Origin of the sequence: Saccharopolyspora antiqui (genome assembly GCF_052246905.1) — a bacterium.
Taxonomy (GTDB): domain Bacteria; phylum Actinomycetota; class Actinomycetes; order Mycobacteriales; family Pseudonocardiaceae; genus Saccharopolyspora.
The window spans coordinates 1-57,069 of the sequence record NZ_JBQQBO010000028.1 but is presented as its reverse complement, the minus strand read 5'-3'; the positions used below and the strand labels follow the sequence as shown (position 1 = coordinate 57,069).

52 protein-coding genes (1 of these 52 only partly in view) are annotated in these 57,069 nt (G+C 65.9%); 27 read left to right on the top strand and 25 right to left on the bottom strand.

Features of this window, described 5'->3' with window-relative positions:
* The 3 genes in view from ACTWQN_RS31940 to ACTWQN_RS31930 are tightly spaced (each overlapping or abutting the next) and all read left to right on the top strand, a layout consistent with a single transcriptional unit that may run on beyond the window.
* Positions 1-216 carry the final stretch of a MarR family winged helix-turn-helix transcriptional regulator gene (locus tag ACTWQN_RS31940; protein ID WP_443207349.1) on the top strand. 318 nt of this gene lie to the left of the window's left edge, so the window shows 216 of its 534 coding nt (coding positions 319-534); its start codon lies off the left edge, out of view; it ends in the stop codon at positions 214-216.
* Positions 140-949 carry an ABC transporter ATP-binding protein gene (locus tag ACTWQN_RS31935; protein ID WP_443207348.1) on the top strand — a complete coding sequence of 270 codons (810 nt, stop codon included), beginning with the start codon at positions 140-142 and terminating at the stop codon, positions 947-949. Before ACTWQN_RS31940 ends, ACTWQN_RS31935 begins: the two co-directional genes overlap by 77 nt.
* Entirely contained in the window at positions 909-1,730 is an 822-nt protein-coding gene (locus ACTWQN_RS31930; RefSeq protein ID WP_443207347.1) for an ABC transporter permease, read from the top strand. Before ACTWQN_RS31935 ends, ACTWQN_RS31930 begins: the two co-directional genes overlap by 41 nt.
* A 70-nt stretch (positions 1,731-1,800) precedes the next feature.
* Here ACTWQN_RS31930 and ACTWQN_RS31925 read toward each other — a convergent pair whose 3' ends face one another.
* Together ACTWQN_RS31925 and ACTWQN_RS31920 are read right to left on the bottom strand one after the other, a co-directional pair.
* Entirely contained in the window at positions 1,801-2,094 is a 294-nt protein-coding gene (locus ACTWQN_RS31925) for a YciI family protein (RefSeq protein ID WP_443207346.1), read from the bottom strand.
* Between the two features lie 40 nt (positions 2,095-2,134).
* Complete coding sequence (locus tag ACTWQN_RS31920) at positions 2,135-2,842, bottom strand: GntR family transcriptional regulator (RefSeq protein WP_443207345.1); 708 nt, start codon at positions 2,840-2,842, stop codon at positions 2,135-2,137.
* Positions 2,843-2,950: 108 nt separating this feature from the next.
* On the opposite strand from ACTWQN_RS31920, the gene ACTWQN_RS31915 reads away from it, so the two are divergent.
* From ACTWQN_RS31915 to ACTWQN_RS31900, 4 genes are all read left to right on the top strand, one after another.
* On the top strand, positions 2,951-4,117 hold the full coding sequence (locus tag ACTWQN_RS31915) for a mandelate racemase/muconate lactonizing enzyme family protein (RefSeq protein ID WP_443207344.1): 1,167 nt from the start codon (positions 2,951-2,953) through the stop codon (positions 4,115-4,117).
* 42 nt (positions 4,118-4,159) lie between these two features.
* A complete protein-coding gene (locus ACTWQN_RS31910; RefSeq protein ID WP_443207343.1) occupies positions 4,160-5,503 on the top strand; it encodes a cation:dicarboxylate symporter family transporter in 1,344 nt (447 codons plus the stop codon).
* Between the two features lie 552 nt (positions 5,504-6,055).
* Complete coding sequence (locus ACTWQN_RS31905) at positions 6,056-6,334, top strand: hypothetical protein (RefSeq protein WP_443207342.1); 279 nt, start codon at positions 6,056-6,058, stop codon at positions 6,332-6,334.
* 477 nt (positions 6,335-6,811) lie between these two features.
* Positions 6,812-7,060, top strand: a complete 249-nt coding sequence (locus tag ACTWQN_RS31900; protein ID WP_443207341.1) for a hypothetical protein — start codon at positions 6,812-6,814, stop codon at positions 7,058-7,060.
* An 88-nt stretch (positions 7,061-7,148) separates the two neighbouring features.
* On the opposite strand, the gene ACTWQN_RS31895 is transcribed toward ACTWQN_RS31900, so the two are convergent.
* From ACTWQN_RS31895 to ACTWQN_RS31875, 5 genes are all read right to left on the bottom strand, one after another.
* The gene (locus ACTWQN_RS31895; RefSeq protein ID WP_443207340.1) at positions 7,149-8,003 is read right to left on the bottom strand and encodes an NPP1 family protein; all 855 of its coding nucleotides are present in this window, start codon (positions 8,001-8,003) and stop codon (positions 7,149-7,151) included.
* Between the two features lie 343 nt (positions 8,004-8,346).
* Positions 8,347-9,735 (bottom strand): purine-cytosine permease family protein, encoded by a 1,389-nt coding sequence (locus ACTWQN_RS31890; RefSeq protein ID WP_443207339.1) that lies wholly within the window; start codon positions 9,733-9,735, stop codon positions 8,347-8,349.
* Positions 9,736-10,299: 564 nt separating this feature from the next.
* Positions 10,300-11,814, bottom strand: a complete 1,515-nt coding sequence (locus ACTWQN_RS31885; protein WP_443207338.1) for an alkaline phosphatase D family protein — start codon at positions 11,812-11,814, stop codon at positions 10,300-10,302.
* Between the two features lie 539 nt (positions 11,815-12,353).
* Complete coding sequence (locus ACTWQN_RS31880) at positions 12,354-13,109, bottom strand: FadR/GntR family transcriptional regulator (protein ID WP_443207337.1); 756 nt, start codon at positions 13,107-13,109, stop codon at positions 12,354-12,356.
* Between the two features lie 62 nt (positions 13,110-13,171).
* Positions 13,172-14,512 carry an NAD(P)H-dependent oxidoreductase gene (locus tag ACTWQN_RS31875; protein WP_443207336.1) on the bottom strand — a complete coding sequence of 447 codons (1,341 nt, stop codon included), beginning with the start codon at positions 14,510-14,512 and terminating at the stop codon, positions 13,172-13,174.
* Positions 14,513-14,757: 245 nt separating this feature from the next.
* Here ACTWQN_RS31875 and ACTWQN_RS31870 point away from each other — a divergent pair, with 245 nt between their 5' ends.
* From ACTWQN_RS31870 to ACTWQN_RS31860, 3 genes are all read left to right on the top strand, one after another.
* The gene (locus ACTWQN_RS31870) at positions 14,758-15,054 is read left to right on the top strand and encodes a hypothetical protein (protein WP_443207335.1); all 297 of its coding nucleotides are present in this window, start codon (positions 14,758-14,760) and stop codon (positions 15,052-15,054) included.
* 242 nt (positions 15,055-15,296) lie between these two features.
* Entirely contained in the window at positions 15,297-15,848 is a 552-nt protein-coding gene (locus ACTWQN_RS31865) for a GNAT family N-acetyltransferase (protein WP_443207334.1), read from the top strand.
* Between the two features lie 411 nt (positions 15,849-16,259).
* Positions 16,260-17,048 (top strand): lytic polysaccharide monooxygenase auxiliary activity family 9 protein, encoded by a 789-nt coding sequence (locus ACTWQN_RS31860; protein ID WP_443207333.1) that lies wholly within the window; start codon positions 16,260-16,262, stop codon positions 17,046-17,048.
* Between the two features lie 81 nt (positions 17,049-17,129).
* On the opposite strand, the gene ACTWQN_RS31855 is transcribed toward ACTWQN_RS31860, so the two are convergent.
* Entirely contained in the window at positions 17,130-18,695 is a 1,566-nt protein-coding gene (locus ACTWQN_RS31855) for a monocarboxylic acid transporter (RefSeq protein ID WP_443207332.1), read from the bottom strand.
* Positions 18,692-19,105: a DUF485 domain-containing protein gene (locus ACTWQN_RS31850; RefSeq protein ID WP_443207331.1), complete on the bottom strand. Its 414-nt coding sequence runs from the start codon at positions 19,103-19,105 to the stop codon at positions 18,692-18,694. Before ACTWQN_RS31850 ends, ACTWQN_RS31855 begins: the two co-directional genes overlap by 4 nt.
* A 65-nt stretch (positions 19,106-19,170) precedes the next feature.
* On the opposite strand from ACTWQN_RS31850, the gene ACTWQN_RS31845 reads away from it, so the two are divergent.
* From ACTWQN_RS31845 to ACTWQN_RS31825, 5 genes are all read left to right on the top strand, one after another.
* Entirely contained in the window at positions 19,171-19,530 is a 360-nt protein-coding gene (locus tag ACTWQN_RS31845) for a hypothetical protein (RefSeq protein WP_443207330.1), read from the top strand.
* Positions 19,531-19,947: 417 nt separating this feature from the next.
* Complete coding sequence (locus tag ACTWQN_RS31840; RefSeq protein ID WP_443207329.1) at positions 19,948-22,920, top strand: sensor histidine kinase; 2,973 nt, start codon at positions 19,948-19,950, stop codon at positions 22,918-22,920.
* A gap of 34 nt (positions 22,921-22,954) precedes the next feature.
* Positions 22,955-23,395: a roadblock/LC7 domain-containing protein gene (locus ACTWQN_RS31835; protein ID WP_443207328.1), complete on the top strand. Its 441-nt coding sequence runs from the start codon at positions 22,955-22,957 to the stop codon at positions 23,393-23,395.
* A 7-nt stretch (positions 23,396-23,402) separates the two neighbouring features.
* Positions 23,403-23,996, top strand: coding sequence for a DUF742 domain-containing protein (locus tag ACTWQN_RS31830; protein ID WP_443207327.1), 594 nt, complete (start codon positions 23,403-23,405; stop codon positions 23,994-23,996).
* Positions 23,997-24,072: 76 nt separating this feature from the next.
* Positions 24,073-24,675, top strand: a complete 603-nt coding sequence (locus tag ACTWQN_RS31825) for a GTP-binding protein (RefSeq protein WP_443207326.1) — start codon at positions 24,073-24,075, stop codon at positions 24,673-24,675.
* 59 nt (positions 24,676-24,734) lie between these two features.
* Here ACTWQN_RS31825 and ACTWQN_RS31820 read toward each other — a convergent pair whose 3' ends face one another.
* Positions 24,735-26,027 (bottom strand): S1C family serine protease, encoded by a 1,293-nt coding sequence (locus ACTWQN_RS31820; protein WP_443207325.1) that lies wholly within the window; start codon positions 26,025-26,027, stop codon positions 24,735-24,737.
* Positions 26,028-26,198: 171 nt separating this feature from the next.
* Between ACTWQN_RS31820 and ACTWQN_RS31815 the strand changes: the two genes are divergently transcribed.
* The 4 genes from ACTWQN_RS31815 (at position 26,199) to ACTWQN_RS31800 (ending at position 30,481) form a co-directional block, all read left to right on the top strand.
* Complete coding sequence (locus ACTWQN_RS31815; RefSeq protein WP_443207324.1) at positions 26,199-26,930, top strand: hypothetical protein; 732 nt, start codon at positions 26,199-26,201, stop codon at positions 26,928-26,930.
* A 139-nt stretch (positions 26,931-27,069) separates the two neighbouring features.
* Complete coding sequence (locus ACTWQN_RS31810) at positions 27,070-28,662, top strand: amidohydrolase (RefSeq protein WP_443207323.1); 1,593 nt, start codon at positions 27,070-27,072, stop codon at positions 28,660-28,662.
* 62 nt (positions 28,663-28,724) lie between these two features.
* Positions 28,725-29,006 carry a DUF3311 domain-containing protein gene (locus tag ACTWQN_RS31805; RefSeq protein ID WP_443207322.1) on the top strand — a complete coding sequence of 94 codons (282 nt, stop codon included), beginning with the start codon at positions 28,725-28,727 and terminating at the stop codon, positions 29,004-29,006.
* Entirely contained in the window at positions 29,003-30,481 is a 1,479-nt protein-coding gene (locus tag ACTWQN_RS31800) for a sodium:solute symporter family protein (RefSeq protein ID WP_443207321.1), read from the top strand. Before ACTWQN_RS31805 ends, ACTWQN_RS31800 begins: the two co-directional genes overlap by 4 nt.
* Positions 30,482-30,546: 65 nt before the next feature.
* Here ACTWQN_RS31800 and ACTWQN_RS31795 read toward each other — a convergent pair whose 3' ends face one another.
* From ACTWQN_RS31795 to ACTWQN_RS31775, 5 genes are all read right to left on the bottom strand, one after another.
* Entirely contained in the window at positions 30,547-31,491 is a 945-nt protein-coding gene (locus ACTWQN_RS31795) for a patatin-like phospholipase family protein (protein ID WP_443207395.1), read from the bottom strand.
* Positions 31,492-31,553: 62 nt separating this feature from the next.
* Complete coding sequence (arfB, locus tag ACTWQN_RS31790) at positions 31,554-31,988, bottom strand: alternative ribosome rescue aminoacyl-tRNA hydrolase ArfB (protein ID WP_443207320.1); 435 nt, start codon at positions 31,986-31,988, stop codon at positions 31,554-31,556.
* A 160-nt stretch (positions 31,989-32,148) separates the two neighbouring features.
* Positions 32,149-33,507, bottom strand: a complete 1,359-nt coding sequence (locus tag ACTWQN_RS31785) for a serine hydrolase domain-containing protein (protein ID WP_443207319.1) — start codon at positions 33,505-33,507, stop codon at positions 32,149-32,151.
* A 114-nt stretch (positions 33,508-33,621) separates the two neighbouring features.
* Positions 33,622-34,578 (bottom strand): CPBP family intramembrane glutamic endopeptidase, encoded by a 957-nt coding sequence (locus ACTWQN_RS31780; protein WP_443207318.1) that lies wholly within the window; start codon positions 34,576-34,578, stop codon positions 33,622-33,624.
* A 186-nt stretch (positions 34,579-34,764) separates the two neighbouring features.
* Positions 34,765-36,876 carry a transglycosylase domain-containing protein gene (locus ACTWQN_RS31775; RefSeq protein ID WP_443207317.1) on the bottom strand — a complete coding sequence of 704 codons (2,112 nt, stop codon included), beginning with the start codon at positions 36,874-36,876 and terminating at the stop codon, positions 34,765-34,767.
* Positions 36,877-37,156: 280 nt separating this feature from the next.
* Here ACTWQN_RS31775 and ACTWQN_RS31770 point away from each other — a divergent pair, with 280 nt between their 5' ends.
* Positions 37,157-37,537, top strand: coding sequence for a hypothetical protein (locus ACTWQN_RS31770; protein WP_443207316.1), 381 nt, complete (start codon positions 37,157-37,159; stop codon positions 37,535-37,537).
* Here the strand turns inward: ACTWQN_RS31770 and ACTWQN_RS31765 are convergent.
* Entirely contained in the window at positions 37,530-37,961 is a 432-nt protein-coding gene (locus tag ACTWQN_RS31765) for a hypothetical protein (protein WP_443207315.1), read from the bottom strand. The genes ACTWQN_RS31770 and ACTWQN_RS31765 overlap by 8 nt on opposite strands.
* Before the next feature lie 307 nt (positions 37,962-38,268).
* Positions 38,269-39,456, bottom strand: a complete 1,188-nt coding sequence (locus tag ACTWQN_RS31760; protein ID WP_443207314.1) for an MFS transporter — start codon at positions 39,454-39,456, stop codon at positions 38,269-38,271.
* A gap of 98 nt (positions 39,457-39,554) precedes the next feature.
* On the opposite strand from ACTWQN_RS31760, the gene ACTWQN_RS31755 reads away from it, so the two are divergent.
* Positions 39,555-40,799 (top strand): M14 family zinc carboxypeptidase, encoded by a 1,245-nt coding sequence (locus tag ACTWQN_RS31755; protein WP_443207313.1) that lies wholly within the window; start codon positions 39,555-39,557, stop codon positions 40,797-40,799.
* 547 nt (positions 40,800-41,346) lie between these two features.
* Here the strand turns inward: ACTWQN_RS31755 and ACTWQN_RS31750 are convergent.
* Both ACTWQN_RS31750 and ACTWQN_RS31745 read right to left on the bottom strand, forming a co-directional pair.
* Positions 41,347-42,036 carry a DUF6319 family protein gene (locus ACTWQN_RS31750; protein WP_443207312.1) on the bottom strand — a complete coding sequence of 230 codons (690 nt, stop codon included), beginning with the start codon at positions 42,034-42,036 and terminating at the stop codon, positions 41,347-41,349.
* 82 nt (positions 42,037-42,118) lie between these two features.
* Positions 42,119-43,615 (bottom strand): flavin-containing monooxygenase, encoded by a 1,497-nt coding sequence (locus ACTWQN_RS31745; protein WP_443207311.1) that lies wholly within the window; start codon positions 43,613-43,615, stop codon positions 42,119-42,121.
* An 82-nt stretch (positions 43,616-43,697) separates the two neighbouring features.
* Between ACTWQN_RS31745 and ACTWQN_RS31740 the strand changes: the two genes are divergently transcribed.
* The 3 genes from ACTWQN_RS31740 to ACTWQN_RS31730 all read left to right on the top strand — a co-directional run bounded on the left by ACTWQN_RS31740 (position 43,698) and on the right by ACTWQN_RS31730 (position 45,815).
* On the top strand, positions 43,698-44,309 hold the full coding sequence (locus ACTWQN_RS31740) for a TetR/AcrR family transcriptional regulator (protein ID WP_443207310.1): 612 nt from the start codon (positions 43,698-43,700) through the stop codon (positions 44,307-44,309).
* A gap of 153 nt (positions 44,310-44,462) precedes the next feature.
* The gene (locus ACTWQN_RS31735) at positions 44,463-45,308 is read left to right on the top strand and encodes a hypothetical protein (RefSeq protein WP_443207309.1); all 846 of its coding nucleotides are present in this window, start codon (positions 44,463-44,465) and stop codon (positions 45,306-45,308) included.
* A gap of 255 nt (positions 45,309-45,563) precedes the next feature.
* Entirely contained in the window at positions 45,564-45,815 is a 252-nt protein-coding gene (locus tag ACTWQN_RS31730) for a hypothetical protein (RefSeq protein WP_443207308.1), read from the top strand.
* Between the two features lie 49 nt (positions 45,816-45,864).
* Here ACTWQN_RS31730 and ACTWQN_RS31725 read toward each other — a convergent pair whose 3' ends face one another.
* The 3 genes from ACTWQN_RS31725 to ACTWQN_RS31715 form a co-directional block, all read right to left on the bottom strand.
* Entirely contained in the window at positions 45,865-47,106 is a 1,242-nt protein-coding gene (locus ACTWQN_RS31725; protein ID WP_443207307.1) for a pyridoxal phosphate-dependent aminotransferase, read from the bottom strand.
* 322 nt (positions 47,107-47,428) lie between these two features.
* Entirely contained in the window at positions 47,429-49,645 is a 2,217-nt protein-coding gene (locus ACTWQN_RS31720) for a 3-hydroxyacyl-CoA dehydrogenase NAD-binding domain-containing protein (protein ID WP_443207306.1), read from the bottom strand.
* Positions 49,646-49,659: 14 nt separating this feature from the next.
* Positions 49,660-50,874, bottom strand: coding sequence for an acetyl-CoA C-acetyltransferase (locus ACTWQN_RS31715; RefSeq protein ID WP_443207305.1), 1,215 nt, complete (start codon positions 50,872-50,874; stop codon positions 49,660-49,662).
* 516 nt (positions 50,875-51,390) lie between these two features.
* Here ACTWQN_RS31715 and ACTWQN_RS31710 point away from each other — a divergent pair.
* A complete protein-coding gene (locus ACTWQN_RS31710; protein WP_443207304.1) occupies positions 51,391-51,993 on the top strand; it encodes a TetR family transcriptional regulator in 603 nt (200 codons plus the stop codon).
* Between the two features lie 42 nt (positions 51,994-52,035).
* Here ACTWQN_RS31710 and ACTWQN_RS31705 read toward each other — a convergent pair whose 3' ends face one another.
* Genes ACTWQN_RS31705 through ACTWQN_RS31695 form a run of 3 tightly spaced genes read right to left on the bottom strand, consistent with a single transcriptional unit; the run spans position 52,036 to position 54,850 of the window.
* Positions 52,036-53,031 (bottom strand): LLM class F420-dependent oxidoreductase, encoded by a 996-nt coding sequence (locus ACTWQN_RS31705; protein ID WP_443207303.1) that lies wholly within the window; start codon positions 53,029-53,031, stop codon positions 52,036-52,038.
* Entirely contained in the window at positions 53,028-53,312 is a 285-nt protein-coding gene (locus ACTWQN_RS31700; protein ID WP_443207302.1) for an acyl carrier protein, read from the bottom strand. Before ACTWQN_RS31700 ends, ACTWQN_RS31705 begins: the two co-directional genes overlap by 4 nt.
* The gene (locus ACTWQN_RS31695; RefSeq protein ID WP_443207301.1) at positions 53,309-54,850 is read right to left on the bottom strand and encodes an FAD-dependent oxidoreductase; all 1,542 of its coding nucleotides are present in this window, start codon (positions 54,848-54,850) and stop codon (positions 53,309-53,311) included. Before ACTWQN_RS31695 ends, ACTWQN_RS31700 begins: the two co-directional genes overlap by 4 nt.
* A 361-nt stretch (positions 54,851-55,211) precedes the next feature.
* On the opposite strand from ACTWQN_RS31695, the gene ACTWQN_RS31690 reads away from it, so the two are divergent.
* Together ACTWQN_RS31690 and ACTWQN_RS31685 are read left to right on the top strand one after the other, a co-directional pair.
* Positions 55,212-55,979: a response regulator transcription factor gene (locus ACTWQN_RS31690; RefSeq protein WP_443207300.1), complete on the top strand. Its 768-nt coding sequence runs from the start codon at positions 55,212-55,214 to the stop codon at positions 55,977-55,979.
* Between the two features lie 16 nt (positions 55,980-55,995).
* Positions 55,996-56,994: a ScbA/BarX family gamma-butyrolactone biosynthesis protein gene (locus tag ACTWQN_RS31685; RefSeq protein WP_443207299.1), complete on the top strand. Its 999-nt coding sequence runs from the start codon at positions 55,996-55,998 to the stop codon at positions 56,992-56,994.
* Positions 56,995-57,069: the final 75 nt, after the last annotated feature.

The following is a 57,069-nucleotide window of genomic DNA, read 5'->3' as shown; positions in this document are numbered from 1 at the left end:
CTCACGACCTGGCGGCACGCGAGAACCGACCTCGTCCGCGAGGCCTTCGCGAATCTATCCACAGTGGACCAAAAGGCGATTGCCGGTGCGTTGCGCGGGTTGAACGCGTTGGTCGAGGACCTGGAAGGGAGCAGTGCCGATGACCGAACCGATGGCGGTCCGCTGCACGGGGCTGCGGCAGACGTTCGGCGAGCACGTCGCGGTCGACGGGATTGACCTGGCCGTCCCCGCCGGCGCGGTGTTCGGACTGTTGGGCCCCAACGGCGCGGGCAAGACCACCACGATCAGGGCGATCACCACGCTGCTGCCCACCGCGGCCGGAACCGTCGAGATCTTCGGCGTCGACGTGGCGCGCCACAAGCTCGCGGCGCGACGACTCATCGGGTACGTGCCGCAGCAGCTGTCGGCGGACGGGACGCTGACCGGTTGGGAGAACGTGGCGCTGTTCGCCCGGCTCTTCGACGTGCCCCGCGCGCAGCGACGATCCGCCGTGCGCACCGCACTGGAGGCCGTCGGCCTCACTTCCGCCGCCGAACGTCAGGCCAGCACCTATTCGGGCGGCATGGTGCGCCGCCTCGAACTCGCGCAGGCGCTGGTCAGCGGGCCGAAGCTGCTGGTGCTGGACGAGCCGACGATCGGGCTCGACCCGATCGCCCGGGAGGGCGTGTGGGAGCGGATCCACGAGATCCGCGCCGCGACGGGGATGACCGTGCTGGTGACCACGCACTACATGGACGAGGCCGACCAGCACTGCGAGCAGATCGCGCTCATGCACCGCGGCCGGATTCGCGCGCTGGGCACTCCGGCGGAACTCAAATCCGTCGTGGGACCCGAGGCCACGCTCGACGACGTCTTCCGAACGATCAGCGACGACGCCTTCGACGCCGAGACAGGGGAAGGGATGCGGAATGTCCGCTCGACTCGACGTACCTCAAGCCGCCTCGGTTGAGCCGGTGCGGCGAAGCCTGCCGGGCCTGGTGTTGTCGCGCACCGCGGCGATGTGCCTGGTCGAGTTGCAGAAGCTGCGCCACGACCGGTCCGAGTTGCTCACCAGGGCGATCCAGCCCGCGCTGTGGCTGCTGATCTTCGGCCAGGTGTTCACCAGGCTGCGGGCGATCCCAACCGGGAACACCCCGTACCTCGACTACCTCGCACCGGGCATCCTCGCGCAGTCGGCGTTGTTCATCGCGATCTTCTACGGCATCCAGATCATCTGGGAGCGCGACGCCGGGGTGCTGGCGAAACTGCTGGTCACACCCACCCCGCGAGTCGCGCTGGTGACCGGCAAGGCGTTCGCCGCCGGGGTACGCGCGCTGGTGCAGGCGCTGGTGGTACTGGTGCTCGCGGCGCTGCTCGGCGTCGGCCTCACCGGAAATCCGCTGAAACTGCTCGGGATGGCCGTGGTGGTGGTCCTCGGCTCGGCGTTCTTCTGCTGCCTGTCCATCACGATCGCCGGGCTGGTGCTGTCGCGGGATCGACTGATGGGGATCGGGCAGGCGATCACCATGCCGTTGTTCTTCGCCTCCAACGCCCTGTACCCGGCCGATCTGATGCCCCAGTGGCTGAAGGTGATCAACTACATCAACCCGCTCGGCTACGAGGTCGACGCGCTGCGCGGGTTGCTGATCGGCACCCCCGCGAACTTGGCGCTGGACTTCGGCGTTCTGATCGTGGCCGCGGGCGTGATGATCAGCGTGGCGTCCGCCCTGCTGGGGCGCTTGGCCAGGTGAGGTGCTGGCGCGGCCCGGCCATGACCGTCCACAAAGGTCACCTGGGCCGCGGACGGGGCGCGGTGGGCGCTCAGAACTCCTTGGCCAGCGGTCCGATCAGCGGCTCCCACTCGGTGACCGTGACCTCCGCGATCACGCCCCGGATCCTGAACGGGTCCTTCTCGACGTGGGCGCGGACCTCGTCCTTGGTGGCGGCCTTGAACAGCAGCAGGGCACCCTGCTGCTCGTCGGCGCTGTAGGGCCCGGAGACCGCGACGATGCCGCGCTCGGCGAGTCCGCGCAGGTAGTCGCGGTGTTCGGCGCGGAACTCGTCGCGGGTGGCGGTGTCGTCGGTGTAGCGGTAGGTCACGGCGAAGACGGTCACTGGTGGATCCTTCCGACCTGGTTGGTTTCCCGGTGGCGGTTCAGCTGGGCGTGGGGTGGAAGTAGGCGTGGCTCGGCAGGTTCTCGCGCTGCTCCAGCGCGTTGATGGCCGAGGCGGTCAAGCTCCGCGTGATGTGGTCGCGCATCAGTTGCGCGGCGCTGGGTCCGTCTCCGGCGAGGATGAGTTCGAGGAGCTGGTGGTGTTCATCGAGGTCCCTGGTGCGGGGCTCGTCGCCGGGTGGCAGTTCCAGGCCGACGCGGCGGTACCGGTCGGATTTGTCCCACAGGTCGTCGAGCAGCCGGATCAGGACATCGTTGTGCGAGGCGAGGTAGAGGGCGCGGTGGAATTCCCGGTGCGCGGTGAGCGCTTCCTCGCCCCAGGTCCGCGTGACGGGCAGCAGTCGCTCGACGGCGCCGCGCATCGCGGCGATGTCGTCGTCGGTGCGGCGGGTCGCGGCGAGTTCCGCGGCGCTCGGGTCGAGGGAGAGGCGGACCTCGAACAGCTGGCGGGCCTCGGTGGCGCTCATCCGAGCGACTCGGGCGTCCCGGTGGGCGTCGAGGTCCACCAGGCCTTCGCTGCTGAGCCTGCGGATCGCCTCGCGCAGCGGCGTGATGCTCATGCCCAACGATCCGGCGAGGTCGTGCTGGGCCAGCCGTGAACCGGGCAGCAGGGCACCGGTGAGGATCAGTTCGCGGAGCTCGACGTAGGCGACGTCGCTCTTGCTGGAGAACACATTCGTGCTGGTCATCGCCTCCGGTCGCCTCCGTTCGCGAATTGGGGCTTGTGTTCAAGCTCAGCGCGATCGTAGCATCCTCGCATCTTATAAAATAGATTATAAATTACGAGGAGATCGCCGATGAAGATCGTCTCTGTCCACGAGGACGTCGTCCCGATCAGTTCCTCGATCCGCAACGCCTGGATCGACTTCACCGCGATGGACTGCTCGATCGTGGCGATCGTCAGCGACGTGGTGCGTGACGGCGAACCGGTGGTCGGCTACGGCTTCAACTCCAACGGCCGCTACAGCGCCGGTGAGATCCTCCGCCGCCGAGTCATCCCCCGGCTGCTCGCCGCCGAGCCGGAGACGCTGCTCGCCGAAGACGGCCAGTTCGAACCGGCCCGCGCGTGGGACGTGATGATGCGCAACGAGAAACCGGGCGGCCACGGCGAGCGGTCCGTGGCGGTCGGCGTCGTCGACATGGCGCTGTTCGACCTCGCCGCCAAGATCGCTGGTCAACCCCTCTACCGCTGGCTGTCCGAACGCTACGGCGACGGCCAGCCCGACGACTCGGTGTTCGTCTACGCCGCTGGCGGCTACTACGCCCCCGACAAGGGCCTGCGCGAGCTGCAGGACGAGATGCGGGGCTTCCTCGACCAGGGCTACCGGGTCGTGAAGATGAAGATCGGCGGGGCGGACCTGACCGAGGACCTCAAGCGGATCGATGCGGTCCTCGAAGTTCTCGATGGCGACGGCTCCCGGCTCGCCGTGGACGTCAACGGCCGGTTCGACCTGGCGACCGCGCTCGAATACGCGCGCGCGATCGAGCCCTACGGCCTGTTCTGGTACGAGGAGGTCGGCGACCCGCTGGACTACCAGCTCAACGCCACCCTCGCCGAGCACTACAGCGGACCGCTGGCCACCGGCGAAAACCTGTTCTCGCTGCAGGACGCCCGCAACCTGATCCGCTACGGGGGGCTGCGCCCGGACCGCGACTTCATCCAGGTCGACCCGGCGCTGAGCTACGGGCTGGTCGAATACCTGCGGATCCAGGACATGCTGCGCGCCCACGGCTGGTCCTCGCGCCGCTGCATCCCGCACGGCGGGCACCAGTTCTCACTGCACATCGCCGCGGCGCTCAAGCTCGGTGGCAACGAGTCCTACCCCGGCGAGTTCCAACCCACCGGCGGCTTCGCCGACGACGCGGTGGTCCGCGACAGCTACGTCGGACTGACCGAGACGCCCGGAATCGGGTTCGAAGGCAAAGCGGCTTTCCACCGCGTCCTGCGCGAACTGCACAACTGAGGCCCCGACCAATCTTCCAACCGTCGTGCAAGGGAGCACAGGATGTCGTCCACGATCGCAGCCGACCGCCCGCAGCGGTCCCGGTTCGGCAAGCTTCTCCGTGAGTTGTGGTTCCAGGTGGTGGTGGCAGCGGTGCTCGGCATCGCCGTCGGCCTCCTGCTGCCCGATGTCGGAACCGCCCTCAAACCGCTCAACGACTGGTTCATCGCCCTCGTCGAGATGATCGTGATCCCGGTCGTGTTCTGCGTGGTGACCACCGGCATCGCCGCGATGGACAACCTCCGCAAAGCCGGCCGCATCGGCGTCAAGGCGATCGGCTACTTCATAGTGTTCTCGCTGGTGTCCATGCTGATCGGGCTGGTGGTCGCGAACATCTTCAAGCCCGGCGCCGGGATGCACATCGATCCGGCGACCCTCGATGCCGGGGCGGTCCCCTCAGCGGCGACCGAGCAGCACGCGAGCTTCTCCGGATTTGTTTCGAGCCTGATCCCCGACAACCTCTTCGGCGCGATCACCAGCGACAACATCCTCGCCGCACTGCTGGTCTCCATCGTGTTCGGGGTGGCGCTCAACGTCAGCGGCCCGGCGGCGGCACCGCTGACGCGCGGCATTTCCGCGCTGTCCGTGGTCGTCTTCCGGATCGTCGGGTGGGTCATGCGCCTCGCCCCGATCGGCACCTTCGGGGCGCTGGCGACGGTCGTCGCCACCTACGGCGCCAGCAGCCTGCAGCAGCTCGGCTACCTGATCGCGTTGTTCACCGCCACCTGCGTCGTGTACATCATCGTGGTACTCGGCGCGGTCATGCGGGCCTGCAAGCTGAGCTTGTTCGGTCTGATGCGCTTCCTCAAGGACGAGCTGCTGGTGGCCCTGAGCACCTGCTCCAGCGAGGCGGTCCTCCCGCAGGTGGTGCGCAAGCTCGAAATCCTCGGCATCGGTCGCCCCGTCGTCGGCATCGTGATCCCGGCGGGCTTCTCGTTCAACCTCGACGGTTCCGCGGTCTACCTGACGATGGCGTCGCTGTTCCTCGCCCAAGCCGTCGGCATCAACCTGAGCTGGCAGCAGCAGTTGGTGATGGTCGGCATCATGATGCTGACCAGCAAGGGCACCGCTGGTATCGCCGGCGGCGCGTTCATCGTCCTGGCGAGCACCATGACAGCGGTCGGGCACATTCCGCTGGCCGCGCTCGCCCTGATCGTCGGCGTGGACCGGATCCTCAACGAAGGCCGGGTGTTCATCAACGTGCTCGGCAACGCCGTCGCCGCGATCGTCGTCGGCAAGTGGGAGAACGACTTCGACCAGGGCAAAGCCCGGCGCGTGCTCAGTGCGGGAACCGCCGAGCAGGAAACCGAGCAGCCCGCGGTCGAAGAGGCCACCCCGAGGAGCTGAAGTCGGTATTCCACAGCCGGGTGGGGCTGACGATTCCTCGCCAGCTCCACCCGCCCGGCCCGGTTTCGCCGTCGGGCGCCGCCGAGGTCAGTGAGGAACTGCGGACCTGTTGCGCTGGGTTTCGGCCCCGCACCCGCTGGCCGGCCACTCCCTGGGCGGCCACTCCCTGGGCGGCCTGCCGCTTCGCGCGGCGCCTCCGCGACGAGCGGGCCTGCTCCCGCTGGAACCCCGGCGCCAGGACTATCCCGGCTAGACGCCTAACCGCTCGGTCCTCTGCCCGCCCAGCACCGAGCTCTTCGAATCCGTTCCTGAACGCGTTTTGAGGACGATTTCGCGCGAAATCGCCGCTTCTCGTGGGCGGCGGGTTGCGATTTCGCGCGAAGTCGGTTGGTCGAATCCTCGCACAGCCGCTTCAAGGACAAACCCTCAACGCTGATCGCAGGACCCGCGCTGCGCAGTTCGTCACGGCTCTGCGCGCGGCGTACGCGGACACCGCGTCGGTGTATGCCCCTGGTTGGCCTGCTCGGACGAACTTCGTGTGGAGCGCGAGCCGTGAGCTCATTGGAAGACATCGTCCGGGCGATCACCACCGCCGATCCCGACTCCACTGACGCCTCCGACCTCGAAGCGCTTCGCGATCTGATCGGGAATGCTCGCGTGGTCTGCCTCGGCGAAGGCGACCACGACATGTCCGAGTTCTACCGGTTGAAGCAGGCGCGCGGATCGAGATCTCGGCAGTACGCGCTCGTGAGTGGGGAGCCTGGTCCTTGCCGGATGCTCAAGTTGAGGACATCGCTGACAGTTGGTGCCTCAGGACCTCGCGGGCACTGATCGGCCCGTCGTCGTAGTGGTCAGGGCTGTTGTGGTGATCATGCGGCGATGGGCAGAGCAGAGCTTTCGATGGATCCCGAGTTCGCCGCTGCGGTCACGAGGATGGCCGTGGACGGGAAGATCAACATGGCAGGCTTCTGCCACGAACATCTCGCCGGACCAAACACTCACGAGTCTCGCGGCGCTGGGATGACAGGAAGGTTCCCTTCCTCAGGTAAGACAGGGTGCCGTCGGCCGGGTAGTGACAGGAAGGTTCCCTTCCTCGCGGATCGGGCACGTGCGTGCGCCCCGGTGAGGCGCCGCGCACGCCAATTCGCACGCCCTTCAAGGACCAGATCCTCAGCGTTGTCGTCGAGCGACCGCGCTCGACTCGCCGCCGAGTGCGCGGAGTCGGGCAAACCGAGCAGCGGCGCAAGGCGATGAGATCGCTACGCGGTCACGCCGTGAAGCCAGGAGCCTTACGGCTGGGATGTTTCGATGCGCCAGCGGACGTTGCCCTCGACGAGCATCAATGCAGCTTTCGACGGCTTTGACCTGCCCATCTCGCTGTTCGATCTGCGATCTGCGCCAACCGATCTCATCGCGGGACCGGCGGCATCCTGGGGCAAGGCAGCCAGGGCGCCGTCGGCGATCTCCCGAGGCGTTCGCCCATCCTCACAGCGCCGCCCACCCTTCTCTGGTGTGGTCGACAAGCTCCGGGACGACATCGAAAGTTCGACCGGATGAAGCGCGTCGATCTTCGATGCGTGAAGCCGCCAGGTGCCGCACCGGGCGCCGCTGCTAGTTGGCGGCGGCTCCCGGTGCGGCGCATGGATCATTCGTTGGGGTTGAACGGGATGCCTTCCGGCTTTGCGTTTTCAAGGTTGCCAGCGAAAGCGCTGTCCTTGATCGCCAGGCTGGCGCTGCCGAAGTCAGCCGATGTCAGCGTGTCGCGGATACCGGCCGGGAAGTTGTCCCAGCTGACCAAATCGGGGTACTGCCACGTCCCGTAGTGGTTCTCCGGCTGCTCGTCCATGTTGGCCAGGCGGAACGCGTGGGTGCCGATACCGTCCTTGTGGTAGATGACCTTCGGATGGGTACCTTCCCAGGCGACCTGGGAACTGGGGTACGTGGAGTAGTCGCCATGCGCCGACGTCGAAACGTACTGCGCCTGATCCTGGAAGACCCACACCACCACGTGTTCGAGGTCGTGCCGGTGTCCGCCGAGACCGCTGCCGTCGACGGCCTGGTCCTTCTCGAAGTACAGGTCGTAGAGGTAGGCGCACCAACCGTTCTGGTTGCACTTGGAGCGGGAGTAGGAGTTGGTGTTGTCGAGATCGGACTGGTCGTGGCAGTTGCCGTTGACCGCGCCGGAGGGCTCCAACCCCGGGGCCACCGTGCCATCGGAGCCGATGGCGGGGGTGGGGTAACAGCCGTCTCCGTCGTAGTCGAAAGCCGGTTGCCATTTGGCGTCGGCTTCCGCAGCGCTACCGGGCAGCGCGGCGGGCGGATCCGCGAAGGCATACGCCGGGGGGATCGCCAGGAGCAGCACGGCGGCACCGGCGAAGGCGCGGATGGCGAACGAGGACTTCCTGGCCCGCCGCGGCCTCTTGCGTTCGCCAGGGGATTCCTCTTGACGGCGGAAAAGCCGTAATATCTGCGTCTTTCGTATTCCGTCCACTGTGTCCATCGCAACTACGACCTCTCGATCTTGTCGGCAGGACCCGGCTGATCATAGTTGCTTTCCCAGACCTGAACGGCGAATTCGAGTTGAACAGAAAAGATCGGCTCGATCTCGCCGAGGGTTCGCTCGAATATTTCCCATATTCAATTCGGCACATGAACCGCCCGGCGGCCGCGCCGCAGCGGCCGACTCGCAGGTCAACGCGACAGCGCCAGATATTGCGGAACCGTGCCAGACACGGTCAGGCAATTCGCGTGGCGGCTGCCGTGGTGAAAATCGGGAACTCCGGTAATTCCGCTGGTCCGGGCATATTCTCGCCGGTGGCCGCTAGAACACGCCCGATGCGGTTTCAGGACGTCAGTGTTGCGGCCTGCACGTGGTCGATGCGGTTGCGCATCGCCGCCCAGTAGACCAGGCCCGGCACGATGAGGCCGAACAACCAGGCGATATCGGCCCCACCTAGCAGCGGCACCAGAAAACCGGTGAAGACCCCTTCCGCGTTGGAAAACGGGATCTGCACCACGATGCCGAAGAAATATGCCACCAGCGCCGGGCCGCACCAACGCCCGTAACGCCCGTTCGGGTCATACATGTCCGCCAGGTCGTAGTTCTCCTTGCGCAGCAGGTAGAAGTCGATCAGGTTGATAGCACTCCACGGAGTCAGGAAATAAAGCAGGAAGTGCAGGAACAGCACGAAGTTCGACAGGAAGTCACCGCGGCCCAGCACCGCCGCGACACCGCCCAACACCCCGAAAAGTCCGATGTAGACGATTCGGGTGCGCGGCGAGAGCATGACTTTCCGGGTGAATGCGGTCATCGTGGTGGCAACGGTCATGTAGCCGCCGTAGATGTTGAGCACGTTGACCGTGAACTTGCCCAACGCGACGGCCATCAGCAGCGGCAGCACCAGGCCCTGCCCGCCGAGGCCGACCACGTAGGCGACCTCGTGCCCCTTGAACGCCGAGCCAGCGACCGCGTAGGCCAGCGCGCCGAACGACATCGCCCAGGTCGCACCGATCGCGGTACCACCGTAGGTCCACCAGAAAGTGGCGCGAATCGAGGTCGTCGCCGGGAGGTACCGCGAGGTGTCCGCAACGTACGGGCCGAATGTGAGCTGCCAGGACGCCGTCAGCGACAGCGCCAGCAGGAACGCGGGCAGATCCAGATGCGCATTGGCCAGCACCGGGCCGAGGTCGTGGGTGGTGAGCAGCCGGATCGTCAGGTACACGAACACCACGACCGACACCAGCGACGTCAACCAGCCGAATCGGTGGATCAGCCGGTAGCCCACCATCGCGATCAGCGCGGAAAGCCCCGCGTACAGCAGGATGCTCAGGTCCACCGGCAGACCGGTGATCTCGGCGAGCGCCTGACCGCCCAGCACGTTGCCGCTGGCGAAGTAGCCGAGGTACATCAGCACGACGAGGATCAACGGCAGCACCGCGCCGTACACGCCGAACTGGGCGCGGCTTTGAATCATCTGCGGGATGCCGAGTTTGGGGCCCTGCGCGGCGTGCAGCGCCATCGGCACCGCACCGATGCCATTGCCCAGCACGACGGCCACCAGCGCCCACAGCGGGTGCAGGCCCACGAGCACCGTCAGAGCACCCGTCACCGCCGCCGTGATCTGCATGTTTCCCGCGAACCACAGCGTGAACAGGCTGCGCGGGTGGCCATGCCGTTCGCCGTCCGGAACGGGGTCGATCGACCTGCGTTCGACCTGCAGTCCTCCCGCCATTTGACCTCCTCGCGACGGCGACGTTCAGTTCGTTCCATTAGTCGCCGCGCACCCCCCGACAGCAATGGCCACCCCGCACCCGCTGTCCAGGATCCCAGACACGACGAGCCACCCCGACTCGGTACGGACCCCGGGCAGCCCCCGGCTCAAACAGGGCGCACGAACCGGAAGGTGCCGCCCGCCAGAGGGTTCTGGCACCAGCCCGAGCGCCGCAGAGGCCTGGGGGATTCTCCGACGAAGCAGTCTCCGGGAGGCCAATACGAGGCACCCACCGACCTAGTGCGGCCATGGCAACCAGGGCCGCACAACAGCCGAACCACTCCCACGTCCAGGCCGGTGGGGTGACAGGAAGGTTCCCATGCTGCGAAAACACGGCAGCCAATCCGGGCAAATCAGTCTTTCCTGCGCGCCGGACCGCTGTTCATGCTCGAAGGCGAGACGGTCGACGAGAACGGCTAGATCAACTGCCGGATGCGGTCGCAACTCGGAAGCGGAGGCGGCTACGGGCCGCAGGGGCTGGTGGAACTCCCGATCCGCTTCCTGCTGCCTACGGCGTCCCGTGATTCACCGTTGGTCGGCTTGCGCGCGGCCCGATTCGATCACCCAGGACGAGATGGTGTGCACGGAGCCGTCGCGGCTGCCGGTGTCGGCGGCGACGAAATCCGTGCGCCATTGGGAGGCAGTGATCGTGCAGAGCGTGTATCCGCAGTTCTCGTCGTAGAAGCGGACTTGCGGGTTCTCCGGCAACGACTGTTTGGTCAGGTTCGAGGTGAAAGCGGCCGCCGAACTGATACCGGTGGTGAGGAATTCGGTCAGCACTGGCGGGCCGTCGAGGTTCCGGTCAGCCGGAACGTTGTTCACCCACGCGGTGTGCCAGTCGGCTGAGAGCATCACCGGATTACGCGGCCGTGTCGCGGCGAGATCGTCCAACAGCCGCTGCCGGGCCGCTGGATAGCCATCCCACGACGCGTAATACACCTCCCGGTCCGCACCAGCGGCGAAGTCGTACGGCGCGAAAAGCACGGTTTGCACGATCGGATTCCACGCCGCGCCGGTGCGGCCCAGGCTCCGGCGCAGCCACCGCTCCTGGTTCGCACCGAGCATCGACCGCTGCGGATCATCGAGCGCCGCGCAGGCCGCCCCGATCAGTTCAGTGCCGCAAACGTACTGGTCATCTCGGAATTGGCGGGTGTCGAGCAGATGCAGCCGGGCCAGCCCGCCGAAATCGACGCTGTGGTGGATTCGCATGCTCGGGCCGTCCGGGTGGGCAGCAGCGGACATCGGGAGGTGTTCGTAGTAGGCCTGGTAGGCGGCGGCACGACGTTGCAGCAGGGCCGGGTCGCCGTCCTCGACCGCATCGTGGTTGTCGGGAATCACCAGCCAAGGCGCGGCCGCGTGGGCGTCCTGCAGATCTGGGTCGAGCCGGTACAGGGCATGCCGCAGGCGGTAGGACTGCAGGTCGGTCGCTGTCGCCCGCAGGTGGTTGGGAATCTCGGCAAGCCGCGGATGGACACCGGTCGTGAAGACGTCGTCGTAGATGTAGTCGCCGACCTGCAGAACGAGGTCGAGGTCCCGGGCGGCCATGTCGCGGTAGGCGGTGTAGTAGCCGTCCTCGAATCGTTGGCACGACGCGATCGCCATCCGCAGTGCGGACACCGCCGCACCCGCTGCCGGCAGAGTCCGGGTGCGGCCGACCCGGCTCAGCGCCCTGCCGCAGCGAAACCGGTAGAAGTACCAGCGATCCGGCGCCAAACCGGTGACGTCCACACGCACGCTGTGCGCGGCCTCGGGGTACGCGATCGCGGTGCCCTGCTGAACAACGGTGGTGAACCGCTCGTCGTCGGAGACCTGCCAGTGCACCGGCAGCGCACGCGGGGCGAGGCCGCCGTCGATTTCCAGCGGAGACGGCGCCAGTCGGGTCCACAGCGTGACTCCCGTTGGAGTCGGCGCACCGGATGCGACACCGAGTGTGAACGGATAGCTGTCCCACTCCCCGGCGGCGACGCCGGTGCCGAAGTAGAGGCCCGCAGCAGCACCGAGCCCAACCCCGAGCACACCCCGCCGTCCGATCCGGATCACCCCGGCCCCTCCCCACACTCAACCTGCCAGCAGAAAAGCAGCCAGACATGAACAGCTGGCACGCCCGCCATGAACACCACACAGCCGACCGAGATGCAGCATGGGAACCTTCCTGTCATTTTTGGCAGGAAGGTTCCCAGCTCCTGAGCGGATCCGCGCCGTGAGCACCGCCAGTTATCAGTTCAGTCCACTGTGGCCGTCGTCGATGAGACAGATGCGTCGGTCACGGTGTGTCGGTGAGCGCAGACAGACTGCCCATGACGATGCTGGTGGTATGGCAGGAGTCGATGCGCTGGCCAGGATCGGGCTACGCGTTGGCCACGCCGTTCTGCGCCATACCCGCGCATGGTGGCGCTTACGATTTGCGGGCCGAGGGATCAAGCCCGCAGCGAAAAATCCAGCACCACCCCGGACCGGAGCGTCACGGCTGCGGACCCACACCGGCGATGAAACCGGCAGCACAGCTGACGGATGCGTCTCGCGTCGCGAGGAGGGCGCCGACCGACCAGAGCCTGCCGATCAGCGGCGGACAGGCCTGGTCAACGCCCCGGCCTGGCAGGCGTTCCGTTGAGCGGTCCGATCTCGTAGAAGTCGTTGATGTGGCCGCGTACGAGCTCGACGGCCCGTGCCACGTCGTGGCCCTCGATGGCCCGCAGGATGCCGCGGTGTTCGGCGCGCACCGTCTTCGCGGTCTTCCGCCAGTCGGCCAGCCGCTCGTATGCGTCGATCATCTGCCGTTGAATGGCGGTGCGCAGCGAACTCATCAAGTACGAGGCCAGCGAATTCCCGGTGGATTCGGCGACTCGAACGTGGAATTCGGTGTCCAGCCGGTTGAAGTCGCGAGCGGTCAGCTCCGGCACGTCCATCTGGTCCAGGATCATGCGCAGCGCCTCGTGGTCCTGCACGGTAGCGTTGCGCGCCGCATCGGCGACCGCCCACTCCTCCAACATGAGCCGGGTACGGATCACATCGGTATCGCTGAAATGACCGAGCGCCAACTGCATCTTCAGCAGGATCGCAAAACCGTCGCCGGGGCGGCCGACGAACACCGTCCCTCCGTCGGGGCCTCGACCAGGCCGAACCTCGACGATGCCGAGCGCTTCGAGCACACGAAGCGATTCGCGCAGCGATGGGCGGCTGACTCCGAGGAGATGGGAGAGTTCGCGTTCGCTGGGCAGCCGGTCGCCCGGTGCGAGCAGGCCGTCGAGCATGCGCTGCTCGATCTGCGCCATGACCTGCTCGTAGGTGCGGACCTTGCGCACCGGCTCCCATGAGCTCTGGCTTGCGGAACTCACGCTTCTCCTCGATTTGCAGCGGTGATACCTGAGATCGCTTCACCTTACGGTCGCTGCGGATGTCAGCCGCGCATTGTTCTCTCCAGCTCCCGACGCAGCTGCACCGCCAGCACCGAATCGTCGGCGTCGACGTCGGCCCAGCGAAGCACGCCACCTTCGGGAACGTCGTTGCACAATTTGAATCCGCGCGCCAATCCCATGGGCAGTGCGCCCATCTTCAGCGACGCCGCGGCTGGGGCGAGCTTGCCGTACACCATGTAGCCGCCCTCGCCGTCGAGGATTTCCCCGGCCTTGAGAGCGCGTTTGGCTACCGAGACCACATCGCCCCGGAAGCCGGTCGGGCATCCTGTCGCCTCGCCGCGCACCGCCGCCGAAGCGACGCTGACACCGAGTTCGAGTCCGATCATGTGATATGGCCGGTAGAGCGAGCCGTAGCGCCCGGTTTCGTCGGTGCGCACGCCGTACTCGGCGAAGCATTGGACCGCGTAGTCGGTGCGCGCCTCGAAGGTGACGTAGACGCCCCAGCGCAGGTCACGTGCCACTTCGGTGCCGTCGCGGTGCAGGCTGGAGGCGATCTCGACGGTGCCCCGGCGGGTCAGCTGGCCGCCGATCTCGGTCGGCCGGAATACGGTCGAGAGGTCGTCGACGCCGCAGGGCGGAAAGAACAAGCCTTCGTCCTGCGGCTGCAGCCCGGTGGCGTTGGCGACGGCGGCCATTTCGATTGCCGACTTCGTCCCGTCGAGGAAGGAGTTGAACATCTGCGGGTTGAAGTCGCCGCGGTCGAGCTGTTCCTGCGTGAAGCCGTAGTGATCCCACACGGTGTCCGGGGTGGATGCGTGGTATTCCGGCAGGTATTTCGTGCCCTTGCCCGCGGCCACCACGTCGAAGCCCACCGTGCGCGCCCAATCTACGAGTTCGCAGATCAGTGCTGGCTGGTCGCCGTAGGCCATCGAGTAGACCACGCCAGCTTTCCGGGCCTGCTGCGCCAGCAAGGGCCCCACCATGCAGTCGGCCTCGACGTTGACCATCACGACGTGCCGACCGGCGTCGATCGCCCGAACCGCGTGATAGGTGCCTGCCACGGGATCGCCGGTGATCTCCACGACCGCATCGAGTCCGGGGGCGGTTATCAGCGCGTCGGCACTGTCCGTGACATGCGTCGCGCCGCTGCGCAGCGCTTCGTCGAAGTTAGCGGCCGCGTAGCGCTCGGCTGGCCAGCCGGTGCGATCCAGTGCTGCCCGCGCCCGCTGCGGCGACAAGTCGGCCACGCCGACGACATGCACACCTTCAGTGTTCAGTACCTGGGTCAGGAACATCGAGGCGAACTTCCCGGCCCCGATCACCCCGACCCTGACCGGTCCTGCAGCACGAGCCCGCTCACCCAACAAAGTGTGGAGGTTCATCAAACTCCTCACCGGCCATACGGTCTGACCAAAACAACAGCCGAAACTAACCTCACCCCCACACTCCGTCAACCCGCCGCCGAGCGCCGCAGCATGGGAACCTTCCTGTCACTCGTGTCGCCTACGGCAGCAAGGTTCCCTTCATCGCACCTGCTGTCGAGGGGCACCAACAGCGCCGAAATATGCGCATGCGCGCATGCGGACTTATTCTTCGGGCATCCCACTCAATGCCAGGAGAGATCAAGATGGCAGCCTCACATCAACAACACTCCGACCACGACCACACCCACGGGCCAGCTTGCGGACACGTCGCAATCCCCCACCATGACCACGTCGATTACGTCCACGAAGGACACCTGCACCGCGAACACGAAGACCATTACGACGAGTGCGAAACCAGGGAACACATCGAACACTCACAACACGACCACGTTCATGGCGAAAACTGCGGCCACGTCGCGGTCCCGCACGGCGACCACGTCGACTACCTGCACGACGGCCACCGCCACGCACACCACGACGGACATTACGACGAGCACTGAACGACACCACGCGGGCGCACACCCGAGAGCGCTCAACTGAGTAGCGCCAGGCGCGCCAGCCGATCTGCCCGAGACCTCTCATCAACGAGCCAGCCAGCTTCCCCAGGGGCCACCCTGTCGACCTGGATGAAAATGATTATCATTGCGTCGATGCGGATTCGGCCGTCTTCGACCGGCAGCAAGGGAACCTTCCTGTCACTCCGAAACGGCCGTGCACCACTGAATCGCCTGGAAGGGACGCAATGCAGCACAACCTGGAACACCGAGTCGGCGACTACATCGTTCGCGCGGCCAGAACAGCCGACGTCAACGGCGCACGAAAGGTCATGCTCGACACCTTCTACAAGGAATTCGGGCACGGCTACGACTCGAAATGGCATGCCGATGTGATCAACATCGAGCACACCTACCTGCGCCATCCCCGACACGCCCTGTTCGTCGCCGTCCAGAACAACGAGGTGGCAGCCACAACCGCGGTTCGAGCCAACGGCCCCAGCAGCCCGCCACATCCACGGTGGATCGCCGACCGCTACCCCAGCGGCGAGACCGCCCAACTGTTCCGGGTGTATGTCGACCGCGCGCATCGCCGACACGGACTCGCGCGCGCCCTCGTCTCGATGGCGTGCGACTTCGTCGCCGCAACCGACGGTTACTCCGCGATCTACCTGCACACCAACCCAGCGGTCGAAGGCGCCGAACCCTTCTGGCGGGCGGTGGCGAAGCAGATCCACGACGCACGCGAAGACCCGCGGTACAGCCCGACCATCCACTTCGAAATCCCGATCCCACGCTGAACGACACCCATCCGGGCCCACCGGCGACAGGAAGGTTCCCTTGCTCACCCGTCAGCCGACGCGCGGTCACCGCTGGCGGACTTCGGATGCCCTTGCGCGCCCTGCGGACGAAACGGGATGACGTTCTCCGAACAGCCCTTGCGCACCTTGATGCCAATTAATGGTTAAGTCGCATTTATTGTTCCTGTCAGACGCTCTTACATATTTATTCCAGGCAACCAAGAACCGCCTTCACCTGCGAAAACACTGATTCCAAGCACGGTTTCGGTTAGCAGGTACAGACAATTTCAGGGTGGACTTCACGCCGTTCGTCGAGTCAATATCTATTCGTCCCGAAACCATGTACCCGGTGATCGGCGCTCCGTTGTGTTCAACCGGCGTCGGCACGGGCGAATAGTGAGGAGACTCGACGTGAATGTGCGCCGCAAGGCTGCCGCAGCCGCTGCTCTCGGCGGCTTGTCGGTTGTTGGCACGCTGCTGGCCCCGCATGCCGCTTTCGCCCACGGCGACATGCAGGCCCCGGCTGGTCGTGCCTACACCTGTTTTCTGGAAGGCGCGGAGAGCCCGGACTCCGAGGGCTGCAAGGGAGTTGTCGCCGAGAACGGCACGGCCCCCGTCTACGACTGGATGAGCAACCGGATCGGCGACGCCAATGGCCAGCACCAGGAGCTGATCCCGGACGGAAAGCTTTGCAGCGCCAACGATCCGATGTACTCCGGGTTCGATTCCCCGGCCACGGCCTGGCCGACAACCCAACTGCGGACCGGCGACGTCAGCCTTGAGTTCAAGGCCACCGCCAAGCACCAGGGCGGCTTCGAGGTCTTCATCACCAAGGACGGCTGGGATCCGTCGAAGCCGCTGGCGTGGGGCGACCTGGAGAAGATCGCGGATGTCGACAGCCCGCCGGAGACCGCAGAAGGTTACTCGATCGCCGCGAAGATCCCCGAGAGCAAGACCGGCCAACACATGCTCTACACGATCTGGCAGCGCACTGACAGCCCGGAGGCCTTCTACTCCTGCTCGGATGTGGTCTTCGGCCAGCAGGGCACTGCTCAGACCAGTGCGCTGGAGGCGCAGCAACCCGCAGATGCGGCGACCACTTCGCACGACCACGCCACCCACGAGGCGACGCAGCCCGCTGCCTCTGCACCCGCTGCGGCTCCGTCCTTCTGGGACAAGGTGATGAGCTTGTTCGCCTAACCCCGGACCGCAGGCCCCTGGGGGGAGCAAGGGAACCTTTCTGTCAAAAGTGACAGGAAGGTTCCCTTGCTTCCATGCCTGTCAAGACGAGCCGATGCCGGTGAGGGAGCGGACCTCCATCTCGGCGGTGCGTTCCGGGCTGACTCGGCCGCCGAGCAGCGTTCCGACGTAGCCGCACAGGAACGAGATCGGGATCGACACGATGCCGGGGTTGCTCAGCGGGAACCACGCGAAATCCGCGCCGGGCAGGATCGAGTCCGGTGATCCCGACACCACCGGCGAGAAGATGACCAGCACCAGGCACGAGCTCAGCCCGCCGTAGATCCCCCACAGCGTGCCTCGGGTGTTGAACCTCCGCCAGAACAGCGAGAACAGCAGGGTCGACAGGTTGGCCGAGGCGGCGAACGCGAACGCCAGCGCGACCAGGAACGCGATGTTCAGCCCGTTGACGAGGATTCCACCGAGGATCGACGCCGCGCCGATCACGAGCGCGGTCAGCCGCGCGACCCGGACCTCGGAGTCCGGATCGGCTTTGCCGCGCTTGACGACGTTGGCGTACACGTCGTGGGCGAAGGACGCGGACGCGGTCAGCGTCAACCCGGCGACGACGGCGAGGATGGTCGCGAAGGCGACCGCGGCGACGATTCCCAGCAGCACCGTGCCCCCGACGCGGAACGCCAGCAGCGGCGCGGCGGAGTTCTCACCACCTGGCGCGGCGAGGATTGCTTCGGTTCCGTTGACCGCGCCCGCCCCGTAGCCGATCACGAGGGTGCACAGGTAGAACACGGCCATCGTGCAGGTCGCCCAGACCACGGAACGCCTGGCTTGGAGCGCATTGGGCACGGTGTAGAAGCGCATCAGCACGTGCGGCAGCCCGGCGACGCCCAACACCAGGGCGAGCGACAGCGACACGAAGTCCAATTTGGTCAGTTCGTTCTCCCCGTACTTCGCTCCAGGGGAGAAGATCCGTTCCCCCAGCGGGTTCTGTTCGGCCGCGTGCTGCAGCAGCGAGGTCAGGCTGTAGCCGAACTTGCCCAGCAGGAACAAGGTCATCATCGCCGCGCACAGCATGAGCAAGCCAGCCTTGATGATCTGCACCCAGGTGGTTCCCTTCATGCCACCGACCAGCACGTAAACGACCATGACCAGGCCGACGGCGCCGATCACCAGCGCCTGACCGCTGGAGCTGTGCACGTCGAGCAGCAGCGCGACCAGGCTGCCAGCCCCGGCCATCTGGGCGATCATGTAAACGAAGGAGATCACCAGGGTGGACACCGCTGCCGCGGCGCGGACCGGCCGTTGCCGCATCCGGAAGCTCAGCACGTCGCCCATGGTGAAGCGTCCGGTGTTGCGCAGGAGTTCGGCGACCAGCAGCAGGTTGACCAGCCAGCCGACGAGGAAGCCGATCGAGTAGAGGAAGCCGTCGTAGCCGTGCACCGCGATGGCCCCGGCGATGCCGAGGAACGATGCCGCTGACAGGAAGTCTCCGGACAGTGCGATGCCGTTCTGGGCTCCGGTGAATCGGCTACCGGCGGCGAAGTAGTCGGTGGCGGTGTCGGTGCTGCTCACGCGGTAGACGATGTACAGCGTGATCAGCACGAACACCCCGAAGATGCTCATGTTGAGCACCGGGTTCGCGTCGATCATCGAGGGTCCTCCCCGGTCGCGTTGCGGTACAGCGCCAGCACCCGCGGGTCGATCTGGCGTGCCGCGTAGCGGAGGTACCCGGCGGTGATGAGGATGGTGGTCGCGAACTGCGCGACGCCCATGACCAGCCCGATGTTGATCACACCTACGAGCCGGATGCTCATGAATTCCGGCAGGTATGCGGCGATGGCGACGTAACCGAGGTACCAGCTGAGGAACAGCGCGCTCATCGGGAACGCGAAGCGGCGGAATCTGGTGCGCAGGTCGCGGAATTCGGGGCTGCACGCGATGCCGGCGTAGTCGGGCGCCGATCGGTGAGATCGGGTCGCGGGCTTGTCGATTTCGCCGAAGATGGCCGTCGGCGTGGGCCCGCCGTCGGGGGTTCGCGTCGGCTGGGGTGCGTTGGGCATGCGTCCTTCCAAGCAGTCGAACAACTGCATCGACGTGGTTTCGGCCGATGTATCGGAGTTCCCCCGTGGTTCTTTGGCAGATCAGCTGGGTTCGCATCGATCCGGCGATATCGTTGGCTCGCGAATCCGGGGCATCGACAATCCGCGCTGCATGCGATGCCAACCGGCCCGAAAGTCTAACCAGCGATCTGGGCCGCACCGACCATCGCAGCGACACAGCACACATATTGATGAATTCACTGATCACGGTAAGTGATCAATTTGATGCACCGAGAATCAGCCGAACCACCACCAGATCCGTCGCACGCGCGCTGAAAGATTCAGCAAAAGAGGCGATTTCAGCTGGTCAGAGCGGAATCCTTCTTGCTCGTCCGGCAATTCGCGGATCTTCCGGCGAAGCAATCGAGCAGCAGGATCAATCGTAGCTTCAACATCTACCTATCGGGCGACAAAAGCACTTCCCAGCTTCGCCGCAATGAACACAATCAGTGTCCACGGGTTTGACCACCCGCCACCAACCCCGCAGAAATGATCTCAGTGGAGGCCGAATTCGCTGGTCAGCAAACCAAATTAGCGAACCGAAGAAGATCGTTTAGCGCACGATAGGGTTCTGCCACCGACAACCGGCGACAACGCATCTGGCACCGCCGCGATCACCCCCGACATCGCAGGCTCCGGACGCCGGCGTCGACGACCGCACCGGCCACCGGCAAAACACCTGGCCACAGGCAGCGCCGCCAGCCATGCAAGACCTGCCGCGCACACCACAGACGGGCCCAGCCTGCCCACCACACGAACGCGCAGTCGGCAACAACTTCGACCGCGCGGGAAAGGACTGCGTCGTGAGCAGCGGACTCGAAGACACGCCCGCGGAGGCGACCGGGGCGTCCACGTGGCCGCGCGCCATGCCGAAGATCACCGGGCGGATCACCAAATGGCGCAACTGGAAACTACCGGCCAAAATCACCGCAGTTGTACTCGTTCCGGTGATTTTCGCCCTCATACTCGGGGTATTGCAGATCCGCGACCAAACCCACCAGGCCACCGAATACGCCAAACTGGATCAAGTCGTCACCGCTGGCAGCGCGGTGCGCTCCGCCATCGACGGCCTGCAGCAGGAACGCAGCGAGGTCGCCGAGTTCCTGGTGCGCGGCCCGGTATCCGCACCGGAACTGCAGGAGCGCTTCACCGCCTCGGACCGTGCCGCCGACGACATCAGGCACCAGTTGCAGGTCGCCCCGGACAGCGAAGCGGTCCGGTTCGCCCGCCAGGAAACCGATCGGCAGCTCACCGAGCTCGCCCCGCTGCGCAGACAAGTGCTGGGCACCCACGTCGACCCTGGGGTTGCGATCAACTCCTACACCGAGCTCATCGGCGTCCTGCTGGCGCTCGACCGCACCCTGATCAGCCAGATCTCTTCGTCGCAACTGGTTGCCACCGCGACCACCGCGCACGAACTGGCCCAGATAGGCGAAGAGGTGCAACTCCAACAGGCCCTGATACTCATCGGGTTGACCCGCGGCAACTTCACCACCGACAACCTGGCTCGGCTCGCATCCAGCGAATCCCGCCGCGCCGCGGCCGTCCAGGAATTCCGTGCCGCCGCCACGCCCCAACAACGGCTGCGCTACGACCAGCTCTACGCCAAACCCGAGGTCCCGGCGAGGGAGACCTCAGTGCAATTGGCGATGGCCGAACGCGACAGGGACACCTCGCGGCTATCTCCGCTGCTGGTGTCGTCCGCGACCTGGAAGAACCAATCTCGAACGTCGCTTGACTCGCTCAACGCGCTCCAAGCACAACTCGACAACGAACTGCACCGCACCGCCTTCACCCTGCAGGACACCGCCAGCAACATGGCCGGGCTGGAGTCGGTGATCCTGCTGTCGGCGCTGCTCATCGCGGGTGCCATCGTCGTGGTGGTCGCAAGGCACCTGCTCGGGTCCTTGGACGCGCTGCGACGCAGCGCGCTGGACACCGCGAACTACCAGTTGCCCCAAGCGGTCGCCGACATCCGTGCCGGTCACAGCACGTTGGCGCCCATCGAGCCGGTGCCGGTGAAGACCGTCGACGAGATCGGCGAAGTCGCGCGGGCCTTCGACGACGTGCACACCCAGGCCGTCGACCTCGCCACCGAGCAAGCCGAACTGCGCCGCAGCTTCAGCGACTCGTTCATCAACGTGTCGCGGCGCAGCCAAAGCCTGCTGGAGCGGCAGCTTCGGTTGTTCGAGCAGCTCGAACGGGACGAAGAAGACCCCGACCAATTGGCGACCCTGTTCCAGCTGGACCACCTGGCGACCCGGATGCGCCGCAACAACGAAAACCTCATGGTGCTCTCCGGGACGGACCTCGCTCGCCGGTTCACCCAGCCGACCTCGCCCGCCGATCTGATCCGAGCCTCCGTTTCGGAGATCGAGCACTACCCGAGGGTCGTCGTCCAGCCCCTGCCGAACACCAAGATCGTCGGATATGCGGCCAGCGACCTGGTGCGGCTGCTGGCCGAACTGCTGGACAACGCAGCGAACTTCTCCGCGCCAGAAACCCAGGTCACCGTTTCCGGGCATCGGCGCGGCGACGGATCGCTGGGGCTCGACATCGTCGACCGCGGGATCGGCATGACCCACGCCGAGCTCGCCGCGGTGAACCAGCGGCTGGCCGGCGACGCGGAGGACAAGCTGTCCACCTCCCGACGCATGGGCTTGTTCGTCGCCGGTCGCCTCGCCGCCCGGCACGGCATTCGGGTCGAGCTGCGTCCCGGTCCTGAGGAGGTCGGCGTGCACGTCGCGGTGAGTCTGGGGTCGGAACTGATGCTGGACTCCGTGGCCCCGGCACCCATGTCCCAGACCAACGGCATGGTGCGCGACGATCGGGAAGAGGACACGCTCGTCGAGGAGTTCGACTGGGACGCGGCCGAAGAAGACGCGGCCAGCCAACGTCATCTGGTGCGCAACGGCTTCCGCCTGTTCCAATCCCCAGCCGAACAAGCCCCACCACAACAACCGCGAAGCGACCTCTCCAACACCGAAGAAATCATCCCGACCCCCTCCGACCTGGCACACCGCAGCGACACCCCGACCACGACACCAATCTTCGACGACCTCGCCTCCGCGTGGTTCCAGGCATCAACGCCCATCCCCAGGCCACAACCCCAGCCCAACCCCACAGTCAAATGGCCCCATCCCCCGGCGGAATTTGCGAGCAAGGGAACCTTCCTGTCACCGGCGACAGGAAGGTTCCCATCCTCGCCACCCACGCCGAGCGGGCACAGCCAGAAGACGTGGATATTCGCCAATGACCAGGCCTGGCGCCGGGCAGAGGAGGTTGCCGCCGCCGAGCCCGCCGATTACACCTCGGCAGGGCTTCCGCTGCGTGTTCCACAGGCGAATCTGGTGGCGGGCAGCGCCGACGTCGAGCACGACGAACGCGGACATCCGCCCCGCGACCCGAACATGGCCCGCAGCCGGTTGGCCAGTTTCCAGGCCGGTGTTCGACGTGGCCGCCACCGGCAGCAAGCGGCGCTCCACGCCGCCGCACCAACCGAACAGCCGCAAATGGACCGGAATCCACGTGGCAACAGCGGCACCGAGGCGCCCGAAACAGCGTTCGCTCAGGAACCCGCCGACTACACCCCGTCCGGACTTCCCCGGCGAACCCCGAGAACCCAACTGGTGCCGGGAACAGCCGCCGAGTCGGCGCCGAAACCACGCCGCGACGCAGATTTGATGCGCGGGCGTCTAGCGAGCTTTCAACGCGGCGTCCGCGAGGGCAAGCACAGCCTCCGCGACCCGCAGCACTCGGCCGACGAACGCCGGTGACTACCCGAATCAGTGAAGAGGACAGGAGGCGCCAATGAACGCCCACAATTCCCAACCGAGCCAGTTCGGCTGGCTGGTCACGGACTTCACCGAACGAGTTCCTGGCGTGGCCCATGCAGTGGTCGTCTCAGCCGATGGCCTGCTGCTGACCAGGTCAGCGAAACTGCCCACCGACCGTGCTGACCAGCTGGCGGCGGTCGCATCGGGGCTGCTCAGCCTCACGCAAGGCGCGGCACGTTGCTTCGAAGCCGGAACCGTGACTGAGACCGTGGTCGAGATGGAACGCGGCCTGATGCTGCAGATGGCGATCAGTGACGGTTCGTGCCTGACAGTACTAGCCGCACCGCACTGCGACATGGGGCTGATCGCCTACGAGATGGCTCTGCTCGTGGAACGAGTCGGCCAGATCCTGACCCCGGAGCTGCGGTCTCAACTTCAGGGCACGAACCGTGTGATGACCGGCCAGTCGGTGTGAGGACGGCATGAGCACAGGTTCGGACTCGTCCGGTCGGCGCCGCTGGGGCGACCACGAGTCACCCGAAGCGGACGCCATGGCCGAGGTCTTCAATCGGTTCGCCCTCGACAGTGGTCGTCGCGGCCGCCGCAAACAGGCGAGCGACGAGTCCGAACCGCGGGGTTCGGCGAAACCGACGCCGGAACCGCATTGGCCCTCGCCCGAATCGAGTGAGCCCGCTGCCCCGGCACGGCTGCCCGAGGAACCTTCCGCGCAGGACGAAGTCGCCGCCACCTACATCCGACCGTATGCCTGGACCGGTGGGCGCACTCGGTCGAACCATCACCTGGAACTGGAAACTCTGGTGTCCACCAGCGAGTCGTGCCACCCCGGACGGCTGCAGCGGCTCGAACACCACAGCATCGCGGACCTGTGTCGACATCCGCGCTCGGTGGCCGAGATCGGTGCGTTGCTCAGCGTTCCACTCGGGGTGGCGAAAGTCCTGCTCAGTGACATGGCCGACCTCGGTCTGATCACCGTGCACCGAACGGTCAGCGAAAACGGCAGCACTTCGCACTTGCTGTTGATGGGGAGGGTTTTGAGTGGACTTCGTCGGCTCTGACTCTTCCGCGCGGGTCTCGTGAAGCAGCGCGCAACCCGCAGGCACCAACTTGGCTCGATAACTGAGGTGGGCAGACATGACTTCTGAAACGCGATTTCGACCTTCGTACACCACCAGGCCCCCGACCACGACTTCGGCGAAGATCGTCGTCGCGGGTGGCTTCGGTGTCGGAAAGACGACGTTCGTCGGCTCGGTGTCGGAAATCGTGCCGCTGACCACCGAGGCCATCATGACCGAGGCCAGCAAAGGCATCGACGATCTGCGAGCCACGCCGGACAAGAACACGACGACGGTGGCCATGGACTTCGGTCGGTTGTCCCTGGATTCGGATCTGATCCTGTACCTGTTCGGCACACCTGGTCAGCAGCGGTTCTGGTTCATGTGGGATGACCTGGTCCGTGGCGCGATCGGCGCCGTGGTGCTCGTCGACACCCGGCGCCTCGCGGACAGCTTCTCGGCGATCGATTTCTTCGAGGACCGTCGGCTGCCCTACATCGTGGGCCTCAACTGCTTCGACGGAGCGCTGCAGCATCGGGTCGAGGAGGTCCGCGCGGCCATCGCAATCCCAACTGACGTACCGATCGTCACGTGCGATGCGCGAAACCGGGAGTCCACCAAGCGGGCGTTGATCAAACTCGTCGAATACGCCATGCAGTGGTGGATGCAGCGCACCGCGTAACGGCGGCAGCAAGGGAACCTTCCTGTCATCTCCTGGCTGGAAAGTTCCCTTCCAGACGGCTACCTGTCACCTGGCAGTAGATCGTTCGGCCACATGAACGGACTCTGCTGTTGTGTGTCCCCGTCTTCGACTGTTTCAGCGGCCTTGTCTTGCTGACTGCCCAGGGTCACCTCGACCTGTCGTTGGTTTCCTCCCTGGGAGTCCGCGACCGTGAGGCTGATCTTCGATCCGGGCGTGTTGGCGCTGATCTGGGCAACCAGATCGGAGAAACTGCTGACCGTGTGGTTACCGACCTTGACGATGGTCTCCCCTGCCTTGAGTCCGGCCTGTTCTGCGGGTGAGCCCACAACAACCGAGCTGACCGTCACAGCCCCGGATTGACTGTCAGTGCCGGTGACACCGAGCTGCGGCTTCGTCGCCACTCCTGCCTTGATGAGTTCGTTGGCGACTCTGCTCGCCGTGTCGATCGGGATCGCGAATCCCAATCCGATGTTGCCCGAGCTACTCCCGCTGGGAAGAATGCTGGAGTTGATACCGATCACCTGTCCGTCCAGGTTTACCAGCGGTCCGCCCGAGTTCCCGGAGTTGATCGAAGCATCGGTCTGGATACCGTTGTAGATGACGGCCTGACCGTTGTCGCCCTCCACTTCGACGGTTCGATTGAGGGCGCTGATGATGCCCGATGTCACTGTTCCTTCCAGCCCGAGCGGCGAGCCGATGGCGACCACTGGCTGCCCGACTGTCAGAGTCGATGATTTGCCCAGCTCTGCCGCGGTGAGTCCTTCGACCGAGTCGAGCTTGATCACCGCCAGGTCGTAGGAAGGCGAGGTACCCACAACAGTTGCGGTCTTCTTCGTTCCATCGGGCAACGTGACGCTGATCGCACCGCCCGAGGCGACCACGTGATTGTTGGTCAGCACATAGCCATCCGAGGTCAGCACCACACCGGTTCCTTCTGTGCCGCTCCTGCCGGACCGAACCGAGATGTCCACTGTGCTCGATGATGCTTTGCCCGCCGCGTACTGCACGGTGCCGGTCTGGGCACTGATCTGCGTGCCGGTGATGGGATCGTGTTGCGAAAGCGTCATATTGCTGTTCCCGCCATCGGCGAGCAACATCCCGCCGCCGACCCCGACCGCACCTCCGATCAGGCCAGCTGCCAGCGCGACCGCGATCGCACCCTTCCAGCGTCGACGTTCAGCTGTCCGCGGGTTGCCTGGATCAGCGCTTGAGGCATTCGGGGGCGGCCCGGACACAGGGCTGAAGGATCCGGCAGGCACGGTGTCCTGCTCCGGGGTGCGCTTCGCGTCGTCTCTGCTCTCCGGCGATTCACCGGCTCCACTTGCTGTCATGACATCGACAGTGCCGTGTGGAGCTGAGAACTACCTTTGTGCCGCCTGTGACTTCATCGCAAACCACACAGCCACCAAACCTCGGAAAGTTGCCAGCATGCGAACCTTCCTTTCACTTGGTGGCAGAAAGGTTCCCATGCTCGCGCACTGACGGCCGACGGGCGAAATAGGGTGCCCGACACAGGCCCGGAACTGGACAAATCAGCGCAGCTGGGCATCGAATACCGGATAGTGCTGGACATGCATACAACGATCACCGCGATCCCAGCTGCACCGGACATCGACCGACGGGTTCTTCGCGTCATCGAACTGGAGAAGATCGGGATCTCGCAGTCCAAGTCGTATCGGCGTGCCCGCCCCGGCGGGCCTTGGACACGACTCGCGCCGGGCGTCCTGCTGATCGCACCCGGACCGCCGACGATTGAAGATCGCATCAACGCTGCCCTGCTACGCGCCGGACCCGGCGCGATGATCACAGGTCTGCATGCGGCACGCCTGTACGGACTCGAATCCCCCTCGGAAGATGCGGATATCCATGTTCTGATCCCACACAGCCGCAAGATCCAAAGCTATCGCGGAACGAACTTCGAACGCACCACGCGACTGCCAAAACCCGTGTACGTAAACGGTATTCCACTCGCACCGCCGGTACGGGCGGTCATGGACGGCGCCCGCACCTGGCAGACCTGGGCGTTCACGAAACGTCTGCTGTTCGAAGCGGTTCAGCGAGAAAACCTCTGCAGGCTGGAGGAGCTGATCATCGAGATGGAGCTCGGCAGCAGAAGAGGCACAGCCGTGCCACGCGCGATTCTGCGCACCTTCAAGGGCGACCTCACCCCACCGAGGGCGTCCCCAGCGCGCGACGTACCACCAAGGGCTTGGCTTGAACGCAACGCGGCTTGAAAGATCCGCAGTTGTGCCGACGGCTGGTGCTCGACGGAATTACCAGGCAGCATGCCAGGCATCGACCGCTGTTGTGGGAGGTGCTGTGGCAAGCGCTGGGCAACCACCGACCTTGGTCACTGCAAGTCGGATCGTCACGATGACCGACCAGCTGTATGCGAACGCGGCTCGGCCCGCTCTGGCGATCCAGGGCGAATGGATTGTCGGTGTCGGCGAACTCGGTGACCTGCGCCGCCGCATGCCCGAAGCGAGGCTCGTCGACTTCGGTGAAGCCTCGATCATCCCAGGATTCAACGACGCACATCAGCACCCAACGATGACGGCAGCGAACCAGCGGGGCGTCGACTTGTCGGCAGCCAACTCCCGTGTGGTGCTGCTGGAGAAGATCCGGAGCCGTGCGCGCGACACTCCCAGCGGAACATGGGTGCTCGGGACTCGCTACGACCACGGGAGGTCGACCAGCGGAACTCCGCTGTCGCGTGCGGATCTGGACGAAGTCACCGAGGTTCACCCCCTGCTTGTGATCAATATCGGCGCGCACTGGGGTGTGCTGAACTCTGCGGGGCTCGCTGCGGCTGGCCTGTCCGATGACAGTGCGCCGCCGCCTGGCGGCGAGCTGAGCAGGGATGCTGCTGGCCATCTCACCGGCGTGGTCCACGAGCAAGCGTTGTTCGATCTGGCATATCCGTCGCTTGCACGTGGCTGCCCGGTGCTTCCCGTACAGGACACCGAAACTGCCTTGGCGCAGCTGAAGCGCAGCCTTCGCGCACTGAATGCCGCGGGAATCACCAGCGTCGGCGACGCGATGGTCGGGCCAGCCGAGTTGGCGATGCTGCAAGAGGCCCGCCAGCGCGGCGAGCTCAGCACTCGGGTCAACGCGCTGCTCACCTTCCGGCATGTCGACACCTTCCACGCCGCGGGTTTGCGTACTGGGTTCGGCGACCACTGGCTTCGGGTCGGAGGTGTGAAGGCGTTCGCGGACGGCGCTGTCGCCGGTGGCACCTGTCTGGTCGAGGCACCTTTCGAAGGCACTGATAATCACGGAATTCAAACGCTGAGCACCGATGAGCTCAACGAGCTGGCGCTTCTCGTGCACGCGTCTGGTAGTCGGCTTGCCATCCACGCCAATGGTGACCGGGCGATCAAGCTCGTGCTCACCGCACTCGAAAGGGCGAGGGCCGCGCATCCGGCGATCAGCACCGCGCATCGGCTTGAACATTGCAGCCTGGTGGACGCGGAAATCCTGGCACGCATGAAAAACCTGGGCGCTATCGCCGTTCCCTTCGGCAGCTATGTGGCGTTCCACGGCGACAAGCTCCTCGACTACTACGGTGCGGATCGTCTGGAGCGGATGTTCGCGCACCGCAGCCTGTTGGACGCGGGTGTGCCGGTGGCGGGATCGAGCGATTTTCCGTGCGGCCCCTTTGAACCACTGCTAGGGCTCGCCAGTTGCGTGGCCCGCGTCTCATCAACCGGGCGAACTGCCGGTCAAGTCCTCGGGTCTTCGCAGCGCATCAGCGCGCCGGAGGCACTGGCGATCTACACCATCGGTTCGGCGTATGCGACTGGTGAGGACGCGATCAAAGGCCGACTCGCGGCAGGCAACCTGGCCGACTTCGTGGTGCTGTCCGAAGATCCACTGGCGGTCGACCCCAGGCGCCTACCGGATGTCCACGTTCACCAAACCTGGGTCGGCGGCCGACCGGTATGGCGCGATGAGGATCCGCCGTGATTCTCATGCTGAGGCGCTCGGCCATGGCCTGATTGGAAAGAGCAAGGGAACCTTCCTGTCACATGCGCGCCGTAGGTTCCCTTGCTGAGTCGGATACAACCGGCCCGGAGGGATACGTGCTCAAGAATCGAAAATCGCTGTGGTGGCTGTTGGCGCCAGTCGTGCTCTATGTGCTGGCACTCCCGCTGTACAACAGGATCGAACCGGTCGTCCTGGGGCTGCCGTTCTTCATGTTCTGGACGCTGCTGGCAACCGTGCTGACTCCGTTGTGCATCTGGCTCGCGGCCCGCAAGGATCCGCTGTGGCGTGCCGATCGAGATCGCGGAAGAGGTGATGTCGAATGAGCAGTAACACTGCGGTATCGGTGGGCATTTTCGCCGCGTTCATGCTCGCTACGGTTGCGTTGGGCTTACTTTCGTTGCGGGGGCGTGGCCGGGCGAATCTCGCCGAGTGGTCGGTTGGTGGTCGCAGCCTCGGCGTCGTGTTGATCTTCGTCCTCATGGCAGGTGAGACATACACGAGCTTCAGCTACCTCGGCGCAGCTGGCTGGTCCTACGACTACGGGATGCCGGTGTTCTACGTGCTGGCGTACCTGGCGATCGGGTTCGCCGTCGGCTACGTCGTCGGGCCGATCCTGTGGCATTACGCGCACCGGAACAACCTGTACAACATCACCGACATCACCGCATACCGGTTCAACTCCCCTTGGTTCGGCGCTGCTGTCGCAATACTCACGACGGTTTTTCTGCTCCCATACATCCAGCTTCAGATCACCGGCATGGGTGTGGTCGTTTCCACGATCAGTTACGGCACGATCGGCTTGGGTACGGGGTATCTCATCGCATTCGTCGTGACCGAGGCGTTCATCATCTTTTCTGGTCTTCGCGGCAGCGCCTGGGTGTCCATCCTCAAGGACAGCCTGGTCATCATCACGTTGTTGATCGTCTTCGTCTACGTTCCGGCGCACTACTTCGGTGGGCTCGGGCCAATGCTGGATCGGCTCGTTGCGGAACGCCCGGAATGGCTCGTGCTGCCAGGGCACGGTGACGAATCGCTCGGCATGCTGTGGTTCGCCACAACAGGGCTGCTCAACGGTGTTGTCTACACGATCTTTCCGACCACTGTGGCCGGTTATCTGGGTGCCAAGAACCCGGGTGTGTTGCGGCGCAACGCAATCATCATGCCCTTTTACCAGGTGTTGTTGTTCGTTCCGATCCTGCTGGGCTTGGCTGCGGTGTTCGTTGTCCCAGGACTCGATGATTCCAACATGGCGATGTTCGAGCTAGTGGTCGACTCCATGCCGGCTTGGCTCGTCGGTCTCGTCGGGGTCGCCGGTGCGCTGTCATCGATCGTTCCGATGGCTGTCTTCATGCTCGTGATCGGCACGATGTGGGGTCGATCAGTTCTGGGTGTGCACCCCCGAACAGCACCACGCCAGAAGCAACTGTCCCAACTGGTCACCTTCCTCGTCGGGCTGGTGGCGTTGCTTTTCACATTCATTTCGCCGAGCAGCCTGGTGCAGCTGTCGGTGCTCTCATATCAAGGCTTGGCGCAGCTTCTGCCTGTGGTGTTGATCAGCTTGCTGTGGAGGCGCATGTCGACTGCTGGGGCCGCCGCAGGGCTGGCGTCAGGGGTGGTTGTTGTCGCGGTGCTCGTGGCCACCGGCAATGACCCTTGGCTCGGGATCAACGCTGGAATGCTCGGACTCGCGGTCAACGTCCTGGTCAACGTTGCGGTGACGCTCGCGCGCCCAGCCACCGCGCCGCCTGAACGACTCGCCGTCGATGAACGAGCCGAGCCAGAACTAACCCCGAACTGACCCCGATAGGAGCAAGGGAACCTTCCTGTCACCGTGACTGGAAGGTTCCCTTGCTCTCGTCTCGGTCACTGTCCGCTGGGGGCGGACTCGGAGACTCCGAATCGGCCGTCGGCGATCGGATGACCGCCGATGTCAACTGGTCCGGCCGGAACCGGCTTGGCGGTGGGGTACCAGCGCTTGGCGATCTCCCAGGCAGCGTTGATCAACGCGCTCGCGTGGGCGAAGGAATACGGCGAGAGGCCGATCACCGATGGGGCGGGCAGGACATAGAGGTCACAACGCGCCGCGTTCAACTGCATGTCCAGTCGCGCGGCGGACACCATCGCAGCGCCGAGCGCCGCCCCGTTCACACCGCCGACCGACCTCGGTGGTGTCTTCGGTGGCGGCCAAGTCGCGATCGAGCCGATCCCACGTCTGGGCTGGTTGAACTCAAATGGTTCAGCGCCGCCGCAAGGCAGCACGAAAACACGTTCCGCGCCCTGCTCGACGGCGCGGCTGATCGGCATGAACGCCGCTGGCCCACCGTCGACCAGCCATCGGTCCCCGACCTGAACCGGCGGGAACATGCCGGGGATCGAGCACGACGCCACCAGCGGAGGAAGAGCGGGCCCGCTCTCGAAATACACCGGCTCGCCGGTGTCGATATCTGTTGCGGTCACGGTCACCGGGATCTGGGTGTCCTCCAACCTGCGAAACGGCAGGTTGTTGTGCAGCCAGCGGGCCAGGCCGTGGTTGCTCATCACGTGGTTCGACAGCCCGAGTTTCCCGGCGAGTATGCGTGTCGGTTGAAGCGGGAAGACATCTGTGCGCCGCATCGATATCCACATTTCGCGGAGTTTTGCCGCGCCACGAGGTGTGGGGTCACCTGCGAGCCACGCGGCGTTGAGCGAGCCGGCAGAGGTCCCGACGAGCAGGTCAGGTTCGATACCAGCCTCGAACAATGCGGTAACCAGGCCAGCCTGAATTGCCCCGAAGGTGGAGCCACCCGGCAGGACCCACGCCGTGCGCATCAGCAATGTCCTTTCTGCTCTCGTCCTCCATTGAGGCTAGCGGCGAGCAGCGGTACCACGGGTCAGGCGTCGCCGGGATCACCTCGACGACGCTGCCGTTTCACCTCGGCGCGTCGTTTCTTGCCTGCCAGGCGCCGCTGCTGCGACCCCTTGGTCGGTTTGGTGCGCCGCCGCTTCGGGCCTGGTGCAGCGGTGGCCTCGGCCAGCAGGCTGGCCAGCCGCTCACGCGCCGCTTGGCGGTTGGCCAGTTGCGCTCGATGCTCGGACGCCGAGATCGTGATCACGCCGTCGACGAGACGTCGGGCGAGGCGTTCCATCGCGCGCTGCCGCAAGAGCTCGGGGGTGGAGGGTGAGCGGGCGAGGTCGAAGGACAGTTCGACCCGCGAGTCCGTAGTGTTGACCCCCTGCCCACCAGGCCCCGAGGATCGCGAGAAGCGCTCGGAAAGCTCGGCCGCGGGAATGCTCCAGCGACTGGTGACGGGCAGGTCTGCGGCCATACCAATCAGGATGCCTCACGCCGCCGCGACAGGATTCACAACAGCCCCGCCAGCTGTGTTGGCTCGTGTGGGATTGGGCCGCGGCACGAGGGCGAAGCAAGGGAACCTTCCTGTCACCGGTGGCATAAAGGTTCCCTTGCTCTCACCGCGAGGGCAGAGGTCATCCGGCCGGTTTCCAGCCCGCGACGCCGCCAGGAACCGGGGCGTCGGTGGAGTACGGCGTGCGGGTGAAGATGAAGGTGTTGAGATCGAGGTGCGTGGGGATTCCGTCCGTGTTCCGGCCCACCCGTAGGACTTCCCCCTCGTAGTAGCCGTCCAAGCCGGTCCAAGTCCCGTCTGCATTTGCTCGGAATCGCGACGCCCGCCCACGCCCCTGCCACGGCGAAAGGTCGAGCAGGCCATTGGGTAGAACTCGCAGCACGTATGGTGTCGTGCCCCAGTACCACTGGCCCGTGAGTTCGAGAAATTGCAGGTTCACGTCGGCCCGGGGTTCCCACGCAGCGGGGATTCGCGGTTCGTGCTCTGCGAGCAGATCAAGCAGGTCGGTGGCGAACGCGCCGGAGACGCCTGCTGTGGTGTTGGCCATGAAAACCACACCGGTGGCTTCGGCGGGGTCTGCCCAGACTGTCGCGAGGAAACCGGGCATCGAGCCGCCGTGCCCAGCCAATCGCCGTCCCCGATGACGCAGCAATTGGAGACCGAGCCCATGGCCGGTGCGCCATTCAGGACCGTCGTTCACCGAACCTGGAGACCGCATTTCCGCGACCGTGTCCGGGTGCAGGACCTCCCCGGTGTCGCCGCTCAAGAAGCGTATCCACCTGGCCATGTCGTCGATAGTTGACCACAGTTGACCAGCCGGGGCCATGGCTCCGGCATCCTCGGTCGGCTCAGCCAGCACCACATCCGCCCAAGGATGCACTGCGAGACCTTCTGCGTGCGGCGCGACTGGGCCCAGCGTGGTCCGATTCATCCCGAGCGGTGCCAGGATCTCGCGTTGCAGGACTTCACGCCAAGCAACTCCGCGCAGCCGGGACACCAGCTCTCCCAGCAGGCCGAATCCGACGTTGGAGTAGTGGAAGCCATGACGCGGCGTTGGACGCAGTGCGTGTTCATCGATGCTGGATAGCAGTTCCGCAGCGTTACCGCCCGGGGTTCGTTCCCACCATTGCCCTGCGGGTTCGGCAGTCAACCCACTCGAATGCGAAAGTATCTCGCCGATGCTTCGTTTTCCGACCGAGGTTCCCGGGACGTACTCGTCGAGCTTGTCAACGAGGTCGAGCCGACCTTCGTCGCGCAGGCGCATTACCAACACCGCAACGAACGTCTTCGTGATCGAACCGATCCGATACTGGGTGTCCGTTGTGGAGGGGCAGCCACCCACTTTGCCGCGAGTATCCACCCAGATCGTCGCACCGTCACGGATCAGCCCCGCAATCAGCGAGGGAACACGGTTTTCACTCTGCTCCACCGCGAGGCGCCGCAGCAACGCGCGCTGGGTGGAGGGCAGCAGACTCGTCATAGCCCCATGCTGTCACTCCGCGAACCGGAAGCTGCGACGACTTCGTGTGCTCCTCGGGCAGGGCGGGTTCGTCGGGTAGATGACAGGAAGGTTCCCATGCTCTCGTCACGGCCCTCAGCGTCGGCTGCGGCGGTTGACGCCTTGGGAAATCCCGACTGTCTCGACCGGAATCCGCACCGGAAGTTTGCCCGTCATGATGAGCACCAAGATCAGCAGCCCGAGCACGATCCACCCGGTCCAGCCGAGAAGACCCACCGAGGCGTTGTCGACGGGGTGCCCGGCCTTGCTGAAGACCATGGCCAAACCGGCGACCGCGTTGAGGAATCCGTGCGCGATCGCGGACGGCCAAACGCTGCCTGAAGCCAGCCTGAGCCAACTCAACAACGTCCCGACCAGCGTGCAGAAGCACACCATCATGATGAATGAGACGACGACCGGGACCGTCGGATAGTTGTAGCCGAGGATCAGCACCGGAGCGTGCCAAAGGCCCCAGAGCACACCGGTCGTGAGAAAGGCGCCAGGCTGTCCGAGCGGCAGCAGCGCTCGGGTCAGATAGCCACGCCACCCCAGTTCTTCACCGAGCGCGGGCACTACGTGCAACCAGCCCAACAAGAGCATCTGGCCGATCTGAGTGAGTGCCAGTGTTGTCGGCGACGTCTGCGGTGCAGAACCGACAACTGTTGGCCCGGACTGTTCAAGGAGCCCGGAGAAACCAGTCCAATCGGCCTGGTACACCCGAAGCAGGTAGCCGACCAGGAGGGCGATGAACGCGGCCAACGGCGGCCCCAACCAGGCAACCAGGACATACGGCCACCATTTCCGGATTCCGCCGGGATTGGTGATGCCGATGCTGCGCAGCAACTTCGGTTGCGGGCTGATCCACTTGTTGACCACGAAGGCCGCCACCGCAGGCATGAACATCATGAGAACGAGCACGAATGGCGCCCAAGCCCACGACAGGCCTTCACCCGTCAACCAGAGCGGCAACGTCAGCAGCCACGCCGGAACATAGGCAATCGCGACGAAACTGACAGCGCCACGGACATCAACTCGGTCATGCTCGGTGCTCACGCAGGCATTTTGCCAACCGTTTCTGAGCGTCCGCTGAGGACCGGCCCCGGCGTTCGAAGGTCCTTCCGCCGGAGGTGACAGGAAGGTTCCCACGCTCACTTCGTCCCGGCTCGGTGGCTTGTTCGGAAACGAAGAAGGGAACCTTCCTGTCGGCGGGTGACAGGAAGGTTCCCTTGCTGCGGTCGACTACGGGGCCGGGGTACCGGGTAATGGGGCTACCGGTAGACCTTCGTGGATCTTGGTCATGGCGTCGAACCAGGTTCTGGCGGGCACCTTGCCGCCGTAGATGTTGCCGCCGCTCTTCCCGCACAGGAATGGTGGCGCGTCACCGCCGCCATCGCAGATGCCCTCGGGGCTGTTGCCGTCGGCGTAGGTCAGGACCGCACCTGCCATCTGCGGAGTGGCGGCGAGGAACCCGGCCGATTTGTGCTCCTGGGTGGTCCCGGTCTTGCCGATCATGGGCCGGTTCCAGCCGACCGCCTGCGCTGCGGCGCGGGAGGTGCCGTCGGTGTCGTCCTTGCTCAATCCCTGGGCGAGGGTGGCGGCGACCTGCGGGGAGATCACCTGTTCGCAGGGCACCTCGTTGAGCGGAACCGGATTGCCGTGCCGATCCGTCACCTCTTCGATCGGTGTCGGCGGGCAGTACACGCCGTCGCTCATGATCGTTGCGGCGACGTTGGACAGTTCAAGCACGCTGGTCGGGGTATAGCCGAGGGTGAACGCGCCCCGGTTGCCTTTCTTGATCGCATCCGCCTGGGACGGCCCGTTCGAACCGTCGGGCTTCAGGGTTTGACCGCTGGAGTTGACCCGGTTCATGCCGGTCCGCAAGCCCATTCGCGAGGCCATATCGACGACGTTGTTGAGGCCGACCCGCTCCTGCAACGCCACGAATGCCGTGTTCGGCGAGGTGGCCAATGCCATCTGCAACGTCCGCGGCCCGGGCTGCACACCGTCGGCGTTCCCAACGGTGTACGGCGCGGACCCGTTCTTGTACACGCGCGAGGTGTAAGACGGTGGCACGTCTATCGTGTCGAAGATGCTCATACCTTGCTCGATCGCGACCCCAGCGGTGAACACCTTGTAGATCGAGCCAGCGCCGAATGGCTGCACCCTGCTGACGATGTCATACGCCGTCTGGCCTTTGCTCGCGTCGTTGCCGTAGTCGCGGTTGGCGACCAGTGCCCGGACCTTGTGCTTGTCCTTGCCGGGTTCGACCATCGCCATGGCGTTGGCGATGCCTTCGGTCTGGGTCGGCACCTGGGCTTCGGCAGCGGCTTTGGCCGCGTTGGTGGCCTTGCGGTCGAGTGTGGTGCGAACGGTGTAGCCACCGCTCTTCAGCTTGTCGACGTCGATGCCGAGCCGGTCGAGGTAGTCCACGACGTAGTTGCAGAAGAAGCCATCGGTGGTGCCGTCCCCGACGCCGACGCAGCCGTTCGGTGGACGTCCGAGCGGCGAGAGCACACCCAGCGGTTCCCGCTTTGCGAGGTCGGCGTCTTCCTTCGTGATGCGGATGTTGTTGTTCGGATCCGTCATCAGGTCGATCACGAGGTTGCGCCGCTGCAACGCGTCTTGCGGATTGCTGTTGGGGTTCAGCGAACCCGGCTGGTTGACGATCGCGGCGAGCAGTGCTGACTGGGCAATGGTCAGCTTGTCGGGTGTGGTGCCGAAATAGGTCTGGGCGGCTGCACCGACGCCGAACGTCTGGTTGCCGAAGGGCACCACGTTGAGGTATCCGGTGAGGATCTCCTCCTTGGACATGGTGCGTTCCAGTTCGACGGCGATCTTCGCCTCGCGGAGCTTTCGGGCGACCGTCGTCTCCTTGGCCTTCTCGGCCTCCACCTCATTGCTCGCCGCCACGTGCACGAGGTAGTTCTTCACGTATTGCTGGGTGATCGTTGATGCGCCCTGCGCCGCCTCACCGCTGCTGAGGTTGGTCGCCAGCGCACGCATGGTGCCGTGCCAGTCGACGCCGCCGTGATCCCAGAACCGCTTGTCCTCGACCGCGGTGATCGCGGCTTTCATGGTGTCGGCGATCTGCCCGGGTGGCGTTTCGATGCGGTAGTCCTTGAAGAAGTACGCGATCGGTTTGCCGTCTTTGTCCGTGACCGTGGACACCTGCGGCATATCCCGCCTAGCCAACGAACTAGACATTTTCGACATGGCGTCGGTCGTCTGGTTGACCATTGCCCCCGCGCCGGTCGCCATCGGGAGCAGCAATGCCGCCACGAGGACGCCAGCCAGGACGCACAGCCCGAACATTTTCAACAGCACGCCGCCGCGCACGCCAGCCCCAATCATCAAGTATCCGCACGACTTGACCACCGGCCGCAGGTCGCAGTGCCCACCCAAGACCTGTCTTACCGATCCGCCGACCGGCCAGAGAGCATCCCGTCGACACCCGCTTTCGCGGAACCAGTCGACACCTGCTTCTCTTTGGTGTCAGTCAATTCGTTGATATCACATCCGCTGGTCCACACGACATTGAGCCATACGGCCGAGCCCTGGTCGACTACCTCCACGGATACGGACTTGATCACTACACTTGGTGACCAACCGGAGTCGATCACGTGGAGGGGATATGACCGACCCGTTCCTGGATTCGCTAGCCACCGCACTCGCCGGGCAGGTCGCCACCGCGCTCGGCGCAGCCGGAGGCCAGGCGCTGACGAAAGTCCGCGAGCTCCTGCGTCGGAGGTCGCAGAACGATCCCGAGACGCGGGCCGCGCTCGAAGCCGCGGAACAGCCGTCCGCGGAACAGCCGCAGATCACCGCGCTGGCCGAACGGCTGGATCAGGTCTGCGCGCAGGATCCGGCGTTCGCCGAGCAGCTGCGCATCGAGGGCGCGGAGGTGTACAAAGCGATCTCGGCGGCCGATGACAGCGTGGTGAATGTCAACCACGGCCAGGTCAACAACCTGATTCAGGCGCGCGAGATCAAGGGCGACATCACGTTCAGCTAGCGCGCTGATCCTTCGCGTTGAGCTCGGCCAGGTACTGGTTGTAGGCGGCGAGCTCGGGATCGTCTTCGGCGTCGACCGGTGGTGCTGGTGGTGGCACCAGCGGCCGCGTCCGACGTGCGGGGGTCGTGGGCTCGTCGCTGACCTGCGCCGCAACCGCGTCCCCGGAGACGGTCCCGGCGGTGGTCTCGGGTTCGGTCTCGTCCTCGTGCCGGTGCACGTCCATGCGCATCAGCCGGATCCACAGGAAAATCGTGAACACGCCGAACAGCGGCCACTGCAGGGCGTAGCCGAGGTTCTGGAAGCTTCCCCCAGCTTCATGCGCGCGGTCCCACTGCCACACGGCCAGAAAGCCGGTGGCGACCGTGGCCACGACGAACAGCACATGCAGAAGCAGCCAACGCGGGGTCAACAGGCTGCGGAACACACCCCGGATTCTAGGTGGTCGCGAGCCGACGGATCGGCCCACCTTCGTCACGGACCGCTCACCCCCGCACTCGCCTCGTCATTCGCTCCTTTCGAACATCAACTGCCACTTGTGTTCAAACACACACCAAAAATCTCAGCTGACGCTCTGGCGAGAAGAAACCCAGGTATCGCGCCCGCCCCAGAAGCCCTGCCCCGAGTGACACCCCCGCCAGTTCGAGCGGCGAGTGACAGGAAGGTTCCCATGCTGCGGTCATCCGGCGAGTGCGCTTGGTGTCGGGTGGGGTGACAGGAAGGTTCCCTTGCTCTCAGTTGTGATGGGGGCCGCGGGCTGCGGCGAGTGGAATGCAGAGGGTCATGAGGACGGCCGCGACAGCGAAGGTCGTCGGGTAGCCCGACAGCGTGATCAGGACGCCGAAGCCGATTGAGCCGAGGCCGTTGCCCGCGTCGTAAGCGACGTTCCAGGCTGTGCTGGCCGGGCCAGATTCGGTGCGTTCGAACATCACGACCAGGGTGATGTTCTGCACGGCACCGAACCCGACCCCGAAAACAATCGCACCCAGCAGAGCCAGCGGGTCCACTCCCCAGGCCGCACCCGCCAACAGCCCCACGCCCAGCCCGGTCAGCACCACGGAGGGAACGAGCACCCAGCGTTGATCGAAGCGATCCCCCAGCTGTCCGGCGCTCCAGCGGCCGAGCACGGTGGATGCGCCGTAAGCCATCAGCGCCGCCGGGGCCACTGAGCCAGCGACGGCCAACGGCAGGAACGCGACGAGACCACCCGCCGCGACAGCCGCGGCGGTCATGACCGTCCAGGGCGGTAGCAGGGCGACGGGGAACGCTGGCGTGCCGGACCGCTCGGTGGCCCGAGCCCGCACCTGCGCCATGCCCAGCACTGCTGCGGCCGCGACCACTGGCAATGCGCCGGCGATCCAGAACAGCGGGGCGAACCCGATCCGCTGGGTCAACCACACCCCGGCTGGTAGGAACAGGACGTTCGGCAGGCCGACCGACAGCCCGTAAAGGCCAGCCGCCCGCCCGCGCTGCCCGGCGGGCACCAGCTCAGCGACCAAAGCACTGCCAGCCACGGTGAGCAGGCCGAAGCCGACGCCACGCAGGCCGGACACACCGACCAGCAGCCACAGGTCGCTGGACAGCACGAACAACGGCGTCGGCAAGCCGATCAGGACCGTGCCCAGCCCGAAGGCGAGGCGGTGGTCGATCCGCTTGAGCAGCCACGGCATGCCCAGTTGGGTGAGCACTGTGATGAGCATGAAGACCGAGTTCGTCGCACCAGCCGCGACCTCACCCGCGCCTCCCGTGACCGCCCACAAGGGGACGACCGGCAGCAGCAGTCCGTAACTGGCGAAACCACCGACGGTCGCCACCAGCAACAACCGAAAAGACAGGAGCCGCAAGGGCGTCCTGTCCTTGGCAGACGGTTCGACCGGGACGCGCACCAGTTCTTGATAGGCCTCCGCCTGCCATCTGTCCATCCGGCTTTGAAAGACCGAGATGTCCACTCCTGGCCGATTGTGGCTTTAGTCAAGATCGGCTTGGCTTAGGCCGTCACCGCAACGGCAAGGAGGTCTGCATGCACCGGATGCGAGCACTGGCACTGGCGACTGTGGTCGTGGGATCGGCGTTCGTTCCCGCAGCGGCCACCGCACCGTCGATATTGGCCGCCCCGCCGCCGTGCAGCGAGGAGCCGCGCGAGAATCCGATCACGGAGTTCACCAGCTACGACGAAATCCTGGTCGAGCTCGATCGGATCGAGCGGGTGAGCGCGGGCCGGGTCGCGGTGGAAACCGTCGGCGAGTCCAACCAGGGCCGTGACATGCTGCTCGCGCGCGTCGGCACCGGTCCGAAGGTGGTGCTCATCACCGGCGAGATCCACGGCAATGAGAAGACCGGCCCGGATGCGGTGCTGGACCTGCTCGACTACCTGGGCACCTCGGATTCCGGTCGGGCCGTGCAGATCCGCGAGCAGCTTACCGTGGTGGCGATGCCGAAGATCAACCCAGATGGTGCGGCGCTGGACCGACGCGGCAACGATATGACGTGGCAGGAGGTGCAGGCTCGCTTTCCGCAGTTGGCGACCGCGCAACCGGCGTGGAACTACTACACCGACCAGCGGCAGGGCGACGATTACTCCCAGCGGCCTGGTTTCGACGTCAACCGCGACTACAACCCGAATCTCGACTACCAGCCGCAGCCGCAGGACTTTCCCGGCACCAGTGACCAGCCGGGTTGGTTCATCAGCCCGGAGACCCAGACGGTGCGCGACGTGTACCGCTCGTTGCAGGCGGAATTCGGCGCGGTCGACACCTACATCGATCTGCACCACCAGGGCGCCTGCTACACGGTTCCGGGCACCGACCGGTACGTGACCATGAGCCTGTCCGGCAAGTTCGTCGCCGACCCTGCTTCTCCGGCTGGCGCCGCCTACGGCGGGTTCGCCGACACCTTCCGACCGGAGTACTCCAAGCAGTTGAACGTGGCCGCGTACAACGCGTTGCAGGCCGCAGCCAACCAGAACCCGGACTTCGGCAACATCACGCTTTACCCGCAGGACATCAACCTGCCGGGCACCGGCCTCGGTTCGTTCCAGCTCAACGGCAGCGGGGCGGTGTTGTTCGAGGTCCGCGGCCAGACGCAAACCCTTGGTGAGCAGTATCGGGAGATGCTGACGCGAACGGTCTACATCGGACTTGATGGGATTCTCTCGTCGGTCGCCAGTGGCCAGGTCAACCAGCTCGACCCTGCCGCCTACGACCGGATTCCACTGACCGAGCGCGGCGCGCAGACCATGAACACGATCACCGACATCGAATCCTGATCGACCCCGGTCAGCCACCAGCAGCCCAAGCCCGGCACGAGGCCCGCGCTTCTCGACGGATGACAGGAAGGTTCCCATGCTGCGGGAACGGGGCGCCCCGGTTCGGGCACGAGTGACAGAAAGGTTCCCTTGCTCCCGAACCGTGGCGTCGACGGTGGTGGTGGGGTGACAGGAAGGTTCCCTTGCTTCGGGCGTGCGCCAGTGCTCTGGGTGGTGGGGCTTGGGGCACCGGCTTCGTTTGGGCAGGTGCTGGCACCGGGGCGAACGTGGGCGGGTCGCCGGGCATCGCATCTCGTCCGGCAGTGGTCACCACCGCGCATCTGGCGGGCGATCCGCTCCTGCGCTGAACCGATTGCGGGCTGGGGCTAGACCGACGCGGCTGCGTCGCGACGACGGTGATGTTCGCGTGGCTGAGGATCACGTTGCCCGAAAGTGAATGATCGGCACGCGACAAAAGGCGGCCGTCGTAGCGACCGTCGCGCCGCCGCATCGGAACGTCCCGTGGCGAATCAAGGACGCCCGGACGTCGAGCGGCGCGTATTGCGGGTCAGTTCGCGAGTTCGTCGAGTGCCGCTTGGGCGGCCGCGAGCTCCGCGCGGAGCTGTTCGACGCGGGCTTGCTGCTGCTCGCGGGCGGCATCGATCAGTGGCTCCACCGCCGCCGCGACTTCGTCGTGCAGCGCTTTCGCCGCCTGCGCGACCGCGTTCGCCGGTACCGGCGTCGGGCGCACCACCCGCTTCTTGCCGGTGCTGACCTCGACGCTCCACTGGCCGTCCTGATCCGCCGTCAGCGTCACCGTCGCTCCGCCGACCGGTTTCGGCTGGCGCGGTTTGCGCCGCGCCGCCGCGCTCTCGGCCGACTTCGCCGAGGCCGACGCGGCTGGAGCCGGGGTCGCGGCCGCAGCGGCCCGCGGCTTCGCCGGGGCTGCTGGTTTCGCCGGAGCAGGGGCGGCTGGGGGCGGGGCCGCAGCCTTGGCCGGTGGTTGGTCGGGTACTGCGCGCTTTCGGGGCGGTTTGACCCGGGTGACTTCTGCGGCGGAGAAGGACAGCACGTCCTTGGAACCGGCCGGACGGACCTGGATGAAGTCGCCTTCGGCCGGTTCGCCGAGCGCGACGACCTTGCCGGAGCGGCCTTCCTGGACGCCCACGGCGGAGCCGGTGAACCACACGGTCGGCGTGGTTCCGGCGGTCAGTTCCTCGCGGATTTCGCGCAGTTCGTCGGACGACAGCGGTGACATCGCCACCCCTTGCTCAAGGGTGAGCCCCGGTGGGGCTGTTAGACAGTGACCACCACACTATATCGAACGCCCGTGCGAAGCTTCAACGGGATTGCCCAGCGGTGATCTCGTAGTCGGCTGGGTCCGCTTTTCTGGTGCGCAGCCAGTACTTCCAGGTGAAGCCGGGCCAGATGGTGCGGTTGATGCCGTTCTCGTCGAGGTACCAGCTTCGGCAGCCACCGGCCGACCAGACCGCGCCGGTGAGTTCCGACTGGATCTCGGCGTTGAAGGAGTCCTGCACCGATTGCCGCACGTCGAGTTGACCCACGTCGTCGCGGCAGATCGGCCGCAGGCAGCTGAGCACGTAGTTGATCTGCGATTCGATCATGAACACCACGGAGTTGTGGCCGAGTCCGGTGTTGGGTCCCAGCAGGAAGAACAGGTTCGGGAAACCGGCCACGGTGATGCCGAGGTACGCCTCCATCCCGTTGCGCCAGGCGTCCTGCAGCTTGCGGCCGTCGCGGCCGATGATGTTCAGGTGGTCGAACGCATCGGTGACGTGGAAGCCGGTGCCGTAGATGATGGCGTCCACCGGGCGTTCCTGGCCGTCGCCGGTGACCACCGATCGGCGCCGGACCTCGGCCACCCCGCTGGTCACGAGGTCCACATTGGGCTTGGTCAGCGCCGGGTAGTAGTCGCTGGAGAGCAGGATCCGCTTGCAACCCATGGCGTAATCGGGTGTCACCGCCGCGCGCAGCTTCGGATCCCCGATGCTCTCGCGGATGTGGCGCTTGGACATCCGCTCGGCGAACTTGCCGAGGCGGCGGTTGAACACCGCGAAGTAGCGCGCCTCCAGGAGCCAGTACACGGCCGCGCGCGCGGCTCGTTGCAGCATCGGCAGCCTGCGGAACCAGCGTTGCACGGAGTGCGGGATGGGCTGATCCGGTTTCGGCTGGATCCACGGCGGGGTGCGCTGGAACAGGTGCAACTGGGCGACCTGCTCGGCGATGCGCGGCACGAACTGGATGGCGCTGGCTCCGGTGCCGATCACCGCGACCCGCTTGTCGGCCAGGTCGAAGTCGTGGTTCCAGTCCGCGGAGTGGAACACCTCGCCTTCGAAGTTTTCCACGCCGGGCAGTTCCGGGTAGCTCGGGAGGTGCAGGGCGCCGACACCGGAGACCAGCGCGCGCCCCACGTATTCGGTTCCGTCCGTTGTGGACACCCGCCAGGTGCTGGCGTGCTCGTCGTACTCGGCGCCGGTGAACTCCACGCCGTGGTGGATGTGCTCGCGCACCCGGTACTTGTCCGCGCAGTGCCGCAGGTAGTCGGCGATCTCGCCCTGCTCGGCGAACATCCGGGACCAGGAGGGGTTCTGCTCGAACGAGAAGGAGTACATCAGCGACGGCACGTCGCAGGCGCAGCCCGGATAGGTGTTGTCCCGCCATGTTCCGCCGAGGTCCGCGGACTTCTCCAGCAGGATGAAGTCGTCGATTCCGGCCTGTTTGAGCCGGATCGCCATCCCGAGCCCGGCGAACCCGGTCCCGACGATGACCACTGATGTCTGGTATCTGCGCTGGTCCGAACTTTGCCGCTGCACCATCAGGCCCTCCTCGGACACCGGCACGACTAACTACCCGACGGTAGCCTACTATCGGTAGGTTACTTGCGGTAGGGTATCCGGCATGCAGATGGGGCAGGCGCCGACCAGCGGACGCAAGCGGATGTCCCGAGTCGAGCGGGAACAGCAGATCCTGGCCGTCGCCGAGCGGGTGTTCGCCGCCGACGGCTACCAGGTGGCCTCGATGGACGACATCGCGGCGCGAGTCGGCCTGTCCAAACCGATGCTTTACGAGTACTTCGGTTCGAAGGAAGGACTGCTGCTCGCCTGCCTGCAGCGCTCCAAACGCGAACTGCTGGCGGCCACCACGGTGGCCGCCGCCGGTGCCAGCACTCCTGAGCAGCTGCTGCACGATTGCCTGCTGGCGTTCTTCAAGTTCGGGGACGAGCACGCCCAGGCGTGGGCGCTGCTGCGCAACGAGGCCGCCGTGCCGAGCGCTTCGGTGAACTCCGAGCTGGAGGCGATCCGCATGCAGCAGATGGAGTTCACCGCCGGGCTGTTGAAGACCGCGCGTCCCGAACTCGATCCGGCGCGGTTGGAGGCGTTCGCGGAGGCGATCATCGGCGCGTGCGAGCGGCTCGCGGTGTGGCGGGAGCGCCGCCCGGAGGTCACCCCGGAAATGGCCACCGGACACCTGATGGCCCTGTTCGGTCCCAGCCTCGCGCGGGATCTCTAGCGTTTTCAACGAAATCGCCGCAGCTCGATGTCGGCGAACCGAGCTTGATTCACTCGTTCAGGTGGTACCCGGATCTTCGGGGTCAAGATCGTTGGCACGTCCTCCGATACCGAGGCAGCCGTGCCAACACGCCAGACCCAAGGAGAACAAATCTTGCGCCCCTGGACCACGCGCACAGTACAGGCAGCCGTTGTGGCCGCGGGGTTCGCCGCAGTCGGGACCGGTGCCGCCGCTGCTGCGGACAACACCGACATCCCGAAGCCGGACCTGTCGTCCGTGCCGGACAACATCGAGATTTTCGCCCCGATGAACGCCTGCCAGATGCAGGACGGACCCGGTTACGGCTCGACCAAGGCTCCGTGCGCGGACACCCAACTGCACGCGAACACCCCTAACCTGATCAAGAAGGTGGGCGCCGACATCACCACTACCGGCCACGGGGTGGCCGGTGAGCTGCGGGACGGCCGTCCGCTGCTCGCCCCCGGCAAGCCGAACCAAGTGCTCGACCACGTCTTCGCCCAGACCACCCGCGTCGCGAAGATGACCAAGACCCGCCCGACCGTCGGCGGCTCGGTGACTCCCGACCACCTCGGCGTGCTCACCGAACGCATGCCGAGCGCCGCGCTGCTCGACACCGAGGTCGGGCCGCTCAAGCCCGGCCACCAGGGCACGTCGGCGCTGGACACCGCGGTCGATCTGACGGCCGCGCAGGGCTACGAGGCGGAGCCGCTGACCAATCCCGTCGGCATGGTCACCCCGGTGCTGCAGAACAACCCGCTGGAGACCTCCGGCGAGCCGGTGACCTTGCCCCAGCCGGAGAAGGTCCTCCCGCTTGCCGACAAGCTCCCGGTCGTGTCCCAGTTGGACAAGGGGGCGGGCGCGGCGACGCGGGACGTCACCAAGCAGCTCACCGGCCTGCTGGGGCGGGCTTCGACGCACCAGATCACCGGGCAGCTGCCGGTGGTCGACAGCGTCACGGGAGTTCTGCCGCTGCGCTGAACGATCGGATCAAGTGGTCCCGGAACCAGCTCCGGGACCACTTTTCTTTGCCGTACAACTATTCCACAACAGTACACAGTAGACTCATAATCCCTTGGTGCGAATTTGATCGGAACTGCCGGGCAGAATTCGCCTTGCTCGCCGGGGCGTGGCGCACACTCTGCCGCGCGGGCCGATGCGCGGGGCGTGTTCCGTCGATTCCTCGGCGCCGCAAGGGATGAACCTGCGAATCAGTCACCTTGAGGAGAAGCCACAGTGCGTACCGGTGCACGTATTGCGAGTGTTGCCGCAGTTGCCGCCGCCATGCTGGCCGTCGCGTCTCCGGCCTTCGCCGACAGCGCGGACAACGACGGCATCAACGCCTTGGAGGACAACAACCTGAGCGTCATCCCGGTGCAGGCGTGCGGCAACAACGTCGCCGTCCTCGCCATCGTGCTCCCGATCCTGTCGCCGCAGGCCGATAAGTGCGTGAACGCGCCGATCGTCGACCACCCGAGCGCTGGCTGAGCACGACGAGTCGGAAAAGGCACCGGGCCAGCGTCTTTCCATTGCCGGGTCAGCGGATCGCCTGCAACGCGGTGTCCAGCTGCGCGAGCGCATCGGCGATCCAGGGCAGCGCGGTCGGATCGTCGCTGCGCAGGGCCCGCCAGCGCTGCTCGTCGGTGGTGCCGTAGAGCAGGCTGGTGGCGGCCCGAAACCGCAATCCTGCTGGGTCGTCGCCGAAGGCGGTGCCGGAGAGCACCCCGATCCCGTGCCGGTCGAGGAGGTGTTCGGCGAGGCTGTCGGCATCGCGAACGCCGTGTCCGGCCAGCACCGGCCGCAGCGGCTCGAAGTCCGGGTAGAGGTAGAACGCCGCCCGCGGTTTCCGGCACCGGGCCCCGGCCGCCGTGAACCGCTCGTGCACCGCCTTGGCGACGCGTTCGTGCAGCGTGCGACCAGCGGCGATGTGTGCGGTGGTTTCCGCGGGTTCGTCCAGGACGTGTGCGGCGACGTCCTGCATCGGTGCGGCGAGGCTGGACCAGATTTCGCTGGCGACGCCGACGACGTCGCGTTGCACCAGCCTGCCCAGTTCGCTGTCCGGGAAGCGGGCGAATCCGATTCGCCAGCCACCCAGCGCCATGCTCTTCGACAGCCCGGCGGTGGCGAAGCACCGGTCCGGCAGCACGGCCGCCGGGCTGCACACCCGCGATGCGTAGGCGAGATCTCGGTAGATCTCATCCGAGATGATCGCGAGGTCGTGCTCCGAGGCGACCGCGCAGACCCGCCTCACCAGGTCCGGGCCCGCGAGGGTGCCGGTCGGATTGTCCGGCAACGTGACCACGAGCACGCCTGGCCGGTGTCCGGCGGCGCGGGCTTCGCGGAGTTCGCGGTCGAGTTCGTCCGGGTCCGGCACACCGCCCGCCTCCGGTGGCACCGGCACGCCGATGACGTGCTTCCTGGCCAGCGCCGCTTGCGCGGCATAGGTGACCCACGACGGCTGCGGCAGCACGACGTCACCGGGCAGCGCGTTGATCAGCGCGTACAGCAAGGCTTTGCTGCCGGGCGCGACGATGATCTCCTCCGGCCCGGTCGGCAGGCCCCGGCGCGTGAAGTACCCGGCGGCGGCTCGGCGGACCTTCGGTGTTCCCGCCACCGGTCCGTACGCGTTCAGCGGGCTGGCGGCGGCCAGCACCGCCGCCAAATCCGGCGGAACCGGTAGCCCCGCTTCACCGAACCCCAGGTGCACGACCCGCTGTCCCGCAGCCTGCTTGGCCTGCAGCCGCTCGTTTATGGCGAGTGTCGCGGAGTGGGCAACCACGGTCGATCTCCGTTCTCGTCCGGGTTCTTGGCGTCGATCTCCATGCGCCGCGAGTGCTGGTCGCCGTTGTTGGCGGCCCGATCAGGACTGCCCAGTGGGCTCGCGGCGAACGCTATCGGGCCTGGAAAGCCCGCACCAGCGGCTCCGCGTCCGGTTCGACGCGAGGCGGTTCCCGGCTGGCTGCCCAGAGCAGCCAGCCGAGTTCCCGTCGGCACACCGATCACACCGCCCCGACATCTCGTGCCCGCCCCCAGCGGCTTGCCGCGGCACCGGTCTCATCGGCGACCCGGCGGCACCGCTGGCGTTCCGCGTCTACCCCGCGTCACGCCGCCGTGGTGGCGACGATCTCCGCATCGGGCTCGCCGAGGTCGAACGGCTCGCCAGCAGCGGCGCGGCGAACCAGCGAAGCCGGTGGCTCGAACCGCGATCCGTAACGCTGGGCCAATTCCCGTGCGCGTGCCACGAATCCGGCCAGCCCGCCCGGGTAGCCGTTCATGTACTGCACGACACCGCCGGTCCAGGCGGGGAATCCGATGCCGAGGATCGAGCCGATGTTGGCGTCGGGCACCGAACGCAGCACGCCTTCGTCCAGGCATTTGACGGTTTCCAAGGCCTCGACGAACAGCAGGCGTTCCTTGAGGTCGGTCAGGTCCACCTCGGCCGGATCGCGGTCGGCTGCACCGAAGTGCTCGGCCAATCCCGGCCACAGACCAGCCCGTTTGCCGTCGACGTAGTCGTAGAAGCCCGCGCCGCTGGAGCGACCCTTTCGGTCGAACTCGTCGACCATGCGGTCGAGCACCTGCTCGGCGGGGTGCGGGGTCCACGTGCCCCCGGCGGCTTCGACGGCGCGCTTGGTCTCGTCGCGGATCTTGCGCGGCAGGGTCAGGGTCAGCTCGTCGAACAGTTGTAGGACGGGCGCCGGGAACCCGGCCTGCGCGGAGGCCTGCTCGATTGATGCCGGGTGGACGCCTTCGGCGAGCATCGACACGCCCTCGTTGACGAAGGTGCCGATGACCCGGCTGGTGAAGAAGCCGCGGCTGTCGTTGACCACGATGGGTGTCTTGTTGATCTGCCGCACCACGTCGAACGCGCGCGCCAACGCCCGGTCGCTGGTGTGCTCACCGCAGATGATCTCCACCAGCGGCATCTTGTCGACCGGGGAGAAGAAGTGCAGGCCGATGAAGTCCTCGCGGCGGCGCACACCGTCTGCGAGACCGGTGATCGGCAGCGTGGAGGTGTTGGATGCGATCAGCGCGTCACCGTCGACGACGTCCTGCACTTCGGCGTAAACCTGCTTCTTGATCTTCGGGTCTTCGAAGACGGCCTCGATGACCAGGTCGCAGTCGGCGAGTGCCGTGAGCTGGTCGGTGGGCGTGATCCGGCCGAGCAACTCGTCGGCCTCGGCCTGCGTCGAGCGGCCCTTGGCGACGGCCTTCTCCAGCAGTTTCGCCGAATAGGCCTTGCCCTTCTCGGCCGCCGCGAGGGAAATGTCCTTGAGCACGACCCGCATCCCCGCTTTGGCGCACACGTAGGCGATGCCCGCACCCATCATGCCGCCGCCGAGCACCGCGACCTTTTTCGCCTGCCACCCGGGCTCCCCACCTGGTCGGCTGCCTCCGGTGTTGATGTGCTGCAGGTCGAAGAAGAACGCCTTGCTCATGTTCTTGGCGGTCTGGCCGCAGACGAGTTCCACGAAGTAGCGGCCTTCGATGGTGAGTGCGGTGTCGAAGTCGACCTGCGCGCCTTCCACCGCGGCGGCCAGGATGTTGCGCGGCGCGGGCAGCGGGGCGCCTTTGAGTTGTTTGCGCAGGTTTGCCGGGAAGGCCGGGAGGTTGGCGGCGAACTTCGGATTCGACGGCGTGCCACCGGGAATCTTGTGGCCGGGGCGGTCCCAGGGCTGCGTCGCCTCGGGGTTGGCCTTGATCCACTCCTTGGCGCAGGCCATCAGCTGCTCGGGCGAGTCGACGAGTTCGTCGATGATGCCGATCTCCGCTGCCTTCGCCGGACGCAGCCGCTGGCCTTGCAGCAGGACGCCCAGCAGCGCGTCGGCGATGCCCAGCAGCCGGACCGTGCGGACCACCCCGCCAGCGCCGGGCAGCAGACCGAGCGTGACCTCGGGGAATCCGAAGCGGGCGCTGGAGTTGTTCAACGCGACGCGGTGGTGGCAGGCCAGCGCGATCTCCAGGCCACCGCCGAGCGCGGTGCCGCCCAGCGCGGCGACCACCGGCACGCCGAGGGTTTCGAGGCGGCGCAGCTGCTGCTTGATGGCGGTGCTGGTCTCGGTGACCCGCTGGGCGTCGTCGGGTCGGGCGCGGATGAGATCCCGCAGGTCACCACCGGCGAAGAAGGTGTTCTTCGCGGAGGTGAGGACGACACCGGTGATGTTGTCACGCTCGGCTTCCAGGCGTTGCAGCGTTTCCGCCATGCTGCGCTGGTAGCGCTCGTTCATGGTGTTGGCCTGCTGCTGCGGGTCGTCGAGGGTCAGCACGACGATGCCGTCGGCGTCGGACTCCCAGCGGATGGTGCTCTGCTCGCTCATTTGTGATGTGTCCTTCAGCCGATCCGTTCGACAACAGTCGCGATCCCCATGCCGCCGCCGATGCACAGCGTGGCCAGGCCGTAGCGCAGGTTGCGGCGTTCCAGCTCGTCGATGAGGGTGCCCAGGATCATCGCCCCGGTGGCGCCCAGCGGGTGGCCCATCGCGATGGCCCCGCCGTTGACGTTGATCTTGTCGTGCCCGACGCCGAATTCCTTCATGAACTTCAGCGGCACCGCCGCGAAGGCCTCGTTGATCTCGATCAGGTCGATCTGGTCGATGCTCAGGTCGGCCTTGCCCAGTGCTTTGCGCACTGCCGGGCCTGGGCCGGTCAGCATGATCGTCGGGTCGGCACCGCTGAGCGCGGCGGCGACGATGCGGGCTCGGGGGCGCAGCCCGGTGCGCTCGCCGAGGGCTTCACTGCCGATCAACGCGAGTGCGGCGCCGTCGACGATGCCGGAGGAGTTCCCGGCGGTGTGCACGTGGTCGATGCGCTCCACCCAGTGGTATTTCTGCAGTGCGACGGCGTCGAATCCGCCGAGTTCGCCGATGTCGGCGAACGACGCCTTCAGCCCGCCGAGACTGTCCACTGTGGTGTTTGCCCGGATGTGCTCGTCACGGTCGAGGATGGTGATCCCGTTGCGGTCGGCCACCGGCACGACCGAGCGGGCGAATCGGCCGTCCGCCCATGCTTTGGCGGCGCGGGTCTGGGACTCGGCAGCGAAGGCGTCCACCATCTCCCGGTCGAAGCCCTCGATCGTGGCGATGAGGTCGGCGCCGATGCCCTGCGGCACGAAGGAGGTGGTGTAGTTGGTCTCGGGGTCCATCGCCCAGGCGCCGCCGTCGGAGCCCATCGGAACCCGGGACATGGACTCGACGCCCCCGGCGAGCACCGCGTCCTCCCAACCGGAGCGCACCTTCTGGGCGGCGATGTTGACCGCTTCCAGCCCTGAGGCGCAGAAGCGGTTGAGCTGCACGCCGCTGACGGTCTCAGGCAGGCCCGCCGCCAGCGCGGCGGTCTTGGCGATGTCGCTGCCCTGGTCGGCGATCGGCGATACCACGCCCAGCACGACGTCGTCGATCAGCGCCGGGTCCAGTTGTGGATGGCGCCGCTGCAGTTCCCGGATGAGGCCCACGACCAGGCTGATCGGTTTGACCCCGTGCAGCGACCCGGTTTTCTTGCCGCGACCGCGTGGCGTGCGGATCGCGTCGTAGACGAACGCCTCGGACATGTGCGGCGTGCCTCCTCGTTGCGGCGGGTGCTCCACCCAGAGTGTGACATCAAGATTGTCACAGTCAATGCGCGCTGCGCCCGCCCAACGATCGGTCCCGGCGAACCACCCGATCCAGCGCCCCGTCGGACTGCTGACGTGAGCAAGGGAACCTTCCTGTCACGAAGCGACGCCTCCCGCCTTCACCACCGCGGCTGCTGGCCACGCACAAGAGAAGAAACATCGGCTCGCACCGACTCTGGAGTGACAGGAAGGTTCCCTTCCTCTGCATGTGCGGCGGATCGCCAAGCCAGCTGAAAGAAATTACCAAAAGGGACTATCGGGAAATTCCTCCACAGTCGGTCGATCGAGTAGTGCCCCAAAGGGAACTTTTCCGGCGTCGGGGCGACAGAAAGGTTCCCTTGCTCGATCCCGAAGCCCCCACACGGCCCCGCTGGCGGCTAATGTCGGCGGAGAATGTGAGCGAATGGTCGCATCTTCACCGTTGGTGATGGTCGTGCGCAGGAGGTGACGGAGATGGCGAATCGGGCACCGCAGCGTCGCAGGCAGGCTCGGGGGGAACGGCGCATCGAGCTGTTGCTGGATGCCGCCGCCGAGGTGTTCGGCGAGGTCGGCTACGCCGCCGCGACCACGAACGCGATCGCGGCTCGCGCCGAGTCCTCCCCCGGTTCGCTCTACCAGTTCTTCCCGAACAAGGAAGAGGTCGCCCACGCGCTCGCCGAGCGGTACCTGCGACAACTGCAGGACGCGCACCGCGCCGCCTTCGCGGCGCAGAACGCCAACCTCCCGCTGCCCGAGCTGATCGACGCGATGATCGACCCGATGATCGACTTCAACCTGTCGAACCCGGGCTTTCATGCGCTGTTCAACACCCCGGACGAGGTGGCGACAAAACCGCTGCACATCCGCGAAGCGGTGATCGACCGGATGAGCGCGATCTTCGCGGCGCGCGCCCCGGAGCTGTCGGAGGACCAGCGGGTGCGCACCGCGCGCGTGCTGGTCGGGGTCTTCCGCGGTGTGCTGCCGTTGATCATCGTGTCGGTGGGTGAGCAGCGATCCGCTGTCCTCGACGAGCTCAAGCAGATCTTCCACGACTACATGGCGCGCCGGGTCGGCTGAACCCTCCGGAGCTCGCCGGTTCGCAGCCCCGGCGAGCTTCGGCTAACGGCCAGCCACGGGCGACGCCTCGGTGAGCGCGGCGCGCAGGATCTTTCCGGCGTGGGCCAGCCGGTCGGGTTCGTGGCTGTCGCCTGCCAGGTTGACGATCACACCGTCTAGTCCCAGCTCGATCAGTCCCTGGATCTGTTCGCCCACCGAATCGGCGTCGCCGACGATCATCCGGCTGGTCAGCGCCGCGGGCAGCCCTCGTCCGGAGGTCGCGCCGAGCCGCTGCCGGGCCAGCAGGGCGTCCCGCTTGGCCGTTGCCTCCTCCATCGTCGCGCCGAGGAACACCAGCGCGAGCACGTTCTTGTTGATCGTGGCGTAATCCCGTCCCGCTGCGGCGCACTTCTCGCGCAACACCGCCAGTTTCCGGGGAATGTCGGGGAAGCCGCAGTTGAGGTTGAAGATGTCGGCGTATTTGGCCGCCAGTGGGATCGTTCGGCGTTCACCGGCACCGCCGATGAGGATCGGCGGCACGTGCACCGGCTGCGGCTCGTTGACCGCGTCGTTCACGGCGTAGTGCTCGCCGCGGAAGGTCGTCGATCCGCCAGCGAACATCGATCGGCAGATCTGCAGCGCCTCGTCGAGCCAGTCGAAGCGCTCCCGCACGCTCGGGAAGGTGTACCCGTACCTGCGGTGTTCCTCTTCGAACCAGGCGGCGCCGATACCCAACACCGCACGACCACCGGATATGACGTCCAGTGCGGTCACGGTTTTCGCCAGCCTCGCCGGGTTGTGGTAGGTCACGCCGGTGACGAGGGTGCCGAGCCGGATGCGCTCCGTGCTCGCCGCGATGGCCCCGAGCAGCGTGTACGGCTCAAGCATCGGTTCGTCGGGTGCGCCTTGTAGGGGCAGTTGCATGAGGTGGTCCATCACCGCGAACAGGTCGAAGCCTGCTTCTTCCGCGGTGCGAGCGGTCGCCGCGATTCGATCGAAGAGCTTCGCGGGCGAGGTGCCGGGATAGCTGAAGCTGGTCAGCTGCAAGCCCAGTCTCATGTGGTTTTCCTCCGCGCCTCGGAAAGGATGTAGTCGGCCAGTTCCTGCAGCCCGGGGCGCAGGACTCGGTCCGGGATCCGGACACCGAATCGGTGTTCGGCCTCGGCGAGGATCTGCGCGAGGGAAAGCTCGTCCAGGCCGAGATCCGTGGTCAGGCACGCGTTGGTGGCGAGTGCCTGGGTCGGTAGGTCGGTGAGTTCGACGACCATTTTCTTGAGTTCGTCCAGAACGTTCTCGCTGCTGCGCACTTCGGTCCCCTGCGGTTCGTCGTGCTGCTTCACCGTCCGATGTGGTTGGTCGCCGGGCCTGCGTGCGCGACGACTCCATCGGGGCGTATTACGGCCAGTGCGGGTTCGGTGATGCCGAGCATTCGATGTGCCGCCGCGTCCGCGTCGAACAGTTCCGCCGCTGATTCGGGCGGCGAGACGCGCAGGATCGCGACGTCCACATCCGTGCCCAGTTTCGCGGCCCATTCCGCCGCGAGTTTGGTGGCGCCCTCCCGCACCGCGGGCAGCATGTCCGAGGATCGCCGGTCGGCGGCGCAGCCCAGGACGACAGCGGAGCCGGTGAGCGCGTCGTGCAGCCATTTGCCGTCGCCCAGCGGCACGTCCGGCAGTCGGGTTCCTGGTTTGAGCACGCCGATTCCGGTCTCGTCGCCCGGGTAGGCGAGTTCCAGTTGCGCCATGCGTTGCGGCATGGCCCGGTCGAGCAGGCCTGTTCGGGAGGCGACCGCGAGCGCACCGTCGCGGACCCGGCGCCGCCAACCGGTCATCATCCACATCTTCGTCTGCCGGTCGGTATCGGCGACGACCCGCTGGGCCACGTAGCGACGTTCAGCTGCCCACGCCTGCACGCCCGCGATACCGGCTGAGCCCGGTTCGGCCGACGCGAGCCGCCAGCCCAGCGACTGGGCGTCCTCGATGCCGGTGTTCATCCCCTGGCCACCTGCTGGGCTGTGCACGTGCGCGGCATCGCCCGCCAGCAGCACCCGGCCGACTTGGAACCGCTGCGCGACGCGGCGGTTCACCTGGAAGCTCCCGGTCTGCTGGTCGCCGAGCATTCGCACCGGAACCGGGCAGCGCTGCGTTGCGGCCTCCTGCACCACGGCGTCCAGGTTGGACAGATCGGCTCCCGGCGGCATGCTCACGAACACCCGATATAGCCCGCCGGGCAGCCCGACCACGACCAGCACGCCGTGGGGTGTCATGAAGTAATGCGCTTCATCGTGCGCCAGGGGGGTATCGCACTCACCGTCGGAAAGCGCGAAGGTCTCCTGGTAGGACTGGCCTTCGAATTCGATGCCGAGTTGTTCCCGCGTGTGGCTGCGCGCGCCGTCGCAGCCCACCACCCAGGCGAATTCCGCGTCGGAGTCTCCGGAGGCGTCTACCAGTCCGGTGTGCACGCTGTCGGGTTCCGGGCGCACCTCGTTCATCCGAACGCCGTATTCGATCTTGCCGCCACGCTGTTCGAAGCAGCGTCGCAGCACTGCTTCGGTGTCTTTTTGCGGAAATGACAACGGAGTTCGGTAGCGGGTACCGGTGAGTCGGTCCAATCGCAACCGGGCGACGCGGCGCCCGCCGGTGTAGTAGTTGGCCGCTTTGAGCGCAAGGGCGCGATCGACGATCTCGTCGGCGGCACCGCAGCGCCGCAGGGCTTCCAGAGCTCGCGGCCAGAGCACGATCGCCCGCGAATGCGGATGGGGGCGCTCGCCGCGGTCGATCACGCGCACCGGATGTCCTCGGCCGATGAGCTCGGTGGCCACGGTGAGCCCGGTTGGCCCGGCGCCGACGACCAGCGTGCCGCCAGATTCGATGTTCACGCGCAGCCTCCTGCAGAACTCGTCTAATACTCCATTTGTCGCACGGAATGAGGATCCGATCGCGCAGGACGGCGACATTGACGCACCGCGAGACGGTGATTCGCGTGCGCCACCATTCTCACGACCCGGATTCCGGGCCGGAATACTACTTAGGTGACATCACTCTTACCTGCACAATTGTACAGCCGAAAGTTTCGGCGCAGCTAAGCCTGATATTTGAGTGATGTGGATCACAACAAGTTGCAAGTGATTGCTCACATTGAGCTAATGTCGGCTCGCGATCCGACCAGCAAACCGTAACTTTACCCGCCATTAGCTACCGGGCGATTCCGGCAGCGGGCGGCTTTCGTTCCTACCCGACGTGGCAATCCTGGGGGACGCTGTGAGAGAAGCGGGATTCGACGATTCGACCCGATTATTGCTGCGCATTGAGAACATCCTACTGCACCAAACGGTGGCACGTGCACTGCTACCTTTCGAGAATCTGGAAATAGTCGAAGACCTGGATCCGGAGACGGACTTGGGCGTTGCCGAGTGCCATCTTCCGGACATCGCACTGGTCGGCTGCACGGTGCCGTCCCGCTACCTGCTCGCGAACATCGCCCGCATCCGGCTGGCATCGCCACGCACCCGGATCATGGCGTTGGTTCCACAGGTGACCAGCGAATTGACCAGCAGCTTGCGCGCCGTCGGAGTCGCCGAGCTGACTGATTCCAACAGCACGCTGGACGAGTTGCTCGGCTGCCTGCGCCGAACCCGACGAGCCCCGTCGCCGGGGCAACTCGACACGGCCCAGGTCCAGGCGATCCGCGCCAGCATGCAGTGCCGCCACAAACTCTCCGCACGAGAACGCGAGATCGTGGATCTGGTCGCCCAGGCGATGAGCAACCGGCAAATCGCCAGCAAGCTGCGCATCACCGAGGGGACAGTCAAGCGTCATATGCGAAATATTTTCGCAAAACTCCGCGCCAATTCCAGAATTGATGCGGTCAACAAAGCGACGACGACCACCTGCTGCCACCTACCAGACCGCAATGAAAATCAAAGTAAAGTCTCGGTAAAATCTACCTGTCTTGGTTCTTTGTGCGACTATTTCGACTCCGATCAACGGCCGCCGCTGTCGGCTTGATCCCTGGAGGGGAAAGATGAGCACCGAAACTGTCGGATTAGCAACATCCGCAACCACCAACAGCCACACCGTCGCTCGTGAGATGGTGCACCGCTGGGCGCTCTCCGAAGTGTTCGTAACCGGAATTCAGACTACTGGACAGTACGAATTCACAGCCGACGCGCAACTGCCGCTCTACCACGCCTATTACACGGATCACGCAGCCCGCCCGGAACTCTTCGATCCGTTATTACTGCTCGAATGCAGCCGCCAGGCAGGCACCTACGGCACACACGCGGTCCTCGACGTTCCGCTCGGCGCCACACTGGTCGTCAAGTCGATGTCGATCGAGCTCACCGACCTGGACGCACTCATCATCGGCACCAGACCCGGCGAGCTGCGCACGCATGTCGTATTCACCGACGTCCAGACGCGCGGCGGGCAGGTTCGCGCGTTCTCCCTGGACATGGAGTTGACGCTGTCCGGGCACACCGTCGGCACCGCGCACTTCGACGCGAACGCGGTTTCGAAGAACGCCTTCCGCGCGCTGCGCGTGCGGCAACGCGCCAGCGAACCACCGATGTCCTCGTCACTTCCCGAAACCCCAGCCGGAGTTCCGGTCAGCCCGCACCTGTTCGGACGGAAGCTCCAGGAGAACGTGGTGCTGACCAACGCCCGCCGGGACGGCCACCGCGCGTCAGCGCAACTCGGCGTCACACCCCGCAACAGGAGCCTGTTCGACCACGAATACGACCACTACCCGGCCATGAGCCTTTTCGAAGCAGCGCGCCAGATCTCGCTGCTCGCACTGGACGACGGCACCGGCAGCGCCGCGACCCGACTGCGCTGCACGGCGTTCAGCGGCCAGTTCACGCGGTTCGCCGAGCTCGATTCACCGATCACCTTGGACGTGTCCGCACCGGCGAACGACGCGTTGGACGTGCAGTTCAGCCAAGACGGTGCGGTGATCGCCGCGATCGCGGTCGGTTTCGCCGACCTGTCCGGCATTTCGCGGCATCCAGGAGCGGCGGCGTGACCGCGCGTGCGGTGTGGACGGACTTCGGCGGCGTCCTGACGCCACCGGTCAACGAGACGTGGGCGGGGGGGGCCG

Coding starts and splice junctions, on each gene's coding strand:
- ACTWQN_RS31795 (WP_443207395.1), bottom strand. CDS start 31,491: ATGCGCACGGCGTGGGTCCTGCCGGGTGGCTCCACCTTCGGGGCAATT.
- ACTWQN_RS31750 (WP_443207312.1), bottom strand. CDS start 42,036: ATGTCACCGCTGTCGTCCGACGAACTGCGCGAAATCCGCGAGGAACTG.
- ACTWQN_RS31705 (WP_443207303.1), bottom strand. CDS start 53,031: ATGAGACTGGGCTTGCAGCTGACCAGCTTCAGCTATCCCGGCACCTCG.
- ACTWQN_RS31875 (WP_443207336.1), bottom strand. CDS start 14,512: ATGAACCTCCACACTTTGTTGGGTGAGCGGGCTCGTGCTGCAGGACCG.
- ACTWQN_RS31810 (WP_443207323.1), top strand. CDS start 27,070: ATGACCGACCAGCTGTATGCGAACGCGGCTCGGCCCGCTCTGGCGATC.
- ACTWQN_RS31775 (WP_443207317.1), bottom strand. CDS start 36,876: ATGATTGGGGCTGGCGTGCGCGGCGGCGTGCTGTTGAAAATGTTCGGG.
- ACTWQN_RS31805 (WP_443207322.1), top strand. CDS start 28,725: ATGCGCGCCGTAGGTTCCCTTGCTGAGTCGGATACAACCGGCCCGGAG.
- ACTWQN_RS31830 (WP_443207327.1), top strand. CDS start 23,403: ATGAGCACAGGTTCGGACTCGTCCGGTCGGCGCCGCTGGGGCGACCAC.
- ACTWQN_RS31800 (WP_443207321.1), top strand. CDS start 29,003: ATGAGCAGTAACACTGCGGTATCGGTGGGCATTTTCGCCGCGTTCATG.
- ACTWQN_RS31930 (WP_443207347.1), top strand. CDS start 909: ATGTCCGCTCGACTCGACGTACCTCAAGCCGCCTCGGTTGAGCCGGTG.
- ACTWQN_RS31720 (WP_443207306.1), bottom strand. CDS start 49,645: ATGAGCGAGCAGAGCACCATCCGCTGGGAGTCCGACGCCGACGGCATC.
- ACTWQN_RS31755 (WP_443207313.1), top strand. CDS start 39,555: ATGCACCGGATGCGAGCACTGGCACTGGCGACTGTGGTCGTGGGATCG.
- ACTWQN_RS31865 (WP_443207334.1), top strand. CDS start 15,297: ATGCAGCACAACCTGGAACACCGAGTCGGCGACTACATCGTTCGCGCG.
- ACTWQN_RS31785 (WP_443207319.1), bottom strand. CDS start 33,507: ATGACGAGTCTGCTGCCCTCCACCCAGCGCGCGTTGCTGCGGCGCCTC.
- ACTWQN_RS31920 (WP_443207345.1), bottom strand. CDS start 2,842: ATGACCAGCACGAATGTGTTCTCCAGCAAGAGCGACGTCGCCTACGTC.
- ACTWQN_RS31745 (WP_443207311.1), bottom strand. CDS start 43,615: ATGGTGCAGCGGCAAAGTTCGGACCAGCGCAGATACCAGACATCAGTG.
- ACTWQN_RS31760 (WP_443207314.1), bottom strand. CDS start 39,456: ATGGACAGATGGCAGGCGGAGGCCTATCAAGAACTGGTGCGCGTCCCG.
- ACTWQN_RS31900 (WP_443207341.1), top strand. CDS start 6,812: ATGCGCCAGCGGACGTTGCCCTCGACGAGCATCAATGCAGCTTTCGAC.
- ACTWQN_RS31710 (WP_443207304.1), top strand. CDS start 51,391: ATGGCGAATCGGGCACCGCAGCGTCGCAGGCAGGCTCGGGGGGAACGG.
- ACTWQN_RS31910 (WP_443207343.1), top strand. CDS start 4,160: ATGTCGTCCACGATCGCAGCCGACCGCCCGCAGCGGTCCCGGTTCGGC.
- arfB (WP_443207320.1), bottom strand. CDS start 31,988: ATGGCCGCAGACCTGCCCGTCACCAGTCGCTGGAGCATTCCCGCGGCC.
- ACTWQN_RS31715 (WP_443207305.1), bottom strand. CDS start 50,874: ATGTCCGAGGCGTTCGTCTACGACGCGATCCGCACGCCACGCGGTCGC.
- ACTWQN_RS31740 (WP_443207310.1), top strand. CDS start 43,698: ATGCAGATGGGGCAGGCGCCGACCAGCGGACGCAAGCGGATGTCCCGA.
- ACTWQN_RS31835 (WP_443207328.1), top strand. CDS start 22,955: ATGAACGCCCACAATTCCCAACCGAGCCAGTTCGGCTGGCTGGTCACG.
- ACTWQN_RS31890 (WP_443207339.1), bottom strand. CDS start 9,735: ATGGCGGGAGGACTGCAGGTCGAACGCAGGTCGATCGACCCCGTTCCG.
- ACTWQN_RS31895 (WP_443207340.1), bottom strand. CDS start 8,003: ATGGACACAGTGGACGGAATACGAAAGACGCAGATATTACGGCTTTTC.
- ACTWQN_RS31915 (WP_443207344.1), top strand. CDS start 2,951: ATGAAGATCGTCTCTGTCCACGAGGACGTCGTCCCGATCAGTTCCTCG.
- ACTWQN_RS31825 (WP_443207326.1), top strand. CDS start 24,073: ATGACTTCTGAAACGCGATTTCGACCTTCGTACACCACCAGGCCCCCG.
- ACTWQN_RS31820 (WP_443207325.1), bottom strand. CDS start 26,027: ATGACAGCAAGTGGAGCCGGTGAATCGCCGGAGAGCAGAGACGACGCG.
- ACTWQN_RS31935 (WP_443207348.1), top strand. CDS start 140: ATGACCGAACCGATGGCGGTCCGCTGCACGGGGCTGCGGCAGACGTTC.
- ACTWQN_RS31770 (WP_443207316.1), top strand. CDS start 37,157: ATGACCGACCCGTTCCTGGATTCGCTAGCCACCGCACTCGCCGGGCAG.
- ACTWQN_RS31870 (WP_443207335.1), top strand. CDS start 14,758: ATGGCAGCCTCACATCAACAACACTCCGACCACGACCACACCCACGGG.
- ACTWQN_RS31685 (WP_443207299.1), top strand. CDS start 55,996: ATGAGCACCGAAACTGTCGGATTAGCAACATCCGCAACCACCAACAGC.
- ACTWQN_RS31855 (WP_443207332.1), bottom strand. CDS start 18,695: ATGATCGACGCGAACCCGGTGCTCAACATGAGCATCTTCGGGGTGTTC.
- ACTWQN_RS31850 (WP_443207331.1), bottom strand. CDS start 19,105: ATGCCCAACGCACCCCAGCCGACGCGAACCCCCGACGGCGGGCCCACG.